This window comes from Streptomyces fuscichromogenes (assembly GCF_014645815.1).
Classification (GTDB): Bacteria; Actinomycetota; Actinomycetes; order Streptomycetales; family Streptomycetaceae; genus Streptomyces; species Streptomyces fuscichromogenes.
Window position 1 is genome coordinate 112,387 of the sequence record NZ_BMML01000005.1, and the last position, 55,641, is coordinate 168,027.

Annotated in this window: 49 protein-coding genes and 3 tRNA genes (2 of these 52 cut by a window edge); 21 read left to right on the forward strand and 31 right to left on the reverse strand. The window is 71.8% G+C overall.

Going from position 1 to position 55,641, the window contains the following annotated elements:
* The 3 genes from IEZ11_RS12395 to IEZ11_RS12405 all read left to right on the forward strand — a co-directional run.
* On the forward strand, positions 1-842 hold the 3' portion of the coding sequence (locus IEZ11_RS12395) for an RNA polymerase sigma factor SigF (protein WP_189263069.1). Its footprint begins 73 nt before the window's first position; 842 of the gene's 915 nt are visible here — the last part of the coding sequence; the start codon falls outside the window, past its left edge; it ends in the stop codon at positions 840-842.
* A gap of 340 nt (positions 843-1,182) precedes the next feature.
* A complete protein-coding gene (locus IEZ11_RS12400; RefSeq protein WP_189262748.1) occupies positions 1,183-2,109 on the forward strand; it encodes an RNA polymerase sigma factor SigF in 927 nt (308 codons plus the stop codon).
* Between the two features lie 50 nt (positions 2,110-2,159).
* The gene (locus tag IEZ11_RS12405; protein WP_308426467.1) at positions 2,160-3,005 is read left to right on the forward strand and encodes a hypothetical protein; all 846 of its coding nucleotides are present in this window, start codon (positions 2,160-2,162) and stop codon (positions 3,003-3,005) included.
* An 80-nt stretch (positions 3,006-3,085) separates the two neighbouring features.
* Here IEZ11_RS12405 and IEZ11_RS12410 read toward each other — a convergent pair whose 3' ends face one another.
* The gene (locus IEZ11_RS12410; RefSeq protein WP_189262749.1) at positions 3,086-3,292 is read right to left on the reverse strand and encodes a hypothetical protein; all 207 of its coding nucleotides are present in this window, start codon (positions 3,290-3,292) and stop codon (positions 3,086-3,088) included.
* 205 nt (positions 3,293-3,497) lie between these two features.
* Here IEZ11_RS12410 and IEZ11_RS12415 point away from each other — a divergent pair, with 205 nt between their 5' ends.
* The 4 genes from IEZ11_RS12415 (at position 3,498) to IEZ11_RS12430 (ending at position 8,136) form a co-directional block, all read left to right on the forward strand.
* Complete coding sequence (locus IEZ11_RS12415) at positions 3,498-4,082, forward strand: MarR family winged helix-turn-helix transcriptional regulator (RefSeq protein ID WP_189262750.1); 585 nt, start codon at positions 3,498-3,500, stop codon at positions 4,080-4,082.
* Positions 4,083-4,186: 104 nt separating this feature from the next.
* Positions 4,187-6,664, forward strand: a complete 2,478-nt coding sequence (locus IEZ11_RS12420; protein WP_505995998.1) for an MFS transporter — start codon at positions 4,187-4,189, stop codon at positions 6,662-6,664.
* Between the two features lie 122 nt (positions 6,665-6,786).
* Positions 6,787-7,608 carry a YceI family protein gene (locus IEZ11_RS12425; RefSeq protein ID WP_189262752.1) on the forward strand — a complete coding sequence of 274 codons (822 nt, stop codon included), beginning with the start codon at positions 6,787-6,789 and terminating at the stop codon, positions 7,606-7,608.
* Positions 7,609-7,662: 54 nt separating this feature from the next.
* Entirely contained in the window at positions 7,663-8,136 is a 474-nt protein-coding gene (locus tag IEZ11_RS12430) for a PPOX class F420-dependent oxidoreductase (RefSeq protein WP_189262753.1), read from the forward strand.
* A 69-nt stretch (positions 8,137-8,205) separates the two neighbouring features.
* On the opposite strand, the gene IEZ11_RS12435 is transcribed toward IEZ11_RS12430, so the two are convergent.
* The 8 genes from IEZ11_RS12435 to IEZ11_RS12470 all read right to left on the reverse strand — a co-directional run bounded on the left by IEZ11_RS12435 (position 8,206) and on the right by IEZ11_RS12470 (position 18,607).
* Positions 8,206-8,940, reverse strand: coding sequence for a TetR/AcrR family transcriptional regulator (locus IEZ11_RS12435; protein WP_189262754.1), 735 nt, complete (start codon positions 8,938-8,940; stop codon positions 8,206-8,208).
* A 123-nt stretch (positions 8,941-9,063) separates the two neighbouring features.
* On the reverse strand, positions 9,064-10,446 hold the full coding sequence (locus IEZ11_RS12440; protein ID WP_229712980.1) for an MFS transporter: 1,383 nt from the start codon (positions 10,444-10,446) through the stop codon (positions 9,064-9,066).
* Between the two features lie 117 nt (positions 10,447-10,563).
* A complete protein-coding gene (locus tag IEZ11_RS12445; RefSeq protein WP_189262756.1) occupies positions 10,564-12,897 on the reverse strand; it encodes a glycosyltransferase family 39 protein in 2,334 nt (777 codons plus the stop codon).
* Entirely contained in the window at positions 12,894-14,429 is a 1,536-nt protein-coding gene (locus IEZ11_RS12450; protein WP_189262757.1) for a bifunctional glycosyltransferase family 2/GtrA family protein, read from the reverse strand. Before IEZ11_RS12450 ends, IEZ11_RS12445 begins: the two co-directional genes overlap by 4 nt.
* Positions 14,430-14,443: 14 nt before the next feature.
* Entirely contained in the window at positions 14,444-16,108 is a 1,665-nt protein-coding gene (locus IEZ11_RS12455) for a sensor histidine kinase (RefSeq protein WP_189262758.1), read from the reverse strand.
* The gene (locus IEZ11_RS12460) at positions 16,105-16,845 is read right to left on the reverse strand and encodes a response regulator transcription factor (RefSeq protein WP_046727718.1); all 741 of its coding nucleotides are present in this window, start codon (positions 16,843-16,845) and stop codon (positions 16,105-16,107) included. The genes IEZ11_RS12455 and IEZ11_RS12460 overlap by 4 nt, the downstream gene beginning before the upstream one ends.
* A 256-nt stretch (positions 16,846-17,101) precedes the next feature.
* Positions 17,102-18,022 (reverse strand): DUF2797 domain-containing protein, encoded by a 921-nt coding sequence (locus IEZ11_RS12465; protein ID WP_189262759.1) that lies wholly within the window; start codon positions 18,020-18,022, stop codon positions 17,102-17,104.
* Between the two features lie 213 nt (positions 18,023-18,235).
* Positions 18,236-18,607 carry an HGxxPAAW family protein gene (locus tag IEZ11_RS12470; protein ID WP_229712981.1) on the reverse strand — a complete coding sequence of 124 codons (372 nt, stop codon included), beginning with the start codon at positions 18,605-18,607 and terminating at the stop codon, positions 18,236-18,238.
* A 158-nt stretch (positions 18,608-18,765) separates the two neighbouring features.
* Here IEZ11_RS12470 and IEZ11_RS12475 point away from each other — a divergent pair, with 158 nt between their 5' ends.
* Positions 18,766-19,257 carry a MarR family winged helix-turn-helix transcriptional regulator gene (locus tag IEZ11_RS12475; RefSeq protein WP_189262760.1) on the forward strand — a complete coding sequence of 164 codons (492 nt, stop codon included), beginning with the start codon at positions 18,766-18,768 and terminating at the stop codon, positions 19,255-19,257.
* Between the two features lie 184 nt (positions 19,258-19,441).
* Complete coding sequence (locus IEZ11_RS12480) at positions 19,442-19,924, forward strand: hypothetical protein (protein WP_189262761.1); 483 nt, start codon at positions 19,442-19,444, stop codon at positions 19,922-19,924.
* A 25-nt stretch (positions 19,925-19,949) separates the two neighbouring features.
* On the opposite strand, the gene IEZ11_RS12485 is transcribed toward IEZ11_RS12480, so the two are convergent.
* Positions 19,950-20,774, reverse strand: coding sequence for a helix-turn-helix domain-containing protein (locus tag IEZ11_RS12485; RefSeq protein ID WP_189262762.1), 825 nt, complete (start codon positions 20,772-20,774; stop codon positions 19,950-19,952).
* Between the two features lie 218 nt (positions 20,775-20,992).
* Between IEZ11_RS12485 and IEZ11_RS12490 the strand changes: the two genes are divergently transcribed.
* A complete protein-coding gene (locus IEZ11_RS12490; protein WP_189262763.1) occupies positions 20,993-21,232 on the forward strand; it encodes a hypothetical protein in 240 nt (79 codons plus the stop codon).
* A gap of 106 nt (positions 21,233-21,338) precedes the next feature.
* Here IEZ11_RS12490 and IEZ11_RS12495 read toward each other — a convergent pair.
* The 4 genes from IEZ11_RS12495 to IEZ11_RS12510 form a co-directional block, all read right to left on the reverse strand.
* Positions 21,339-21,411: transfer RNA gene (locus IEZ11_RS12495), tRNA-Arg, on the reverse strand.
* Between the two features lie 135 nt (positions 21,412-21,546).
* Positions 21,547-23,055 carry an ABC transporter substrate-binding protein gene (locus tag IEZ11_RS12500; RefSeq protein WP_189262764.1) on the reverse strand — a complete coding sequence of 503 codons (1,509 nt, stop codon included), beginning with the start codon at positions 23,053-23,055 and terminating at the stop codon, positions 21,547-21,549.
* The gene (locus IEZ11_RS12505) at positions 23,052-25,058 is read right to left on the reverse strand and encodes a hypothetical protein (protein ID WP_189262765.1); all 2,007 of its coding nucleotides are present in this window, start codon (positions 25,056-25,058) and stop codon (positions 23,052-23,054) included. The genes IEZ11_RS12500 and IEZ11_RS12505 overlap by 4 nt, the downstream gene beginning before the upstream one ends.
* 182 nt (positions 25,059-25,240) lie before the next feature.
* Positions 25,241-25,331, reverse strand: a tRNA-Ser gene (locus IEZ11_RS12510).
* 168 nt (positions 25,332-25,499) lie between these two features.
* Here IEZ11_RS12510 and IEZ11_RS12515 point away from each other — a divergent pair.
* Both IEZ11_RS12515 and IEZ11_RS12520 read left to right on the forward strand, forming a co-directional pair.
* Positions 25,500-25,964, forward strand: coding sequence for an SSI family serine proteinase inhibitor (locus IEZ11_RS12515; protein ID WP_189262766.1), 465 nt, complete (start codon positions 25,500-25,502; stop codon positions 25,962-25,964).
* Between the two features lie 289 nt (positions 25,965-26,253).
* The gene (locus tag IEZ11_RS12520) at positions 26,254-30,420 is read left to right on the forward strand and encodes a hybrid sensor histidine kinase/response regulator (protein ID WP_189262767.1); all 4,167 of its coding nucleotides are present in this window, start codon (positions 26,254-26,256) and stop codon (positions 30,418-30,420) included.
* Positions 30,421-30,523: 103 nt separating this feature from the next.
* Here the strand turns inward: IEZ11_RS12520 and IEZ11_RS12525 are convergent, their stop codons facing one another.
* The 8 genes from IEZ11_RS12525 to IEZ11_RS12560 all read right to left on the reverse strand — a co-directional run bounded on the left by IEZ11_RS12525 (position 30,524) and on the right by IEZ11_RS12560 (position 38,458).
* Positions 30,524-32,167 carry a long-chain fatty acid--CoA ligase gene (locus tag IEZ11_RS12525; protein WP_189263072.1) on the reverse strand — a complete coding sequence of 548 codons (1,644 nt, stop codon included), beginning with the start codon at positions 32,165-32,167 and terminating at the stop codon, positions 30,524-30,526.
* A 162-nt stretch (positions 32,168-32,329) separates the two neighbouring features.
* Entirely contained in the window at positions 32,330-32,899 is a 570-nt protein-coding gene (locus tag IEZ11_RS12530) for a SigE family RNA polymerase sigma factor (RefSeq protein WP_189262768.1), read from the reverse strand.
* A 204-nt stretch (positions 32,900-33,103) separates the two neighbouring features.
* A complete protein-coding gene (locus IEZ11_RS12535; protein ID WP_189262769.1) occupies positions 33,104-34,270 on the reverse strand; it encodes a lipid-transfer protein in 1,167 nt (388 codons plus the stop codon).
* The gene (locus IEZ11_RS12540) at positions 34,267-34,716 is read right to left on the reverse strand and encodes a MaoC family dehydratase (RefSeq protein WP_189262770.1); all 450 of its coding nucleotides are present in this window, start codon (positions 34,714-34,716) and stop codon (positions 34,267-34,269) included. The genes IEZ11_RS12535 and IEZ11_RS12540 overlap by 4 nt, the downstream gene beginning before the upstream one ends.
* Positions 34,706-35,863 carry an acyl-CoA dehydrogenase family protein gene (locus tag IEZ11_RS12545; RefSeq protein ID WP_189262771.1) on the reverse strand — a complete coding sequence of 386 codons (1,158 nt, stop codon included), beginning with the start codon at positions 35,861-35,863 and terminating at the stop codon, positions 34,706-34,708. Before IEZ11_RS12545 ends, IEZ11_RS12540 begins: the two co-directional genes overlap by 11 nt.
* Before the next feature lies 1 nt (position 35,864).
* Positions 35,865-36,830: a bifunctional MaoC family dehydratase N-terminal/OB-fold nucleic acid binding domain-containing protein gene (locus IEZ11_RS12550; protein WP_373294899.1), complete on the reverse strand. Its 966-nt coding sequence runs from the start codon at positions 36,828-36,830 to the stop codon at positions 35,865-35,867.
* Positions 36,814-37,995, reverse strand: coding sequence for an acyl-CoA dehydrogenase family protein (locus tag IEZ11_RS12555; protein ID WP_189262772.1), 1,182 nt, complete (start codon positions 37,993-37,995; stop codon positions 36,814-36,816). The genes IEZ11_RS12550 and IEZ11_RS12555 overlap by 17 nt, the downstream gene beginning before the upstream one ends.
* Before the next feature lie 145 nt (positions 37,996-38,140).
* A complete protein-coding gene (locus IEZ11_RS12560; RefSeq protein ID WP_189262773.1) occupies positions 38,141-38,458 on the reverse strand; it encodes a hypothetical protein in 318 nt (105 codons plus the stop codon).
* Between the two features lie 361 nt (positions 38,459-38,819).
* Between IEZ11_RS12560 and IEZ11_RS12565 the strand changes: the two genes are divergently transcribed.
* Entirely contained in the window at positions 38,820-39,695 is an 876-nt protein-coding gene (locus IEZ11_RS12565; RefSeq protein WP_189262774.1) for a bifunctional DNA primase/polymerase, read from the forward strand.
* 31 nt (positions 39,696-39,726) lie between these two features.
* On the opposite strand, the gene IEZ11_RS12570 is transcribed toward IEZ11_RS12565, so the two are convergent.
* From IEZ11_RS12570 to IEZ11_RS12580, 3 genes are all read right to left on the reverse strand, one after another.
* Complete coding sequence (locus IEZ11_RS12570; protein WP_189262775.1) at positions 39,727-39,945, reverse strand: hypothetical protein; 219 nt, start codon at positions 39,943-39,945, stop codon at positions 39,727-39,729.
* Positions 39,946-40,078: 133 nt separating this feature from the next.
* Positions 40,079-40,165 (reverse strand) — tRNA-Ser (locus tag IEZ11_RS12575).
* Between the two features lie 60 nt (positions 40,166-40,225).
* Positions 40,226-41,707 carry a S1C family serine protease gene (locus IEZ11_RS12580; protein WP_189262776.1) on the reverse strand — a complete coding sequence of 494 codons (1,482 nt, stop codon included), beginning with the start codon at positions 41,705-41,707 and terminating at the stop codon, positions 40,226-40,228.
* A gap of 257 nt (positions 41,708-41,964) precedes the next feature.
* Here IEZ11_RS12580 and IEZ11_RS12585 point away from each other — a divergent pair, with 257 nt between their 5' ends.
* The 3 genes from IEZ11_RS12585 (at position 41,965) to IEZ11_RS12595 (ending at position 44,843) form a co-directional block, all read left to right on the forward strand.
* The gene (locus IEZ11_RS12585) at positions 41,965-42,792 is read left to right on the forward strand and encodes a glycerophosphodiester phosphodiesterase (RefSeq protein WP_189262777.1); all 828 of its coding nucleotides are present in this window, start codon (positions 41,965-41,967) and stop codon (positions 42,790-42,792) included.
* Positions 42,793-43,008: 216 nt separating this feature from the next.
* Complete coding sequence (locus IEZ11_RS12590; protein WP_189262778.1) at positions 43,009-43,647, forward strand: ATP-binding protein; 639 nt, start codon at positions 43,009-43,011, stop codon at positions 43,645-43,647.
* Between the two features lie 206 nt (positions 43,648-43,853).
* Positions 43,854-44,843, forward strand: a complete 990-nt coding sequence (locus tag IEZ11_RS12595) for a DUF5926 family protein (protein ID WP_189262779.1) — start codon at positions 43,854-43,856, stop codon at positions 44,841-44,843.
* Positions 44,844-45,089: 246 nt separating this feature from the next.
* On the opposite strand, the gene IEZ11_RS12600 is transcribed toward IEZ11_RS12595, so the two are convergent.
* Both IEZ11_RS12600 and IEZ11_RS12605 read right to left on the reverse strand, forming a co-directional pair.
* Positions 45,090-45,689 (reverse strand): hypothetical protein, encoded by a 600-nt coding sequence (locus IEZ11_RS12600; RefSeq protein ID WP_189262780.1) that lies wholly within the window; start codon positions 45,687-45,689, stop codon positions 45,090-45,092.
* A gap of 54 nt (positions 45,690-45,743) precedes the next feature.
* A complete protein-coding gene (locus tag IEZ11_RS12605; protein ID WP_189262781.1) occupies positions 45,744-46,418 on the reverse strand; it encodes a bifunctional DNA primase/polymerase in 675 nt (224 codons plus the stop codon).
* Positions 46,419-47,064: 646 nt separating this feature from the next.
* Here IEZ11_RS12605 and IEZ11_RS12610 point away from each other — a divergent pair.
* Together IEZ11_RS12610 and IEZ11_RS12615 are read left to right on the forward strand one after the other, a co-directional pair.
* Positions 47,065-48,450 carry a PP2C family protein-serine/threonine phosphatase gene (locus tag IEZ11_RS12610; protein WP_189262782.1) on the forward strand — a complete coding sequence of 462 codons (1,386 nt, stop codon included), beginning with the start codon at positions 47,065-47,067 and terminating at the stop codon, positions 48,448-48,450.
* Positions 48,451-48,573: 123 nt separating this feature from the next.
* A complete protein-coding gene (locus IEZ11_RS12615; RefSeq protein ID WP_189262783.1) occupies positions 48,574-50,043 on the forward strand; it encodes an aminopeptidase P family protein in 1,470 nt (489 codons plus the stop codon).
* A gap of 141 nt (positions 50,044-50,184) precedes the next feature.
* Here the strand turns inward: IEZ11_RS12615 and IEZ11_RS12620 are convergent, their stop codons facing one another.
* From IEZ11_RS12620 to IEZ11_RS12635, 4 genes are all read right to left on the reverse strand, one after another.
* Positions 50,185-51,000 carry a triphosphoribosyl-dephospho-CoA synthase gene (locus tag IEZ11_RS12620; protein ID WP_189262784.1) on the reverse strand — a complete coding sequence of 272 codons (816 nt, stop codon included), beginning with the start codon at positions 50,998-51,000 and terminating at the stop codon, positions 50,185-50,187.
* 10 nt (positions 51,001-51,010) lie between these two features.
* Positions 51,011-51,955 carry an intradiol ring-cleavage dioxygenase gene (locus IEZ11_RS12625; RefSeq protein WP_189262785.1) on the reverse strand — a complete coding sequence of 315 codons (945 nt, stop codon included), beginning with the start codon at positions 51,953-51,955 and terminating at the stop codon, positions 51,011-51,013.
* A 99-nt stretch (positions 51,956-52,054) separates the two neighbouring features.
* Positions 52,055-52,630, reverse strand: a complete 576-nt coding sequence (locus IEZ11_RS12630) for a GNAT family N-acetyltransferase (RefSeq protein WP_189262786.1) — start codon at positions 52,628-52,630, stop codon at positions 52,055-52,057.
* Positions 52,631-52,668: 38 nt separating this feature from the next.
* The gene (locus tag IEZ11_RS12635; protein ID WP_089100542.1) at positions 52,669-53,118 is read right to left on the reverse strand and encodes an ATP-binding protein; all 450 of its coding nucleotides are present in this window, start codon (positions 53,116-53,118) and stop codon (positions 52,669-52,671) included.
* A gap of 369 nt (positions 53,119-53,487) precedes the next feature.
* On the opposite strand from IEZ11_RS12635, the gene IEZ11_RS12640 reads away from it, so the two are divergent.
* From IEZ11_RS12640 to IEZ11_RS12650, 3 genes are all read left to right on the forward strand, one after another.
* Positions 53,488-54,375: a hypothetical protein gene (locus IEZ11_RS12640; RefSeq protein WP_189262787.1), complete on the forward strand. Its 888-nt coding sequence runs from the start codon at positions 53,488-53,490 to the stop codon at positions 54,373-54,375.
* A 193-nt stretch (positions 54,376-54,568) separates the two neighbouring features.
* Positions 54,569-55,327, forward strand: coding sequence for a YcnI family copper-binding membrane protein (locus tag IEZ11_RS12645; RefSeq protein ID WP_189262788.1), 759 nt, complete (start codon positions 54,569-54,571; stop codon positions 55,325-55,327).
* 108 nt (positions 55,328-55,435) lie between these two features.
* Positions 55,436-55,641 carry the beginning of an SCO family protein gene (locus IEZ11_RS12650; RefSeq protein WP_189262789.1) on the forward strand. It continues 448 nt past the right edge of the window, so only the first 206 of its 654 coding nucleotides appear in the window; its start codon is at positions 55,436-55,438; the stop codon falls past the right edge of the window.

The following is a 55,641-nucleotide window of genomic DNA, read 5'->3' on the forward strand; positions in this document are numbered from 1 at the left end:
CCCCGCAGCCCCCCGCCCAGCCCCCCGCCCAGACCCCCGTCGCCCCCGCCCAAGGCGACGCCCCCGCCCCGGAGAAGCGGCGGGGCGCCGACACCCGGGCGCTGACCCAGGTGCTCTTCGGCCAGCTGAAGGAGCTCAGGCCGGGCACGCCGGAGCACAACCGGGTGCGCGCGGCGCTCATCGAGGCGAACCTCCCGCTCGTGCGCTACGCGGCCGCCCGCTTCCGCTCCCGCAACGAGCCGATGGAGGACGTCGTCCAGGTCGGCACCATCGGCCTGATCAACGCGATCGACCGCTTCGACCCGGACCGGGGCGTGCAGTTCCCGACCTTCGCGATGCCGACCGTCGTCGGCGAGATCAAGCGCTACTTCCGGGACAACGTCCGCACCGTGCACGTCCCGCGCCGGCTGCACGAGCTGTGGGTCCAGGTGAACAGCGCGACCGAGGACCTGACCACCGCCTTCGGCCGCTCCCCCTCCACCGCCGAGATCGCCGAGCGGCTGCGGATCAGCGAGGACGAGGTGCTCTCCTGCATCGAGGCCGGCCGGTCGTACCACGCGACCTCCCTGGAGGCCGCCCAGGAGGGCGACGGGCTGCCGGGCCTCCTCGACCGCATCGGCTACGAGGACCCGGCCCTGGACGGCGTGGAACACCGCGACCTGGTCCGCCACCTGCTCGTCCAACTCCCCGAGCGGGAGCAGCGGATCCTGCTGCTGCGCTACTACAGCAACCTCACCCAGTCGCAGATCAGCGCGGAACTCGGCGTCTCCCAGATGCACGTCTCCCGCCTCCTGGCCCGCAGCTTCCAGCGCCTGCGCTCGGCGAACCGCATCGAGGCGTAGAGCCGGTCCGGACCCCCGCCGCCGGGGCCGTTACCGGTCCGAGACCCGCCCCGGGCGACTTGGTGCGGCCGTAACCGCAAACAGGATCGAGCCATCACCGGCGAGAGCGAATCGCTCACCAGCGCACTTCCCGACAGTTGAGGGTCGAAAAAGCGTCAGACCCCCTCCATCCAGGGCGGATTCACGTCTCGCATGTCGACATGTCACTACAGCGTGTTGCCGACATGTGACATTCTGCCGGAAGCGCGTTTGCCGGAGCCCCGGCTCCGGTATTCAGGTGAAGGCATCGTTCCTCGCAGGGAACACCGCCGCGACCGTCCCGCGACCCAAAGGGGGTGGCATGTCCGCAGACCAGGGCAGCTCGAAGGTGCTCACGCCCACGAAGAGCGAGGCAGCGCCCAAGGAGCTCGACGCCATCGACGTGCTCGACAGCATCGATGGCGCCATCGAAGGCGCCCCGGCGCTGGAGGCCCCTCCGACCCCGGAAGCCCCGGTGGTCTCGGAGAACCTCGACACCCGCACCCTGTCCCGCTCCCTGTTCCTGCGCCTTGCCGCACTCGAGGAGGACAGCCCCGAGCGTGCCTACGTCCGGGACACCCTGATCGAGCTCAACCTCCCCCTCGTGCGCTACGCGGCGGCCCGCTTCCGCAGCCGCAACGAGCCGATGGAGGACATCGTCCAGGTCGGCACCATCGGCCTGATCAAGGCGATCGACCGCTTCGACTGCGAACGCGGCGTGGAGTTCCCGACGTTCGCGATGCCGACGGTCGTGGGCGAGATCAAGCGCTTCTTCCGTGACACCTCGTGGTCGGTGCGCGTGCCGCGCCGCCTCCAGGAGCTGCGTCTGGCCCTCACCAAGGCCAGTGACGAGCTCTCCCAGAAGCTGGACCGCTCGCCGACGGTGACGGAGCTGGCGGCCGTCCTGGGCGTCACCGAGGAGGACGTGGTCGACGGCCTCGCCGTCGGCAACGCGTACACCGCCTCCTCCCTCGACTCCCCGGCCCCCGAGGACGACGGCGGCGAGGGTTCCCTGGCCGACCGCCTCGGCTACGAGGACACGGCCCTGGAGGGCGTCGAGTACCGCGAGTCGCTCAAGCCGCTGCTCGCCAAGCTCCCGCCCCGCGAGCGCCGGATCATCATGCTCCGCTTCTTCGCGAACATGACCCAGTCCCAGATCGGCGAGGAGGTCGGCATCTCCCAGATGCACGTCTCCCGGCTGCTCACCCGCACCCTGGCCCAGCTCCGCGAGGGCCTGATCTCGGACTGAAGTCGCGCCTGCGGCTTCCTTACTGACGGAGTGTCAGCCACACTGGCGCGATGCCGCTCCGCAGGACAGGGATCCGCAGGACTCCGACCCACCGGACACCGGGCACACCGGGCACGCCGAGTGGCCGCCGGACCGACGCCCCCGCGGCACCGGCGGCCGGCCCGACGCGTCGGCGCAGGGCACCGGGCGGGCGGTGGGCCGTCGTCACGGCGGCCCCGGCGCTCGCCGTCTGCCTGGCCTCCGCACTCACCGCGTGCGGGGGCGGCGGCGACGGCGGCTACACGGCGGTGGGCCCGGCAGGCGGCGAGCCGCGGGCGTCGGCGCGGCCGACGGGGTCGGTGACCCTGGTCCCGCTGGACGGGACGGAGCGAACACCGGGCGGCACCGCGTCCGGGTCGGCCGCACCGGGCGCCGGGCCGGCCGGCACCGGATCCGGATCGGCCGGTGCTGCCGACTCCGCGGCCGGTCAGCCGGTTTCGTCCGGATCAGCCGCGTCCCCTTCCACCGGCCGCGACGGCACCGAGCCACGACCAAGCGACCCGGCGGTGTCGAACTCACCGCGGCCCGGCGCCTCTTCGTCCTCCCCCGCACCCGCCGTGCTCACCTGGAGCACCCCCACCCGCGCGGCCACGGACCGGCGGTGGTGCGAGAAGGTGACCGTCGCCTTCGCCAACTCCGGCGGTACGGCGGTCCGTTCCGGCACGGTCACGCTCGGCACGCACATCATCGACCTGCTCGGCATCGACTGGGCGACGATCAGGGCGACCGAGGGCCTGCCGGCGCCGATCGCCCCCGGCTCCCGTACGAGCCGGACCTGGACGGTCTGCGTGGACGACTGGCGGGTGCCGCTCGGCATGCACGTCGAGACCCGGGTCGTGGCGGTCGACTGGAGCTGAGCACGACGAAAGCCCGGGGCACGAGACCCCGGGTTCCCCGTCACACCGCCGGCGTGGCCGCCGTACCGGATCAGCGCGAGTTACATGAGCGCGAGCCAGGCCACCGCCGCCACCACGACCACCACGGCGACGACGCCGAGGATCAGGCCGTAACGGGGACCGGAAGCGGAGTAGGTGGACGACGTCGTCTGCTGAGGAGTCTGCGGGGCCTCGTCGACGAACGCGCGGAACATCTGGGTGCTGCCGGCGGGGTCGTAGTTGCCCTGGGGGCCCTCGGTGTTAGCCATGGCCCGAGACACTAGCGAATCCCGGGGTGTGGCCCAAGTGGGGGGTCTCCAGCGTCCGCGGGTCACCCCACCTGTGCGTTTACGTTCGCAATACTTGCCTTTGCCAAGTTTTTATCTCCACCCCCGCCGATTTATTTGCCTGTGGCAACCAAGCAGTTCTATGGTTGCCCCAAGCAACGAATACGGTGGTGAGGAGGTGTCCGTGATGGCGAGGCAGGCCCAGTTCGAGGAGCTGGCGCGGCAGCTCAGCGCTGTCGGAGCCGTGAAGCGGGACCTCGCGCGGATCATGCCGCACGACTGCCCGGCCGGTTCCGCGGCGGTACTGACACTGCTCGGCCGCCACGGCTCCATGCGCATGAGCAAGCTCGCCGAGCTGCTCGCCGTGGACATGTCCGTGACCAGCCGGCACGTGGCGCACGTCGCCGAGCGCGGCTGGATCGAGCGCGCCGCCGACCCGGCGGACAAGCGCTCCCGCATCCTGCACCTCACCTCCGCGGGCGAGGCGACCCTCGTGGACCTGTCCCGGCGCAGCACCGAACTGCTCGCCGAGCGGCTCGGTGACTGGAGCGACGAGGAGGTCGACCAGCTGATCCGGCTGATGACCCGGCTCCGGGACAGCTTCGGCGACTGCCGGGCCACGGCCCCGCACCCCCGGCCCGCCGCCGGCACCGCGCCGGCCCCCGGTGCCCCGAAGGCCACCGGCGAGGCCAGGGCCATGACAGGCGTCACCTCCGCCGCCCGCGCCCCCACCCCCGTACGCGAACCGACGACCACCCGTACACCCGCATAAGACGTAAGAAAAGGAAGCTCATGGCAACGACCACACCAGCCGGTGTGCGGGCTCACGCCAAGCACGGGGGAGGCGGCTCCGGCAGCCCCGTCGAGCAGGCCCCGATGTCCCACCGGCAGATCATGGAGGCCATCTCCGGCCTCCTGCTCGGCATGTTCGTGGCGATCCTGTCCTCCACGATCGTCACCAACGCCCTGCCGCACATCATCACCGACCTCGGCGGCGGCCAGTCCGCCTACACCTGGGTCGTCACCGCCTCGCTGCTGGCCATGACCGCGACCACCCCGCTCTGGGGCAAGCTCGCCGACCTGTACAGCAAGAAGGCGCTCGTCCAGATAGCCCTGGTCATCTACGTCCTGGGCTCCGCGGCGGCCGGTCTGTCGCAGAACGCCGGCATGCTGATCGCCTGCCGGGTCATCCAGGGCGTCGGTGTCGGCGGTCTGTCGGCGCTCGCCCAGATCGTCATGGCCGCGATGATCTCGCCGCGTGAGCGCGGCCGTTACTCCGGCTACCTGGGCGCGACCTTCGCCGTCGCCACCGTCGGCGGCCCGCTGCTCGGCGGTGTCATCACCGACACCTCGTGGCTGGGCTGGCGCTGGTGCTTCTACGTCGGCGTCCCGTTCGCCGTCATCGCGCTGATCGTGCTGCAGAAGACCCTGCACCTGCCGGTCGTGAAGCGGGACGTCAAGGTCGACTGGGCCGGCGCGTTCTTCGTCGCCGCCGCCGTCTCCCTGCTGCTGGTCTGGGTCACCTTCGCCGGTGACAAGTACGACTGGATCTCCTGGCAGACGTACGCCATGATCGGCGGTTCGATCGCCCTCGGCCTGGTCTTCGTCCTGGTCGAGTCGAAGGCCAAGGAGCCGATCATCCCGCTGCGGCTGTTCCGCAACCGCACCATCACGCTGGCCTCGCTGGCCTCCCTGTTCGTCGGTGTCGCGATGTTCACCGGCACCGTCTTCTTCAGCCAGTACTTCCAGCTGGCCCGCGACAAGTCCCCGACGATGTCCGGTGTGATGACGATCCCGATGATCGGCGGTCTGTTCGTCTCCTCCACCGTCTCGGGCCAGTTCATCACCCGCACCGGCCGCTGGAAGGCCTGGCTGGTCAGCGGTGGCGTGCTGGTGACGGCGGGCCTGGGCCTGCTCGGGACCATCCGTTACGACACGGCGTACTGGAAGATGTCGATCTTCATGGCGCTGCTGGGTCTCGGCATCGGCATGATGATGCAGAACCTGGTGCTCTGCACGCAGAACCAGGTCGCCCCGAGCGACCTCGGCTCGGCCAGCTCCACGGTCACCTTCTTCCGCTCCCTGGGCGGTGCGATCGGCGTCTCCGCGCTGGGCGCGGTGATGGCCCGCCGGATCACGCACTACGTGACCGAGGGCGCCGCCGCCCTCCCCCACAAGTACCAGGTGGCCCTGGCCGGTTCCAGCTCGTCCGACGACAGCCTCCCGGACCTGGGCAAGCTGCCCGCCCCGCTGCGCACCCTCATGGAGAGCGCCTACGGCCACGGCATCGCCGACGTGTTCCTGATCGCCGGCTGCCTCGCCGCCCTCGCGTTCCTGATCACCCTGTTCATCAAGGAGGTCCCGCTGCGGACCAAGGGCGGACTCGCCCAGGCCGCCGAGGCCGAGAACGCGGGAAGCCCGGAGACCGTGCCCGCCGCTGCCGCCGTCGCGGCTGCCGCCGAGGAGCAGCAGGTCCCCGGCTGGGCCGCCCCCGTCGTGAGCGGCGCCACCGAGGCCGCGGCCGCGCCGGAGGCCACCCGGCAGTTCGCCGCCGTCGCCACCGTCGCCGTCCCCGAGCAGCCGGCCGGCTCCGGTGCCGTCCCGGTGCACGGGTTCGTGCGCGGCGCCGAGAGCGCCCCGGTCGCACAGGCCGCGGTCACCCTGATCTCGCTGTCCGGCCGCCAGCTGGGCCGCTCGGTCGCGGGCTTCGACGGCTCCTACCACCTGGACGCGCCCGGCGCGGGCTCGTACGTGCTGATCGCCTCCGCCGACGGCTACCAGCCGCAGGCCTCCACCGTCCTGGTGGGCGAGGAGCCGGTGCTCTACGACATCCTGCTCAGCGGCACCAGCGGGCTGACCGGTGTGGTCCGCGGCGCGGGCAGCGCGCTCCCGGTCAAGGACGCGATGGTGATCGTCACCGACGTGCGCGGCGACCTGCTGGCCACCGCGGCCACCGGTGAGCAGGGCGACTTCCGCTTCGGCGAGCTGGTGCCGGGCGTCGTGACGGTCGCCGTGAACGCGGCCGGTTACCGGCCCCGCGCCCTGCCGGTCGAGATCGGCACCACCGGGGTCACCCGGATCGAGGTCGACCTGGACACCGGCGCCCGGCTGCTGGGTGTCGTACGGGCCCCGCACGGCCCGCTGGCGGACGCCCGGGTGACCCTCGTGGACGCGGCGGGCAACGTGGTCGGCACCGCCACCACCGGCGTGGACGGCGCGTACGCCTTCGCCGACCTGGACGGCGGCGACTACACCGTGATCGCGACGGGCTACCCGCCGGTCGCCACGGCCCTGAACGTCACCGGCGCCGGTGTCGACGACCACGACATCGAACTCTCCCACCCGGGCGAGTAGTCCGCACTCCGGCCCGTGGCGGGCGCGCCCACAAGGAGGCGCCCGCCACGGGCCGGCCCCATACGGCCGATTTGTAAGTATCCGAGTGCTTTGGTGCTCACGTGTTCGCAGGGAGAAACGGGATGGGACTGACCGCGAGGATCCGCACCCGGGACGGATGGGCCGTGTCGCACGCGGTCGTCACGGTGACCGACATGACCGGCGCGCAGGTGCTGCGTGCCGAGGCCGACGACGAGGGCACGGTCCGCGACCCGAATCCGCTCGCGCCCGGGGCGTACACCGTCATCGTCACCGCCGTGGGCTACGCGCCCGCCGCCGCCAGCGCCATCGTCACCGCGAGCGGCCGCGCCGATGTCGGCACGGTCACGCTGGCGCGGCAGGGCGGCACCGAACTGCCCCCGCCGGGCCCGTGGACGGTGGACCCGGCACACTCCACGGTCGGCGCCGTCGCCCAGCATCTGGGCATCTCCAGCGTCCGCGGCCGCTTCACGGACTTCGGCGCCTGGGTCGAGATCGCCCCCGACGACGTCGCCAAGTCCCGCGTCCAGGCGGTCATCCGGGCCGCCTCCATCGACACGGGCAACGGCACCCGCGACACCCACCTGCGCTCCGCCGACTTCCTGGACGTCGAGAACCACCCCGAGATCACCTACTCCTCGACGGGCCTGACGGCGGCCGGCTCCGACCGCTGGACGGTCCACGGGGAGCTCTCGCTGCGCGGTGTCGTACGACCGGTCGACCTCGCCCTCGCCTACCTCGGCACCGGCGCCGACCCGTGGGGCGGCACGCGCGCCGCGTTCCGGGCGACGACCGAGCTGCACCGCGAGGACTTCGCCATGAACTACAACCAGGTGGTCCAGGCGGGCATCGCCGCCATCGGCACCACCCTCAGGATCGAGCTGGAGATCCAGGCGGTCCAGGGCGAGTCGCTGCCGCAGGCGTGATCATGAGCCCCGCAGGGACAGGCTGAGCGGGTCCCGCGGCCCTAGGCTGACGCCATGGCACCGAACATCGCGACGAACACCGCCGTCTCCCTCGACGAACTGCTGGACTTCGTACGACCCCGCCACCGCGCGATCCTGCTCACCCGGCGCGCCGACGGGAGCCCGCAGGGGTCACCGCTGACCTGCGGGGTCGACGACTCCGGGCGCATCGTCGCCTCCACGTACCCCGAGCGGGCGAAGACCCGGAACGCGAAGCGGGACGAGCGGGTCAGCGTGATCGTCCTGAGCGACGACTGGAACGGGCCGTGGGTGCAGGTGGACGGACGGGCCGAGGTCCTCGACGCACCGGAGTCGGTGGAGCCGCTGGTGGAGTACTACCGGAACATCGCCGGGGAGCATCCGGACTGGGACGAGTACCGGGCGGCGATGGTGAAGCAGGGGAAGTCGATCATCCGGGTGACGCCGGAGAAGTGGGGGCCGGTGGCCACCGGGGGGTTCCCGGCGCGGCTGGCTTCGCCGGACGCCTAGTGGGGTGGGGTGTGGGGACGGTGCGCGAGTGCGGGTCGTGTGTGGTTGATCGCGCAGTTCCCCGCGCCCCTAGGTAGGGCGACTCACCTTTGCTTCGATGCCTGCGATCAGCAGGTCCAGTGCGAAGGTGAAGTCCCTGTCCAGCATCTCGGCGACCGTGTCGCCGCCCCTCGCCGCCATGAGGTCCCTGGACTCCTCGATGATCCTCGCCGTGTCCGGGACCTCCGTCACGGCGTCCATCGCGGAGTTGAAGTACTCGTCGGCGGTCATGCCGGCCGCCGCCACGCGCTCGGCGAAGTGGCCCTCGATGGTGCCGTAGCCGTAGACGAACTGGAAGACGGCCGAGATCGCGCCGGTCACGCCGTGCGCGGGCAGGCCGGCGCGCCGGACCACCTGCTGGACCACCCGGGAGAAGGCGAGCGAGTGGGGGCCGATGTTGAGGTAGCGGCCGGCCAGCGGGGAGAGCCAGGGGTGGCGGACCAGCAGGGCGCGGTACTCCGTGGCCAGCGCCCGCAGTTGCTCCCGCCAGTCGCCGACGGCGGCGTCGGGCAGCGACAGTTCACCGAAGGCCGCGTCCAGGGCCAGCTCCAGCAGGTCGTCCTTGGTGTCGACGTACCAGTACACGGACATGGCGGTGACCTTGAGCTCGGCCGCCAACCGCCGCATGGAGAACCTGTCGAGCCCGTCGGAGTCGAGCAGCCGGACGGTGGCGGAGGTGATACGGCTCCGGTCGAGACCGGACGGCTGCCCGCTACGGCCTCCCTTGCCGGCCTTCTCCGCCAGCCACACACTGGCCCGCGCCATAGACACACCTTCCACTTCTCAGGATGCCAGGACCGCAACGCCCCGTTTTTCTGGGGGCGCGGGCAACTGCGCGATCAGCCACGTTCCACCCGCACTCGCCGATGAACATGTACCCCCACCCCTTTAGGCGACATTCTTCTCCGCCTTCCTGAGAAGCGCCGCCGCCACGAACCCTCCGGCCACCACCGCGGCCGCCCCCACCAACTGCCCGGCCCCCAGCCCCGCCGACACCGACTTCCCCGACGCCACCCAGGAACTGAGCACCGCGCCCAGCACGGCCACCCCCAGCCCGTTCCCGAACTCCGCGAGCGTGCCGTTGATCCCGGCGCCCACCCCGGCCCTCTCCGGAGGGATCGCGCTCATGACGGCGTGGGCCATCGCCGGGTTGGCGATCGCGCACCCCGCGCCGATCAGCAGCAGCCCGAGCAGCGTGCCGCCGTAACCGCTCGAATCCAGCACGGCGATGGACACCAGCCCCAGCGACATCAGCAGCATCCCCGCGGCTGTCGCCAGCGGCGTCCCCATTTTCTTCGCCCAGCCGGCCGACAGACCGCTGAAGTTGAGGGCGACGACCGTCAGCGCGAGCGGTGCCGTGCGCAGGCCCGCCTCCAACGGGCCGTATCCGAGGACGAGTTGGAGGTGCTGGGTGAGGAGGAAGAGCGCTCCGCCCATGCCGAAGGTGATGAGGACCGCGCCGGCGACGGCACCCGTGAAGCGGCGGTCCCTGAAGAAGTGCGGGTCGAGCATGGGGTACGGGATCCGGTTCTCCCAGTACGCGAAGAGGCTCAGCGCCAGTACCGCCACGGCGGCCGTGCCCAGCACCCGGGACGACGTCCAGCCGTGCTCCGGGCCGGAGATGATCGCGAAGACCAGCGCGGCCATGCCGACCGTGGAGAGCAGCGCGCCGAGCAGGTCGGGCCGGTCGCCCCGCGGGTTCCTGGACTCGGGGACCAGGGCGACGACGGCCGCCAGGGCCAGCGCCGCCACCGGGAGGTTGACCAGGAAGATCGCGCCCCACCAGAAATGGTCGAGCATGAATCCGCCGATCAGCGGGCCGGCGGCGAAACCCAGCGCGTTGACGGCGCTCCATATGCCGATGGCCCTGGGGTGCTCGTCGGGGGCGAAGATCTGCATCGCCACGGCCAGGGTGGTCGTCAGCAGCAGCGCGCCGCCCACACCCATGCCAGCCCGCGCCGCGACCAGTTGGCCCGTCGAACCGGCCAGGCCCGCGGCCAGCGAACCCGCGCCGAACAGGACCAGACCCGCGATGAGCATCTTCTTGCGGCCGTAGCCGTCGGCCGCGCTGCCGGCCGTGAGCAGCAGGCCGGACTGGACGAGCGAGTACGCGTTGATCATCCACTGGATGTCGGCGGTGGCCGCGTGCAGCTCCCGAGTGAGGGAGGGGATCGCCACGTTGAGGACGGTGTTGTCGAGCAGCACGGTGAGCTGCGCGAGACAGATGACACCGAGGATCAGCCAGCGCCGGGGATGCCCCTGAGAAGTCATGCTGTACACCGTAAGGCTGTTCATGTACGGCGTACAACGCGGTTTCCCGCGGCCCTTCCGGAAACGGCAGAGGGCGGTGACCGGGAGGTCACCGCCCTTGCGCCGCTCAGGAGTCGGTCAGCTGCCGCTCGCCTTCTGGGTGAGGTCGTAGAAGGTGGCCGAACCCACCGTCACCTTCTTGAAGTTCTTCTCGACCCACGAGCTGATCTGCGAGGAGGTGCCACTGCTGCTGCCGCCCATGCCGCCGCCGGTGCCGGAGGAGATGAAGTAGTGGATCCTGCCGTCCGCCACGTACTTCTTGAACTGGGCCAGCGTCGGGGACGGGTCGGTGCCGTTGAAGCCGCCGATCGCCATCACCGCGTCGCCGGTGGAGAGCTGGTAGCTCGCCGCGTTCTGGGCGCCGATGGCCGCCGCGACCCAGGTGTACTGGGAGGAGTTCTTCTGCAGCAGCGCCTTCGCCGCGGAGCTGACGGTCGCGCCGTTCAGCAGACCGCCGGCGCCGCCGCCCATACCGCCGCCCATGCCACCGGCCTCGCCCGTCCGGGTACCGCCGGGGAAGCCGCCGGTGCCGTTCTGCGTGGTGCCGTTGCCGCCCTGCTGGTTCTGGCCCGGCATACCGCCCCCGAAGCCACCGGTACCGCCGGTACCACCGGTGCCGCCGCCCGGGAAGCCGCCGGTGCCGTTCTGACCCTGGCCCTGTCCCTGCGTGGTGCCGGTGCCGCCCTGCTGGTTCTGGCCGAAGCCGCCGCCGGTACCGCCGGTGCCGCCGCCGAAGCCGCCCCGGCCGCCGCCGGGACCGCCACCGCCGCCGAAGCCCATCGAGCTCGCGCCCGCCGGACCGGCCGTCGGGATGGAGCCGGTGTGCGCGGAGTTCACCGTGCTGAAGGTGTACGCCGTCGGGCCCGCCAGCGCGGCCACCAGGCCGACCGCGGCCGCACCGAGGGCGAGCTGACGCGAGATCCGGCCCGCGAAGATCAGGCCGAGCGCGGCGGCCAGACCGCCGATCAGGACCAGGTACTTCAGCCAGGGCAGGTAGCTGGAGGTGCGGTCGAGCAGGACGTAGCCCCAGACCGCGGCCGAGACCACGGCGGCGGCGAGGGTGATCGACGCCCACAGCTCGGCGCGCTTCTCCCAGAGCAGACCCGCGCCCATGCCGACCACGGCGGCGATGTAGGGGGCGAGGGCGACCGTGTAGTACTGGTGGAAGATGCCCGCCATGTAGCTGAACACGATCATGGTGATCAGCAGCGAGCCGCCCCAGACCAGGAACGAGGCCCGGGTCACGGAGGTGCGCCTGAGCTTGCGGGTGGCCACCAGACCGGCGACCAGGAGGATCAGCGCGGCCGGGATCAGCCAGGAGATCTGGCTGCCGATCTCGTCGTTGAACATCCGGTTCCAGCCGGTCGCGCCCCAGCGGCCGGAGCCGGTGCCGCCGCCACCGCCGCCGACGCTGCCGGTCTCGTCACCGCTGATGCGGCCGAGGCCGTTGTAGCCGAAGGTCAGCGACAGGAAGCTGTTGTCCTGCGAGCCGCCGATGTAGGGGCGGGAGGAGGCCGGCCACAGCTCGACGATCGCCACCCACCAGCCGCCGGAGACGACCAGCGCGCCGGTCGCCAGCGCCAGCTGGCCGATCCGCTTCTTCCAGGTGTGCGGGCCGACGGCCGCGTACACGAACGCCAGCGCCGGCAGGATCAGGAACGCCTGGAGCGTCTTGGCGAGGAACGCGAAGCCGATCGCCACACCCGCCCACACCAGCCACTTCGTACGCCCGTCCTCGACCGCGCGGACCACGAAGTAGCAGGCCAGCGCCATCAGCAGGGCCAGCATCGCGTCCGGGTTGTTGAACCGGAACATCAGCGCCGCGACGGGGGTGAGCGCGAGCACGGCGCCCGCGATCAGGCCGGCCGCGGGGCTGAACCGGCGGCGCACGGAGGCGTAGACGACCGCGACCGTGCCGACGCCCATGAGGACCTCGGGGCCGAGGATCGTCCAGGAGTTCAGGCCGAAGATCCGGGCCGCGATCTCCATCGGCCACATGAACGCCGAGGGCTTGTCGACGGTGATCGCGTTGCCCGCGTCCAGCGAGCCGAAGAACATCGCCTTCCAGCTCTTGGTGCCCGCCTGGACGGCCGCCGAGTAGAAGGAGTTGGAGTAGCCGTTGACGCTCAGGTTGTAGAAGTACAGCAGCGCGGTGGCGAGCAGCAGGCCGAAGAAGGCCGGGCGCACCCAGCGGGGGTCCTCGGGGCGGCCGCGCCACAGTCTCCGGCCGAAGGGCTGTGCGGGCTCGCCCGAGCCGGTCTGCGGCGCGGGCGCGGCCGGGGCGCCGAGGTCGTCCGGCGCGTACTGCGGCTGCGCGGGAGCGGTGGACGCGGTCGGCGCGGTCGGCGCGGCACCGGGCGGGGCGGTCGGGGGCGGGCCCCACTGGGTGGTGGGGTCGGTGTTCGTACTCATCGGGGTTCCCCCGGGTCGGTGTCGTGCGGGCGCACCGGCTGCAACTGCATGGTGCTGTCCCTCCAGGTGCCGTCCGCGGCTTCACCGGCGCGGAACTGGGTGGTCGTGGTGCCGGTCGTGGTGCCGTTCTGGGCGTACGGCTGGTGCGCCGGGCGCTGCGGGAGCGGGCCCTGCGGCCGGTACGGCTGGAATCCGCCGGCCGGGTAGGCCGGGGACGACGGGGTGTGCGTCGCCACCACCATCGACTCGTGCGGAGCGCTGCCGGTGCCGCTGCCGTCGCCGTCACCGGTGCCGTCGCGGTCCGGGAAGACCCAGGCGCGGAAGAGCAGGAAGCGCAGCACGGTCGCCGCGAGGTTGGCGGCGATCAGCACCGCCAGTTCGGTGGAGTGCGAGGGGTCGCTGCTCGCCGCGTTCAGGGCGGCGAGGGAGCCACTGGTGAGCGCGAGGCCGATACCGAAGACGACCAGGCCCTGCGCCTGGTGCCGGACCGCCCCGCCGCGGCCGCGCACCCCGAAGGTGAGACGCCGGTTGGCGGCCGTGTTCGCCACCGCCGACACCAGCAGCGCGAGCGCGTTGGCGATCTGCGAGCCGGAGAACTCCCGGAAGAGGCTGTAGAGGACCAGGTAGAAGAGGGTCGACAGACCGCCGACCACGCAGAACCCGACGAGTTGCTGGGCCAGGCCCTTCGGCACGTCCTGGATGTCGCGGTCGCGCGGGTCGTCGCCGAACGGCCGGGCGACCCGGTCCAGCGGCAGCGAACCGGTGGCCAGGGCCTTGCCGACCCGCCACACGCCCTTGAGGTCCTCGGTCGCCGTCTTCACGATGTGCACGGTCGAGTTCGGGTCGTCGACCCAGTCGACCGGCACCTCGTGGATACGCAGGCCCGCCCGCTCGGCGATCACCAGCATCTCGGTGTCGAAGAACCAGCCGGTGTCCTCGACCATCGGCAGCAGCACCTGTGCGACATCGCGCCGGATCGCCTTGAAGCCGCACTGCGCGTCCGAGAAGCGGGCCTGCAGCGAGCCGCGCAGGATCAGGTTGTACGAGCGGCTGATGAACTCCCGCTTGGCGCCGCGCACCACGCGCGACGAGCGGGCCAGCCGGGAACCGATCGCCAGGTCGGAGTGGCCGGAGATGAGCGGCGCCACCAGCGGCAGCAGCGCGTTCAGGTCGGTCGACAGGTCGACGTCCATGTACGCGAGGATCGGCGCGTCCGAGGCCGACCAGACGGTCCGCAGCGCCCGGCCGCGGCCCTTCTGCTCCAGCCGGAACGACTTCACCTCGGCGATCTCCGCCTCAAGCCGCTTCGCCACCTGGGGGGTGGTGTCCGTGGACGCGTTGTCCGCGATGGTGATGCGGTATGCGTACGGGAAGGTGTGCTTGAGGTGCTCATGCAGTCTGAGGACGCATGGGCCGAGGTCCTTCTCCTCGTTGTAGACGGGGATCACTACGTCCAGGACAGGCGTACCGGCGTTTCCGGCCGGGAGGTGCTCCCGCGCCGGCAGGGTGCCGGGAGAAGAGTCGGTTCGCATGGCATCGACTCTCGTCAAGCGCCCTGTTGCACCCATGTGGTGGCACTGTGCTGTGCCTGTGAGTGCGATTGCCAGTTCGTTTCGGGGTCGGGCTGGGGGGCCGCCGGGGCAAGCGCGGGCAGATAGAGGGTGAACACGGTACGGCCGGGCACGCTGTCCACGGTGACGGCTCCGCCGTGTGCGGTCGCGACGGCCTGCACGATGGCGAGCCCGAGACCGGTGGAACCCGTCGACCGCGACCGCGCGGAGTCACCGCGCGCGAACCGCTCGAAGACGTGCGGCAGCAGATCCTGCGGGATGCCCTGCCCGTTGTCCTCGACGTCGACGCACATCCAGGGGCCGCGCCGCTGGATGCGCGCGGTGACCGTGGTGCCCGGCGGGGTGTGCTTGCGCGCGTTGCCGAGCAGGTTGATCAGCACCTGCTGGATACGGGCCGCGTCGGCGGCTACCAGCGCCGGTTCGTCGGGCAGGTCGAGGCGCCAGTTGTGGTCCATGCCGGCGGCCCGGGTGTCGCTGATCGTGTCGACGACGAGCGGGATGAGGTCGGTGTGCTCGAACTGCAGCGGCCGCCCCGCGTCGAGCCGGGCGAGCAGCAGCAGGTCCTCCACCAGGAGGGTCATCCGGCCCGCCTCGGACTCGATACGGCCGAGGGCGTGCCGGGTGTCGGGCCCGACCTGTTCCCGGCCGCGCCGGGTGAGCTCGGCGTACCCGCGGATGGAGGCGAGCGGGGTGCGCAGCTCGTGACTGGCGTCGGCGACGAACTGCCGTACCCGCATCTCGCTCTGCTGGCGGGCGTGGAGCGCGCCGTGCACGTGGTTGAGCATCCGGTTGAGCGCGGAACCGACCTGGCCGACCTCGGTGTGCGGGTCGCACTCGGTGTCGGGCACCCGCTCGCTGAGGTTCACCTCGCCGGTGTGGAGGGGGAGCTCGGAGACCCGGGTGGCGGTGTTGGCGACCCGGCGCAGGGGGCGGGTGGCGACGTTGACCATCACGGTGCCGGCCAGGGTGGCGGCGATGAGCCCGGAGACGGTGAGGCTGATCTCGACGATGATCAGGGTGTTGATGGTCCCGTCCACGTCGGAGGTCGGGATGCCGACGTAGTAGCTGCCGTTGTCGTTGCTCGCGTACTTGACGAGGTACGTGCCGAGGCCGGGCATCTCCACGGTGTGGGTCTTCTGGTCCTGGGCGACGGAGTTGACCACCTTCACCTGGGCGGCCGTGAGCGTCTTGGCACTCATCGAGAAGTCGTCGCTGGACTTCACACCCCGCTGGGAGTCGGTGATGGCTCCGTTCACGACCTTGGCCGCGATGGTGCCGTCCGGCTGCGGGCCCTTGACGAAGTTGACGAGGTTGGTCCCTCCGTCGTCGTCCTTCTGCTGGTTGGGCCCCGTGCTGCCGGTTGCTGAGCCGGTCCCGGCCCCGGTCCCGGTGCCGTTGGTCTTGGGCCGGTTGCCGAGCGGACCGCCGAAGTCACGGGGCGCCACGCGCGCCGCGACCTCGCCCAGTTTTCCTTCCAGCTGCCCGTACAGGTGGTCGCGCAGCACGAGGGTGGTGACGGTCCCGATCACCGCGCAGACCACCGCGATCAGCGTCACCGACACGACGACGAGCCGAGTCCGCAGGGTGCGCGGCTTTCCCGCTCGTCGCTGCTGCGTACGCGGCCGTCGTCGCCCGCTCATGACGCGGCGGGCTTGATCAGATAACCGGCCCCACGCCGGGTGTGGATCATCGGCTCACGGCCGGCGTCGATCTTCCGTCGCAGGTACGAGATGTAGAGCTCGACCACGTTGGCCTGCCCGCCGAAGTCGTACGACCACACCCGGTCGAGTATCTGGGCCTTGCTGAGCACGCGCCGCGGGTTGCGCATCAGGAAGCGCAGCAGCTCGAACTCGGTGGCGGTGAGGTGAATGCCCTCCCCGGCCCGCGAGACCTCGTGGCTGTCCTCGTCCAGGGTGAGGTCACCGACGACGAGCACGGAGTCGGACCGCCGGTCGGCGGCACCGGAACGGCGGATGAGCCCGCGCAGCCGCGCCACGACCTCTTCGAGGCTGAAGGGCTTGGTGACGTAGTCGTCGCCGCCGGCGGTGAGCCCCGCGATCCGGTCCTCGACCGCGTCCTTCGCGGTCAGGAACAGCACCGGCACGTCCGGCAGCTCGCGCCGCAGGCGCCCCAGCACGGTGAGGCCGTCCATGTCGGGCAGCATCATGTCGAGGACGACGGCGTCGGGGCGGAACTCCCTGGCGGTCTGTATCGCGCCCTGCCCGTCACCGGCACTCCGGATCTGCCAGCCCTCGTAGCGGAGGGCCATGGAAAGGAGTTCGGTGATCGACAGCTCGTCGTCCACCACAAGCACTCGGACGGGGCTCCCGTCCGGCCTCAGCAGTTCGGTGCGCCCCTGGGGCGAGGTCGTGGTCATGGTGGACACCTTGTCGGGGTCCTCTGAGAACACGCTTTCACTAATCTGTGATTTCCCTAAGAAACACACAGGTGCCTCTCAGGGAACGCCTGGGAATCGCATCACGTGCGCATGAACTCATGACCGCGCTCGTGCCGGGCTGTGCGGATCTTGTCCTTCCGCCGCCGCCCCCGCACCGTTCATGAAGTGCCGATGAACCGCTGATGAGAGCGTACCGAGCCGGAGCGGGACCCGCGCGGCGAGGCTCCCCCGAGGCTCAGAAGAGCCCCTCCTGGGGTGCGGCGAACTCCCTTACGGGCACTCTGACTTGTCCTTCCTCCCCGGCCTCGGCGGCGGTCAGCTCCCAGCCGGGCAGCAAGCGCGTGTCCAGGACGACGACACCGCGCCGGGTGGCGAGGTGCAGATCCGGCCCGGCCGCCGCGACCAGCTCCCCGCTCACCACGCCGCCCGGCACCAGCTCGGTCACCTCGCCGACGGCGGCGGAGATCCCGTCCAGCCCGAACACCCCCACATGGTCCACCACTTGGCAGTCCTCGGGGACGAGCGCCTCGGGCCAGCCGCCGAGCGCGACGGCCCGCGCGTGCAACTCCACGATCTCGGACCCCCGTTCGGTGCTGCTTCCCGGCAGGGCGGCCCGTACGGCGCGCTTCTGTCCGTACGGGATCCGGTCCGGCACCCGGAGCGCGGCCCGCAACAACTCCTCGGCCCGCCGGGCGGCCATCAGCGGCCCGGCACCGAGCCAGCTGAAGCACACGGCCCCCTGCTCCAGCAACCGCGCCGGCCCCCGCTCGACGGCGGTGATCCCCACCTTGACCATGCCGGGCCCGAACCACGCCACGTACACGTGGTACGGCCGGGGATCGTCGGCGAGGGTGTCGGCGGCCACGGAGTGCGCCCGGTCCAGCCGCGCGCACTCCTCGCACCGGGCTCCGGTGCTCCGCCCGGACACGGGCGTCCGGGCCGGACAGGCATGCCCCCGCGCCCCCACGCACTCCCGCACGCCCCTGCCCGCACCGTCCTCCGAGCCCCTTTGCGAGGCCCCTTCCGAGCCCCTTTCCGCGACCGCGAAGGCCACCCGCTTCCCCCGGCCGAGCGCACTGCGCCGCCCACCGCTCCACACCAGCGCGGGCCCGTCGTCCGACCACCGCAGCCCCGAGCATTTCCACACGTGTGCCATCGCTTGCGAGGGTAGACGGCGGCACTGACAACGGGGCCGGGACGGCAGACCTGGACGCGGCGGAGAGAGCCTCAGGTCGGCGGCCGCACAGGCGGTACAGGCAGCACAGGCGGCGCGGGCTGCGCAGGGACCCTCGGCCCCGCACGGTCAGCCGCCGGCCTCCGCACGGTCAGCCGCCGGCCTCCGCACGGTCAGCCGCCGGCCCCGGCACGGTCAGCCGCCGGCCTCCGCGGGCGCCCGCTCCGTCTCGCCGACCGCGGACACCGGCTGAAGCGATGCCGACGCGGTACGCCGGCCCCGGCCCGCCAGCCGGCACGAGACGCATCCGGGGTGGCCGTCGCGGGCGCCGGCGTCCCGTACCCGCAGGGCCCACTGCGCGTGCGGCCGCGGCCCCGGCGGCTTTCCCCACCCCGCCAGATGCAGGTACCAGGTGACCAGGACACTCACGGCACACACCGCGAGCCCCGCGACCAGGGCGGCGACCGAGACCGCGCACACGCCCAGCCCCAGCAGACCGCTTCCGACGGTCGCGATCGCGGTACCGGTCCACCCTGCCACCGTGTGGCCTTCGTCGTGCTGACTCACGTACCCGTCTCCCTCTGTAAGCAGCGGAAACACCCGGTCCGGCGCGAGGGCGACTAAAATCCCTCACAGACTAAGAAATTTACTCCCCATATCTCTCACGTGCTAAGGGAATCCGGGAACTCAAGAACCTCGACCACCTCGAACGAATCGGAACGCGCATGCACGGCAAGCCGCGACCGGCCGCCGACGCGGCCCGGGCACTGTCCGCCATGGACCACCTCATCGCGGCCCATGTGATCGGCCGGCAGGAGCTGGCCCGGCGCCTCGGGGTGAACGTCACGGACCTCACCTGCTTCGCCTTCGTCCTGGAGGCGGGCGACGACCTGCTCACCGCGGGCGACCTGGCCGCCCGCGCCCATGTGACGACGGGCGCGGTGACGGGCATCCTCAACCGCCTGGAACGCGCGGGCTACGTCACCCGCCGCCCCGACCCCGCCGACCGCCGCCGGGTCCGCGTCGCCGCGGTCCCGGAAGCCGTCACCCGCGTCGAGGCGGTCTACGTCGGCCACTACGCCCGCCTCACCGAACTGTTCGCCGACTACACCCCCGACGAACTCGCCACGCTCACGGACTGGTTCACCCGGGCCACCGCGCTGGCACACGAGTACCTGGAGAAGCTCAACGGGAACGACCCGGCGGAGCCCTGCTGAACTCGCCAGCGACACGGCGCCGTTGCGACGCCCTCCCACGGACCTCGCGCCGAAGTCCCTCGCGGACCATGCCAAGATCCGCACGGAGTGCGGGTCACAGTACGACCACCTCTCCTGCACATCTCGCACACATAACCCTGGTGGGCACTACGGTCACTCCACCCGAAACACCCTGGGGGACGAGATGACCAACCCGTACGCCACTCCCATACCTCCGACACCGCGCCCACCCGACACCCGCCCGCTCCGCAAGCGCGTACTCGTGTGGATCGGCGGCACGGCTCTGTTCATCACGGGCGCGCTGATCGGCTCCGCCGGGCACGACGGGCAACAGTCCGTCGAGGCGAAGGTCAAACCCTCGACGACCATCACCGCGACCGTCACGGCCACCCCCGAGCCCGGCCCGACCGTCACCGAGACCGTCAAAGCCAAGGCGAAGCCGGCCCCTACGGTCACCGTCACCAGGACCGCCACCGCCAAGGCCGCCGACAGTGGCAGCAACCAGGACAGCACCGGCACATGCACCATCGTCTCCAACGCGGGAAACTGCTACGCGGCGGGGCAGTTCTGCCGGAACAGCGACCACGGCGCCGTCACCACCACCGCGAGCGGCGTGAAGATCAAGTGCGCGTACAGCTCGAACGCGTGGCGCTGGACCTCTGTCTGACCGACCGGGGTTCAGGCCGAGGCCGTCAGCGGCAGTGGCGTGCCAGGTACGTGTCCAGCGGTTCCAGCGCGCCCCACGCCTGGTCGAAGCTGTCCGCGAAGTACGCCAGGAAGGCCGGCCCCTCGACGCTGAACCCCGTCAGTTGCTGACGGCCGGCACCGGAGAAGGACAGAAAGGTGACGGAGTCGTCCACGAGGCCGGTGTTGTGCCAGGCACAGGAGACCGTCCAGGGCATGACGCGTGCCTCGTAGGCGTATATGTCCGTGGTCTCTTCCTGGTGTTCGCGCAGCCACTGCACGTAGTCCGCTCGCGGCTCGCCATCGCGCTCGGGAACGCCGATGATGCGCCGGGCACTGGCGCCCTCACCGGAGTGGTCCCTGGCCCACTGCAGCACGGTGCTGAAGTATTCGGCCACTTCCGCCGCTCCCCAGTGACCGGGCGGGTGGAGCCGGACATAGGTGAGCCGGACCTCGCAGCGGGCCGTGCGGATCCGCTCGGCGGCGGCGCGGTAGAAGGAGGTCGGGTCCGGGTACCGCACCATCCCGACCCGGAGCGCTTCCGTCGGCGCCTCGGGTCCCTCCCGCTTGAGCGTGTCCAGTTCCGTCCTGGCCTCACGCCACAGGGCCTGCCACCGGCCCCAGTCTCCGCCCAGCACGGCGACCAGTCGGCAGGTGACCGTCTCGCCGGGCAGGCGACGCCCGTTGAGGGCCTCGGAGACCGTCGCCGAACTGCACTGCGCCCGCGCGGCGATCGTCTTCACCTGGAGGTTCCCGGCCGCCATGCGCAGCCGGCGCAGCTCCGACGCGAATCGCTGCACGGGCGACGACGCGCCACGCGTGTGGGTGTCCATGGCCTCGCCCCCAAGAGCCTCGCCGAGTCCGACAAGCGCGATCGTTCCACTCTCTCCCGGCATCCGCCGAACTTCACCGAATCCCACCGAACAAGCCAGAAATCCTCCGATGCTTCCGAGAAGATCGGACTCAGCCAGAATGCCTGGACCGCCTGGAGTGACGCCTGGTCGAATGACCGGTATCCCAAGCCGAGAACAGGACGAGAAGGTGAGCAAGCATGCCGATCGACCTCAGGATGTCGCTCCGCCGCCATTACGTGACGTTTCTGGCCGTACTCGTGACCGGGATCGTTCTGATCATGGCGGTCAACGGCGCCGCGCAGTCCACAGAGGTCTACCTGCACTGCCTCCTGGGCGTGGGAGGCCTGATCGCCACCTATGCCCTCACCCCGCCCGAACCCTCCCGCCCAAGCGATCCGGATCAACGCCCCGGCATGACGGAGAGGGAGATCCGGTGAGAAGTCACCCCAGGACGCCGTAGCGAACACGCCCCTCGAAGGACCGAACGACAAACCAAACCCAAACGCAAGAGGCCCCGGATCTCTCCGGGGCCTCTCGACTGTGTGCACTCGGCAGGATTCGAACCTGCAACCTTCTGATCCGTAGTCAGATGCTCTATCCGTTAAGCTACGAGTGCTTGTTCTGTTTTCTGTCGTTGTTTCGGGCCTTTCGGGGCCGTTCGCGGCGACAGGAAGAACATTACATGACTGCCGCCGTCATGTGAAATCCGTTAGGTGCACCCCTTGTGAGCTGCGGAAACAGGGTTTCGCGGCTATGGCTTGATCACCTGCTGGAAGGTGTAGCGGCCCTCCGGCTCCAGGCGGACCAGGGCCATCGGCTTGTTGTGCGGGTTGCCGTCGGAGTCGAGCTGGATGGGGCCGGTGACGCCGGACGCCGTCGCTCCGGTCACGAGCTGGCTCAGGGTGCTCTCGGCGTTCACGGTGGCGGAGCCCGCGTCGCCGGCCGCCTGGTGGACGGCGACGCCGAGGGTCCACACGGCGTCGTGGCCGAGGGTCGCCTGGCCGTCCTGGAGGTCGTCCTCGCCGGTGCCGCCGAACGTGCGGTGGTAGAGGTCGAGGAAGGCGGGGAGCGGGTTGTCGGCCTTGCTGTAGAGCCTGTTGGCCAGTCCGGGATGGCCGAGGGCCGTGTAGAACGCCGTCACCCGGCTGACCTCCCAGTCCCGTTGGAACTGCTTGACCGTCGCGGCCGCGGTACCGGCGTCGTAGTACACGCCCACCGCGTCGTCCCCGGTCAGCACCGTCACGGGGCAGCGGCGGCCGGCCGCCGACATCGCGATGACGAGGCCGCGGAGGTTGGCCCCGCGTCCCGCGAAGAAGATCGCGTCGGGCTTCTTGTAGCAGACCTGCTGGGCGACCGCCGAGAAGGCGTTGCTGATGCCGTCGATCCCGGAGGCGTACTGCACCTCCCCGTCCATCAGGGCGAGCCCCTTCGCCCGGGACGCCGTCATGAAGTCCTGGTAGAGGGAGGTGTTGTAGAGGTCGTCCTCGTTGCGGTCCCGGATGACCAGCACCTTGTACCCGTGCTTCGCCCGCTGCCGGCCGGCCAGGTACGCCGCCGCTGCACTCGCCTGGTCGCTGTTGGGCGCGGAGACCCGGAAGAAGCCCACCCTGCTCGACGAGCTCAGCTCGTCCGCGGTCACTGTCGCGCCCATCATCGGCACCTTCGCCGCCCGCAGCGCCTGCACCGCCTTCAGCGTCCCGCCCCGGCTCGTGCCGAAGCCCGCGACCGCCACGAGCCGGTCCCCGCCCCCGTGGGCCATGGCGATCAGCTGGTCGGTCAGCGGCTTCCACTGCTCCGACCGCTCCCCGATGTTGGCCACCAGCAGCCGGATCTGCGGGAGGTCGCCGACTCCGCCGAGCTGGTTGTCGTTCAGCTGCCGCTGGGCCAGGTAGGCGCCCTTGAGCTCCTCGAGGACCTGGTACTTGGCCGACTCGTCGTCCGGGTCGGACGAGAGCGGTTCGACGTAGGCGACGCTGACCCACTTCCGGTGGGACTTCTCGACCCGCCGGTTCTCGTCCCTGATCTTGTCCATGACGGGCTTCAGGGAGTCGCGGAAGGCGTACGAGCCGTCGCTCACGCCGATGCACTCGTGCCGCGGGCCGGTCTTCGTCACTCCCGGCCCGCACGCGTCCATCTCGTGCACGACCTTCCGGAACACGAACACGCCGACCAGGGCGAGCACCAGCGCCCCGGCCACCCAGGGCCAGATACGGCGCGGCGGCCGGGCCGGTCGCCGGATGTCCGGGTCGTTGCCGCTCACCAGGGTTTCCTCTCGTACTGTTCGGCCCGCTCGCGGAAGACGAACAGGTCGTTCGCGTCCCGGGCCAGTCTCCGCAGCGCCCTGAAGTCCTCGGCGATGTCGCCGTACAGCTCGGCGTAGGGGTCGCCGAACGGGTCCTCGTACAGCTCCGCGCACGGGTCGGTGCGCGGATGCGCGGTGATCCAGCCCGCCACCAGCAGCCGGGTGATCACCTGGCCGGCGTCGTCGCCCACCGCACCGCCCACCAGCCGCTCGTACCGCGCCCGGGCCGGTTCGGGCAGGCCGCCCGGCCAGCGGGCGGGGGCGCGCTGGAGCCAGGAGAGGTCCGCGCACCACTCGGCGGCCGGCACCGCGCCGAACCGCCGTCGCAGGTACCCGACCGCTCCGGCGACGTCCTCGCACGCCAGGTCGTAGTAGGCCTGGGTGCGCTCGTCGCCGGCGGCCGCGGCCCGCAGGATCCGGCACGCGTTCTCCCAGGGGTCCGCCCCGCGGTCCCCGGGCGCCGCGTCGAGCAGGCGCAGCAGCAGAAGGCGGACGACGGGCCGGGCCACGTCCGTGGCGACCGCCTCGTACCAGTTGCGCGCCGCGAGGTTCGGGAGGAGTCCCGGCGCGGCCTCCGCCTGGTCGGGGGTCAGGGCGGCGGCGGTGCTCGGCAGCGCCCGCCACAGCGCGGTCTCCAGGTGCGGCAGCAGCCGGTCGAGGACCTGCTCCGCGGCGGTCGGCCCGGGGTCGGGGCCGGGCACCGCCCGAGGCAGCGCCAGACACTGCCGGACCCGGGTCGCCCAGTCCGTGTCGGCGGGGAAGCGGCCCAGCGCCCCCAGCACCTCGCCGGTCGCGGCGGGCTGGCCCCGGGTTGCCCCGTGCACCACCCAGCCCAGCCACTCCGCCGGGTCGCGCGCCTCGGGCTGCGCCGCCCGCTCGGGCAGCTCCTTGAGCACCTCGGCCGCGTGGTGCAGCACCTCTTCGCGGTTCAGGTCGCGTAACCAGCCGACGGACAGGCCCCGGACCCGGACCGGCTCGAAGACCGTCCCGTCCGGCCAGCTCCCGGTGCGGTAGTCCAGCACGGCGGACAGGGTCCCCTCCTCCCGCCGGGCCAGGGTCTCCGGCCGGGTGCGGGCGGCGGCCACGACGAGCAGCGGATCGGCGTGCTCCCGGGCGGCGCGGGACTCCAGCAGCAGTCTCAGCAGCCGGTTCCCGGCCTCGTGGTCGGCGTTGTCGAGGAGCAGCAGACAGTGCGCGTTGCGGCGCCGGCGGCCGCGTCTGCCCGTGTAGATCGCGCGCAGATCGGCGAGGAAGGCCCGCATCAGCAGCGTCTCCGCCTCGTCCCGCTGCACGGACGGGCCGTTGAAGAGCCGGTTGACCCGGACCAGGAAGTCCATGTGCCCGTGGTGGTGGCCCGCGTCGCGGGCGGCGTGGGCCACCCGGCGGCGGATCTCGAACGCCGCGCGGACCCGCTGGCCGCCGCGGACGACCGGGATGACCTGGGTGACCCAGGCCGGCACCCCGCCGACCGCCGCCGCGACCCCCTGGATCAGCGGCTGGAGTTTCTCGTACGGGTACTCCTGCGGCCCGTCCTGTCCGCCCTGTCCGTCCTGCCCGTGCGGCTCGAAGGCCGCGCGCATCTCCTGCACGGCCCGCTCCCGGGACTGTGTGCTGACGCCGGTGACGACGGCCATGAGCAGCACGCTGAAGGAGGGGAAGACCAGCGGGGGGTGGTCGTCCTTGACCTCCTGGAGCCTGAAGACCACCTCGGTCAGCGCGTCGAAGAACGTCTTGCCCTGGCCCTCCGAGGTGGCGGCGGCCAGGTCGACCGAGGCCAGCGGGAGCCGCTGCGCCCAGTGTTCGAGGTACCCCAGCAGGGAGCTCTTCCCGCTGCCGTGCGGCCCGAGCAGCAGCAGAGCGGGCGGGGTGGCCAGGCCTGGCCCCGGTGTCCGGTCCACGTGCTCGTCGACGTAACGGCGTATCGCCTGGTCTCTGGCGGACCGCCCAGGCCACTCCGGCATGGCACACTCCCCCTGGTATGCGCCTACGTGACGTATCTGCGTGATGACTCAGAATGCGTCGATCGCCTTGTATGACGAGCGTTTTCCCCGTTTTCCCCACCGATCACACGCAGATCCGGTAACACCGTGAAAACGACTCAGGGAGCCCCTGCCGTGAGGCAGGGACTCCCTGAGACGAAGTGCGGAGGCGGAGGGATTTGAACCCTCGATGGGCTTTAAGGCCCAAACCGCATTAGCAGTGCGGCGCCATAGACCGGACTAGGCGACGCCTCCAGCACAACCGCCCGCGTGAGCGCGAGTGGTGCGTGCAGATGATGACACAGTCGAGCGTGCTGTCACCAATCGGCTCCCACGGTACTAGGCAGCCGGGCCGCACGGCAAAGCCCTTCCCGTCGGCGGGGCGTCGCGCAACGTCCGGCCGGGCCGCGCGTTGGACAGGGCATGTCTCACGTCTCGTCCCGGACCAGGCCGCCTCTCGCCGTGCGGGGCGCCTTCGGGGCCGTCGCCGCCGTCCTCGGGTCCGCCGCCGCCCTGCCCGCCTCCGCCGCCGCCCTGTCCCCTTCCGCCTCCGCCGTGGCGGACGATCACCTCACGGTCACCGTCCGGCACGCCGGGAGCGGGCGGGACGGGACGTACGAGCTGTCCTGCCACCCCGGTGCCGGCAGTCACCCGGACGTGGGCGGGGCCTGCCAGGCGCTGGACCGGAACACCCGCTGGGGCCGGGACACCTTCGCCCCGGTCGCCCCGGGCACCGTCTGCACCATGCTCTACGGCGGCCCGGCCACCGCCCATGTCACCGGGACCTGGGCCGGCCGCCCGGTCGACGCGGCGTACGACCGCAGCAACGGCTGCGAGATCGGACGCTGGGACCGGATGGTGCCCCTGCTGCCCGACCTCGGCACATGAGCCGCACATGACCCATGAGCCGCACGTGACCGGCGAACCGGGTGGGCCACAGGGGCGGCACAGCCGGTTCATGGTCACGGCCCCGCTTCCGTGAAGGTATCGCGAAGGTATGGCGGAGATGAGGCGTGTCGGTCACATGTTCGCCGTCACTTCGTCGTGCGACCTCCCTCTCATCCGGCGTCGCGAGCGCAACCGGTGCCTTTAGACTCCCTCGCGTGACACGTCGCGGGCCGGTTGGCAAGATGGCCCGAGCGGTCGGCAAGGTGCGGTAACAGGGAGGAAGCGTCTCGTGAGCAGCAGGCCATCCCGAGGCGCTGCTCGCCTCGCAGCCATACTGGACGCGCTGCCGGATGCGTTGGTGCTGGTCAACGCCAACGGCACGGTCGTCAACGCGAACACCATCGCCCTGGAGGCCTTCGAGGCGCCCGGCACCGCGCTGGTGGGCCGCGGGCTGCTGGATCTGCTGCCGGAGTTCGACTCGCGGCTGATCCCGGGGTCGATGCGGCGGCCCGATCACATGGACCCCCGCGGCCGGACCAAGCCGACCCGGATGGTCGCGCGGCGCACCGACGGGACCGAGTTCCCGGTCGAGGTCACCAGCGCCAACCTGGAGAACGGCCAGCAGGCCTACGACGGCTACGGCTACAGCGGCGACGAGCTGCTGATGCTCGTCGTCCGCGACCTGACCGGCACCGTCGACACCGAGGCCGAGCTGGCCCGCTCGCAGCGCCAGACCGAGATGATCCTGCGCGCCGCGAGCGAGGGCGTGGTGGGCACGGACACCGACGGGCGGATCGTGCTCGTCAATCCGGCCGCCGCCCAGATACTGGGATACCGGGCCGGTGAGCTGGGCGGCAAGGAGCTGCACAACCTCGTCGTGCACTCGCGCGCCGACGGCTCCCCCTTCCCGTACGCCGAGTCGCCGCTCGCCGACACCCTGCGTTCCGGGCGCAAGCACCGGGTGCGCGGGCAGGTGCTGTGGGCCAAGGGCGACAAGAAGGTGCCGGTCGACCTGACGACCGCGCCGGTGCGCGACGGCGACCAGCTGGTCGGCGCCGTGATGACGTTCACCGACCGGCGGCCCTACGACTCCGTCGTCGACGAGAAGACGGCCCAGGAGAAGGCGCACGCCGACGAGCTGGAGAAGCTCTCCGAGGAGCACGCCTCGGACCTGACCGCGCTGCGCCAGAAGCACGTCACCGAGGTGGAGGAACTGCTCGAACGGCACGCCGAGGAGCTGGCGGCCGGCGAGGACCGGTACGCGGCCCTCGGCGAGCGCGAGAAGGACCGGTACGAGGCACTCTCCGGGCGGCACGAGCAGCTGCTGACACTGCTCGAACAGTCGCTGCGCGGCCCCCTGGACGAGCTGCGCCGGGAACTGGCCACGCTCGCCGCCGACGACGCCGGGCAGCTGTGGCCCGAGGCCAACCAGGTGCTCCACCATCTTTCGGCCGGTTACTCGCGGATCACCCAGCTCATCGACAACGTGCTCGGCTACCAGCGGCTGGACGCGGGGACCGAGGACATCACCCGTACGAAGGTGATGCTCGACGCCGTCGTCTCCGCGGGCGTGGAGGGCGCGGTGGAGCTGATCGGGCCCGGCCGGGTCCAGTTCGCCGTGCACGCGCCGCCCATCGAGGCCGAGGTGGACCCGCAGCGGCTCGCCGTCGCGCTCGCGCATCTCGTCGCGGACGTGGCCGGCGTCGACGCGACAGGCAACGCGCCGGTCTCCGCCGGCGGCTACATGGACAACACCGTCGTCGTCGCGGCGGCACAGCGCGGCGAGGTCGTCCGGATCGAGGTGCGCGGGCCGTACGCCGGGGGAGACCCGGTGCACGAGCCGATCGTGCGCGGGATCGTGCGGGCCCACGGCGGCGTGCTGCAGACGCACGAGGTGCCGGGGATGAGCGGCAGCGCGTTCGTGCTGGAGGTGCCGATCGGGGGCGGCGCCGGAGCGGTGCCCCTGCCGGCCGGGACCGAGGTGGCCATGATCCCGGCCCCCGCCGAGACCGTCGGCGAGGCCGGTGTCGAGAGCGGCGGACGGCGACGGGCCCGGCGGTCCTCCGTGGACGCCTTCCTGGAGAGCGACGTGCCCGGCGAGGCGGGCGGCGGCGACGGCGAGGTCCCGGTCGCGCCGACCGGACGACGGCGCCGGCGCGCCGCCGAGGCGGAGGACCCGGAGAGCGGGCCCGCCGCGATCGAGAGCGCGGAGTCGGCGTCCAGCGGCACCGGACGGCGGCGCGGGCGCCCGGCCGACGGTGGCCCGGGGGTCGCCGAGGGCGCCGTGGTGACGGCGGCCGAGCAGGGCGCCGGGGCGGCCGCCGCGGGTACGGGTCTGGGCGGCACCGTTCCGCCGCAGGGCGTGCCGGTACCGGCGTCGGGCGTGCCCGTACCGGCATCGGGCGTGCCGGTACCGGCGTCGGGGCGGCGCGCCCGGCGTGAACCCGACGAGTTGCAGGCACTGCCGCCGGCGCTGCCCTCGGCCCCGTCCGAGCCGGCCGCCGACGACGGCCAGTCCGGTGGGCGCCGACGCCGTGCGCTGGCCGCCGCGGCCGAGCGGACGGAGCAGCAGCAGGCAGGGCCCCGCCCGGTCTTCGCGCTGCCGCCCGCCGAGGCCGACCGCGCCCCCGAGCCGGTCGAGGCGGCGGGCGACGAGGGCCGGCACGACGCCGTGGCGCACGACCAGGCCGATGACCACACCCCGCCGCAGCCGCACCCCACCAGCGCGCCGACCGGCCGCCGCCGACGGGCCATGGGTCAGCCGGCGGCGGAGCACACCCCGGACGCGCAGGACGCCCAGGGCGCCCAGGACACCCCGGCAGCCGTGCCGGCGCTGCCCGCGCAGGCGGCAGTGCCCGGACAACCGGTGCACCCCCAGGGCCTCCCCGTCCAGGCCGGGCAGCCCCAGGGCATCCCGGTACAGGCCGGTCCGGCGGGCCAGGGCCGGCCCGCCCTTCCGGCGGCGCAGGCACTGCCGGGCGCGGCCGTACCGGCACAGGCACCGTCCCAGCCCCAGCCGCAGTCCCAGCCGCAGGGCACCGGCGCGGTGGCGCCCGTGCCGGTCGCCGCCGAAGGCGCCCCGGTTCCCGCCCAGCCGCTTCCGGCCGAGGCCGCGCCGGTGGCACCGGTACCGCAGCAGTGGCCGGGTGCCGACGACCCCTCCGCCGTCCCCCGACCGGCGCGTGCCGCACAGCCGTTGCCCGCCGAGACGACCACGGCGGCGGCAGCCACGGCGGCACCGGCACCGGCACCGATCGACCCGGACTCCACGCAGGGCCGGGCGTTCAGTGTGCGGACGCTGGGGCAGGGGGTGCCGTTCTCGCGGCAGGCCGCGCAGGTGCAGCAGCCGACGGCGACCCCGCCCCCGCACCAGCCGGGTGGCAACGGGCGACGCCGCAAGCTGGGCACGCCCCCGGACCCGGGCACCCGGGCCGAGCAGGCGCAGCCGCAGCCGCAGCAGTCGGCCCGGCCGCATCCGCCGGCCGAGCAGCCGGTCGCCGCCCAGCCGCTGCCGCAGCCGTCACTGCCGCAGCCGTCGCTGGCCCAGTCTTCGCTGCCGCAGCCGTCGCTGGCCGGGCAGTCCCGGCTGGTGGGGGCCACCGACGGCGCAGGTCGGTCGTACGCCATAGGCGCACCGGACGTGAACGCCGCCGAAGGCCCGGAGCCGCTGGACGGTCCGGGCGGGGCGGTCGAGGTCGCGGATCCGCCGCGCCCGCAGCCGATGGACGACGAGCTGCCCCCGGAGCCGCTGGACAACCCGCGCCGGCTGCTGGTGTGGCCCGCGCCGGACGTCACCACCCAGCAGGAGCTGAGCGACCGCGGCTACCGGCCGGTGATCGTGAACTCCCGTGAGGAGGTCGACGCGCAGATCGCCGCGTTCCCGGCGGCGCTGTTCGTGGACCCGCTGACCGGGCCGATCACCCGGACCGCGCTGCAGTCGCTGCGGCAGGCGGCGGTGGCGGCCGAGGTACCGGTGATGGTGACGGCCGGTCTCGGTCAGGCGACGCGCGAGGCGGCCTACGGCGCCGATCCCGCCGTACTCCTGAAGGCGCTCGCGCCCCGGGACAGCGAGCAGCACCCGCCGCGGGTGCTGCTGATCGAGGAGCACGCGGAGATCGCGCTGGCGCTGACCTCGACGCTGGAGCGGCGCGGGATGCAGGTGGCGCGGGCGGCGAGCGACGCGGACGCGGTGACGCTGGCCGGGCAGTTGCGGCCGAACCTGGTGGTGATGGACCTGATGCAGGTGCACCGCCGGCAGGCCGGGATCATCGACTGGCTGCGGGCGAACGGGCAGCTCAATCGGACGCCGCTGGTCGTCTACACGGCGGCCGTCGACCAGGCGGATCTGCCCCGGCTGGCGTCGGGGGAGACGGTGCTGTTCCTGGCGGAGCGGTCGACGAGCGCCGAGGTGCAGAGCCGGATCGTGGACCTGCTGGCCCGCATCGGTACGAACTAGGGCTCGCTGAAGCGCCCCGAAAGGGGCGCGGGGAACTGCGCGACCAGCCACGGACAACCCGCGGCCGACCGTCGGCAGTTCCCCTCCGGTGCCCGAACCCCGCTCACAGGCTGGTGACGTCCAGCTGACCGTCGGCGTACTGCCTCCTGAGCACCTTCTTGTCGAACTTGCCCACGCTCGTCTTCGGCACCGACTCGATGACCGTCCAGCGCTCGGGGAGCTGCCACCTGGCGATCTTGCCCTCCTCGGCGAGGAAGAGGCGCAGGGCCTCGAAGGTGGCCGTGGAGCCCTCGCGCAGGACGACCGTGGCCAGCGGGCGCTCGCCCCACTTCTCGTCCGGTACGGCCACCACCGCGGCCTCGGCGACGTCCGGGTGGGACATCAGCGCGTTCTCCAGTTCGACCGAGGAGATCCACTCGCCACCGGACTTGATGACGTCCTTCGCACGGTCGGTGAGGGTGAGGAAGCCGTCGGCGGAGATGGTGCCGACGTCACCCGTCTTCAGCCAGCCGTCCTCGCTGAACTTGTCCTCGGGGCGCAGCGGTTCGGCGTCGGGGCCGTTGTAGTAGGCGCCCGCGATCCAGGGGCCGCGCACCTCCAGCTCGCCCGCCGACTCGCCGTCCCAGGGCAGGCGTTCGCCGCCGGGTCCGCTGAGCCGGGCCTCGACGGAGGTGGGGAAGCGGCCCTGCGTGAGCCGGTACGCGAACTCCTCGTCCGTGCCCACCACATGGGCCGGCGGGCGGGCGATGGTGCCCAGCGGGGAGGTCTCGGTCATGCCCCAGGCGTGGCAGACCCGCATGCCCAGCCTGTCGAAGGCGGTCATGAGGGAGGGCGGGCAGGCAGCGCCGCCGATGGTGACCTGGTTGAGGGAGGAGACGTTCCGGGGGCGTGCGGTCAGCTCGCCGAGCAGGCCCTGCCAGATGGTGGGGACCGCGGCGGCGTGCGTGGGGCGCTCGCGCTCGATCATCTCGGCCAGCGGGCCGGGCTGCAGGAACCGGTCCGGCATCAGCAGGTTGACGCCGGTCATGAAGGTGGCGTGCGGCAGGCCCCAGGCGTTGACGTGGAACTGCGGTACGACGACCAGCGAGGTGTCCTGGTCGGTCAGGCCCATCGACTGCGCCATGTTGACCTGCATGGAGTGCAGGTAGATCGAACGGTGGCTGTACACCACGCCCTTGGGGTCGCCGGTGGTGCCGGAGGTGTAGCACATGGCGGCGGCCTGGCGTTCGTCGAGCTCCGGCCAGTCGTAGGAGGCCGGCTTGTCGGCGATGAGCTCCTCGTACTCGTGCACGGCCGCGGTCGCGCCGTCGAGGAGCGAACGGTCGCCCGGACCGGAGACCACGATGTGCTCGACGGTCGGCAGCTTGGCCAGCAGGGGCGCGATCATCGGGATCAGCGAACCGTCGACGAGGACGACCTTGTCGGCCGCGTGGTTGACGATCCAGACCAACTGCTCGGCCGGCAACCGGAGGTTGAGGGTGTGCAGGACCGCACCCATGGAGGGAATCGCGAAGTACGCCTCGGTGTGTTCCGCGTTGTTCCACATCAGAGTGGCCACCCGGTCGTCGCCCCGGACCCCGAGGTCGTCCCGCAGGGCGTGCGCCAGCCGGGCGGCCCGGTCACCGATCTCGGCGAAGCTGCGGCGGTGCGGTTCGCCCTCGCCGGTCCAGGTGGTCACCTGTGACGCGCCGTGAATCCTCGACCCGTGGGTCAGGATCCTTGAGATCAGCAGCGGTACGTCCTGCATGGTGCTCAGCACGGCGTCCTCCCGGGGGCGACATTGCCTACTCGGCGGTAAAGGGGCTGCGCTGATTCTGCGCACATACCAGTCGGTATGTCACTAGGAGAAAGCCAACAAAGCCCGACCGGCCGCTCCGGACGCCTCGGACGCCCCGGCTCCGGCCGGCCGCTATCGGGCGAGGTCCAGCTCAGGGTCCTCGCGCAGCTTGCCGAGCGCACGCGACACGGCCGACTTCACCGTGCCCACCGACACCCCGAGCACCTCGGCCGTCTGCACCTCGCTCAGGTCCTCGTAGTACCGCAGCACGACCATCGCCCGCTGCCGCGTGGGCAGTTTCATGATGGCCCGCCACATCGCGTCCCGCAGCGCCTGCCGTTCGGCCGAGTCGTCCTCGCCGGACACCGGCTCGGGCTCGGGCAGCTCGTCGCAGACGAACTCGTCGACCCGGCGCTTGCGCCACTGCGAGGTCCGCGTGTTCAGCAGGGCCCGGCGCACATAGCCGTCGAGCGCCCGGTGGTCCTCGATCCGCTCCCAGGCCACGTACGTCTTCGCCAGCGCGGTCTGGAGAAGGTCCTCGGCATCGCTCGGGTTCGCGGTCAGCGACCGGGCGGTGCGCAGCAGCACCGGCTGGCGGGCCCTGACGTACGACGCGAACGAGGGATAGGGGCGGGCGTACGGGCGGGTCTGCCTCGGCGAGACAGCGGCGTCCGAAGCGCTGGTGCAGACGGGTGTGGTCATGGCTCCACGCTATGAGCGAGCGGTGTCGCGGCGGATCGGCCGCAGGTCCCGAAGCCGAGTCCCCCTCAGGTTGTAGGGGTGGGGCTGCCTACACCTCCTGAAGGTGGAGTACGGGTGCGATACGCCTGCGGGTTTACCCCTCAGGGAGGAGTACGACAGGCGGCGCGGCCTCACCCGTCCGAGCCGTCCGGCCCGGCGGCGGGCTCAGTCGTCCGAGGTCAGGACCAGTGCGGACGTCGGTACGCCGGTCCCGGCCGTCACCAGCACCCGGTCCGCCCCCGGTATCGGGTTCACCGCCGTGCCGCGCAGCTGGCGCACCCCCTCCGCCACCCCGTTCATCCCGTGCAGGTACGCCTCCCCGAGCTGTCCCCCGTGCGTGTTCAGCGGCAGCCGCTCCTCGGCCACGAAGTCCGCCGCCTCCCCCCGCCCGCAGAACCCGAACTCCTCCAGCTGCATCAGCACGAACGGGGTGAAGTGGTCGTACAGGATCCCCACGTCGATGTCGGCCGGGGCGAGTCCGCTGGTGCGCCACAGCTGGCGGGCCACCACACCCATCTCCGGCAGCCCGGTCAGGTCGTCCCGGTAGAAGCTGGTCATCTGCTCCTGGGCCCGGCCGGCCCCCTGCGCGGCCGCCGCGATCACCGCCGGCGGATGCGGCAGCGTGCGCGCCCGCTCCACGGAGGTGACGACGAGGGCCTGGCCGCCGTCCGTCTCCTGGCAGCAGTCCAGGAGACGCAGCGGCTCGACGATCCAGCGGGAGGCCGCGTGGTCCGCGAGGGTGATGGGGCGGCCGTGGAAGTAGGCGGCCGGGTTCGTCGCCGCGTACTTCCGGTCCACCACCGCCACGTGCCCGAACGCCTCCGGGGTCAGCCCGTAGGTGTGCAGGTAGCGCTGCGCCGCCATCGCCACCCAGGACGCCGGGGTGAGCAGCCCGAACGGCAGGGCCCAGCCGAGCGCCACCCCCTCCGCCGACGGCTCCCGGTGCTGCACGCCCGAGCCGAAGCGGCGGCCCGATCTCTCGTTGAAGGCGCGGTAGCAGACCACCACCTCGGCGACCCCGGCCGCCACGGCGAGGGCCGCCTGTTGAACGGTCGCGCAGGCCGCGCCGCCGCCGTAGTGGACACGGGAGAAGAAGGACAACTCGCCGATTCCGCAGGCCTGGGCCACGGTGATCTCCGGGCTGGTGTCCATCGTGAACGTCACCATCCCGTCCACGTCGGCCGGCGTCAGCCCCGCGTCGTCCAGCGCGGCCCGCACCGCCTCCGCCGCCAGCCGCAGCTCGCTTCGGCCCGAGTCCTTGGAGAACTCGGTGGCCCCGATGCCCACGACCGCCGCCCGCCCACCGAGCGAGTCCCGGCCCCGCACGCTCATGAGGCCTCCTCGTCGGTGAGGGTGACGGTCACCGTGGCCTCGGTGAAGGTGACGGTCACCGTGCCGGTCACGTGGTTGCCGATGCTGTTCTCGCCGACCACCCGGACCGTCGCCGTCCCCGCCGCACCGTCCAGTTCCTCGATCCGACCGGTCAACACCATCGTGTCCCCCGGGTAGTTGGGCGCCCCCAGCCGGATGGCGACCTTGCGGAGCACCGCCGTCGGGCCGAAGTGGTCGGTGATGTACCGGCCGACCAGGCCGTTCGTCGTCAGGATGTTCATGAAGATGTCCGGGGAGCCCTTCCGGCGGGCCAGTTCGGCGTCGTGGTGCACGTCCTGGTAGTCCCGGGACGCGATGGCCCCGGCCACGATCAGCGTCCGCGTGATCGGGATCTCCAGCGGCGGCAGGGCCCCACCCACCGCCGGCCGGGTCGTCTCAGTCCCCATCTGCGATCAACTCCCCCAGTTCCTGGAGCACTTCGCCCCCGCTGCCCAGATACGCGTCCAGTTGCCGCCCCCACAGGAAGTGCCGGTGCACCGGGTGGTCGACGTCGGCACCCGCGCCGCCGTGCAGGTGCTGACCCGTGTGCACGACCCGCTGCCCGGCCTCGGACGCCCACCAGGCCGCGGTCAGCGCGTGGGTGGCGTACGGCAGCCCGGCGTCCCGCCGCCAGGCCGCCTCGTACGCCGTCACCCGTATCGCCTCGGTGTCCATGTGGGCGTCGGCGGCCCGGAGCTGGACGCCCTGCCGGGTGGCGAGGGGACGCCCGAACTGCTCGCGGGTGTTGGTGTGGGCCACCGCTCGGGCGAGGGAGCCCGCGCAGACACCTGCCTGGAGCCCGGCGAAGGCGGTGCGGGCGGTGGCCAGGACGTCGGTATAGGCATGGGTATGGGCGTCGGCGTGGGTATGGGCGTCGGGGCCCGGCGTGGAGTCGGGGCCGGGATCGGCATCGGGGTCGATACCCATGGGCTCGGCGCCCAGGGGCTCGGCCGGGGCCTCGTCGAGCGTGAGCCGTCCCGCCGACCAGGGTGCGGTCAGCTCGACCTCCTCCACACCGGTGCCCGCCGCGAGATCCACCAGCCACAGCCGCCGGCCGGCGTCGGCGACCAGGACATGCGTGGCGTCACGCAGCCACGGCACGACGGGGACGGTGCCGCTCAGCACCGGGCGCGCGGAGGGTCGTACCCCGGGCCGGACGGATGGACGCACCCCCGGCCGGGTGGACGACCGTACCCCCGGCTGCGCCGGAAACGCCCCGGTCACCACCGTCGAACCCGCCGCGATGCCCGGCAGCAGGCGGTCCCGCTGCTCGGCGGTGCCGTGGGCGGTGACCGCCAGCAGCCCGTAGACACAGCTCGCCGCGTACGGCACCTGGGCCGTGGTGCGGCCCTGTTCCTCCAGGAGGAGCACCAGGCCCAGCAGGCCCAGCTCCTCCACCGCCGCCACCAGTCCCGCCCCGCACAGCGCCTTCCACAACTCCGGGTCGCTGCCGGTGCCGGCGGCCCGCAGCCGCTCGTGGGTGGCCAGGTCGCCGAAGATCCTGGCGGCCAGGTCACGGGCCTCGGCCTGTGCCTCGGTGGGCGTGAAGTCCATGTCAGGCCTCCCCGCCGACGGCGCCGGCCGCTCCGTCGGCGGCCCGGAAGACGGGCAGGGTCAGCGCCCCCTCCGCGTCCTCGTACCGGCGGAACTCCACCCGTACCGGCAGCCCGATCCGCACCTTGTCGTACGGCACCCCCACCACGTTGCTCACCATCCGCACGCCCTCGGCGAGCTCGACCAGACCGACCGCGTACGGAGGGTCGAAGGCCGGGAAGGGCGGGTGGTGCATCACGACGTACGAATGGACCGTGCCCTCGCCGGACGACTCGACGGTGTCCCAGTCGAGGGAGCCGCAGGCGTTGCACCCCGGCAGCCAGGGGTGGCGCAGGGTGCCGCAGTCCGCGCACCGCTGGACGAGGAGGCGTTCCTCGGCCACGCCCTCCCAGAAGCCGGCGTTGTCCCGGTTGACCACCGGGCGGGGGCGCGGCGGCGGCTTGCGCCTGCGGCCGCTCGGCGCGTACTTGAGGACACGGAAACGGTGGGTGCCGACGAGCTCGTCCCCGACCCGGACGTCCGTGCGGGTGGTGACGAAGTAGCCCGTGCCCAGCTTGGTGGTCTTCCGGTCGGACACCGACTCGATCACCGTGTCGAAGGCGATCTCGTCGCCCGGCCGCAGCGGCCGCAGGTACTCCTGCTCGCAGTCGGTGGCGACGATCGAGGTGCAGCCCGCCTCGTCGAGCAGGGTGAGCATCTCGTCGTACGCGCCCGTGCGGGCCGTGTGGCCGCAGAGGCCGCCCATCGTCCAGGCCTGGAGCATGGTGGGCGGGGCGACGGCGTCCGGTCCCTCGTACGCCGGGGAGGTGTCGCCCATCGCCTCGCACCAGTGCCGGATCATGGGCAGGTTGACCGGGTCCTTGCCGGTGCCCGCACGGGCCGCGGGCCGCCCCTCGTACACCCTGAGCCGAACTCCGAGGTCATCCGCCAAAGGCCGTACGCCCCGCTGCTCACTCTCCCCTGCCACGGTCGCCACCCCTTCCCGTGCGCCGCATCCCGAGCCGCATCGTCGCGACGATCTCCCGCTGCACCTCGCTCACCCCGCCCCCGAACGTGTTGATCTGCGCCGCCCTGTTGAGCCGCTCCAGCTCGCCGTCCCCGAACGCCCCCGGCGAGCCGGACCGGACCCATGCCGCCTCGCCGACGATCTCCTGACACATGCGATACGTCGCGACTGCCGATTCCGTTCCCGCGAACTTCACCCCGCTGGCCTCCGCGGGGGCCACCCGGCCCGCCCCCGCGTCCCCCACCAGACGCCAGCTGAGCAGGCGGTTCGCCGCCAGCCGGGCATGCGCCTCGGCCAGTCGAGAACGAATCCACGGCTCGTCAACACGGCGCCGCCCGGTCACCGGATCGGGGGTGCGGGCCGCGGTGAGCGCGGCCGCGTAGAAGTCCTCGGCCTGCATGCCCGTCGCGGCGAGCGCGACCCGCTCGTGGTTGAGCTGGTTGGTGATGAGCGACCAGCCGTCGTGCTCGGTGCCGACCAGGTTCCCGGCGGGGACGCGGACGCCGTCGTAGTAGGTGGCCGTGGTGACCTGGCCGCCCACCGTCTCGATCGGCGTCCAGGAGAACCCGGCGGCGTCGGTGGGGACCAGGAGGATCGAGATGCCGCGGTGTCTGGGCGCCTCGGGGTCGGTGCGGCAGGCCAGCCAGATCCAGTCGGCGTGCTGGGCTCCCGAGGTGAAGATCTTCTGCCCGTCGATCCGCCAGCCGTCGCCGTCCCGTACCGCCCGGGTGCGCAGCGAGGCCAGGTCGGTGCCGGCCGAGGGTTCGCTGTAGCCGATGGCGAAGACGAGGTCACCGCGGAGGATGCCGGGCAGGAAACGGGCCTTCTGCTCCTCGCTGCCGTACTTCATCAGCGTCGGCCCGACCGTGTTCAGGGTGACCATCGAGACGGGCGCGCCGGCCCGGTACGCCTCGTCGAAGAACACGAACTGCTCGTCGGCGCCCCGGCCCTGGCCGCCGTACTCGACGGGCCAGCCGAGTCCGAGCAGGCCGTCCGCGCCGATGCGGCGCAGCAGGGCACGGCGTTCGGCGGGCGCCTCGGGGACGGGGGACGGGATCAAGGACCGGAAGTAGGCACGGAGTTCGGCACGCAGCCGCTGCTGGCGTTCGGTGGGGGCCAGATGCATGATTTCTGACTGTCCGTCAGATCCGGCTCACTGTCAACCGGCCCGGGGCGCCGGAAAACGCCTGCGCGGCGGTGCCGAAGCACCGCCGCGCGGACGCACTCGCCCCTCCCCGCAGACCACACCCCCACCAGGGCTCAGCCGGGGCTCACCACAGCTGGGTGAAGTGGATGGCGACGTTGTCGTTGCCCTGCTGGATCGCGGTCCACGCCGAGCCCTTGACCTGAGCGGTGTTGCTCTGGTTCGAGGCACCGTTGCCCACCGCGTTCTGCTGGGTGGTGGCGGAGTTGCCGCTGTTGTTGTGGCCCACCCCGCTGCCGACGACGCCCGCCACACCGGCGTTGGCGCTCGATCCGTTGTCCGCGATCGCGCCGTTGTCCGCGGCCGCGACACCGGCGAAGAGGGCGGCGGCGAGCGGGAGGGCGGAGACGGCGGCGAGAACGCGGGCGGTACGGATGCTTGCCATGTTGTTTCCTCTCAGAGCCCGGCTGTGCCGGAAGTACGCCAAGTAGGGCTTTTACCAAGGCAGTTGGCCGACCGCCCCGGTGGTTGTCATCGACGTCGCGAGACCAGAGTTGCCCACCGAATCCCCTTCGAACCATCCCGGAAGCCGTTATTCGCCCTCAAGCGTGAGGACAAGTCGATAAACCACTTTCACCATCTTTAGTCGACCAATACCGCAGCAACGACCACTCACCGCATATCCACCCATCAAGCACCCCAAGGGAAGAACCGTTCCGTCCGCGCCCCACGGCCAGGTCGCCGCCCTCGGCGTGTCACGCAGGGACCCCCTTCCCTTTTTCGAACGCACGTACGAACATGGAGCCATGGCCACCACCGACCGGCAGGCCACGACGCTGGCCCTCGCACACGCCCTGTCAGCCGCCGAGCGCGGCCTGTCCGTCATCCCCCTGTCCCGGACGAAACTCCCCGCCCTGCGCTCCCCGCACCGCCACGACCCGGACCCCGCGCTGCCGCCCTGCCACGGCGAGTGCGGCCGCCCCGGACACGGCGTGTACGACGCCACCACCGACCCGGCCCGTATCCGCGAACTGTTCGCCGCGGCACCCTGGGCGACCGGCTACGGCATCGCCTGCGGGCTGCCCCCGTACCGCCTCATCGGCATCGACCTCGACGTGAAGTCCGGTACGGACGCCACGGCCGCGCTGCGCGAACTGGCCCTGCGGCACCTGTTCACCATCCCGCCGACGGTGGTCGTCCTCACCCCGAGCGGCGGCCGCCACCTCTGGCTGACCGGCCCGCCGGACGCCGTGATCCCCAACTCGGCGAGCCGCCTGGCCCCCGGCATCGACATCCGGGGCGCCGGCGGCTACCTGGTCGGCCCCGGCTCCCGCACCGACCACGGCGTCTACGCCACCTCACCCGGCACCGAACACCTGGTCCCGGCGCCCTGCCCGCCGTCCCTCCTCCGCCTCCTGGTCCCGCCCCCACGCCCGCCGCACCCCTCGACCCACCCCTCGGTCGGCAACCGCGGCCAGGGCCTGGTGCAGTTCGTCCTCTCCGCCCACGAGGGCCAGCGCAACACCCGCCTGTTCTGGGCGGCCTGCCGCGCCTACGAGAACGGCATCGGCCGCGCCCTGCGAGCCCCCCTGATCGACGCGGCGGTCCACACCGGCCTGACGGAACACGAGGCCCGCGCGACGATCGCGTCGGCGGCCCGGATGACCGGACACCGACCGTGAGACGTGACCGTCCGACGGCCGGGGGAAGCCGTCAGGGCAGCTTCCTCATCATCCGCAGCCCGGCCCAGTACGCGAGGAGCGCGACCACAAGGCTGACGATTCCGGCAGTTGTGTGCGGATAATCCGGAATCAGCTGCCGCGCCGTCTCAAGAGCCGGCCCGAAGGCGAAGAAGTAACCGGTCGTGGCGGCCAGGGTGGCACCGGCCTTGTCCTTGGTCCACCGTGCCGTCGGCTCGGAGTCGCTTGTCACCGGACGGTTGTACCGAGGACCCGGACGGTTGCACAAGGTGCACGACGGGACGGCCCCACAAGCACCGCCACCCCACCCGCACACACCAACGGCCCCCGACCGTCTCACCTGGTCAGGGGCCGCTCACGTGAAGCGGTGGGTGTGGGATTTGAACCCACGGTGACATCGCTGCCACGACGGTTTTCAAGACCGTTCCCTTAGGCCGCTCGGGCAACCCACCCCGCGCGGGTGGAGATCCGCGCGGGGAACAGAGTAACCGGTTCGGGCGGGCAGGTGGGGGTCAGTTGTCGCCGACGCGGGAGCCGAGGGTGACGGTGACCGTGTGCTCCGAGCCGCCGCGCTTGTAGGTGATCTGGACCTTGTCGCCGGGCTTGTGGGTCCAGATCTCCCCGATCAGCGTCGGGCCGCTGTCGATCACCGAGTCGTCCAGCTTGGTGATGACGTCGCCGGCCTTGAGGCCCGCCTTGTCCGCGGGACCGCCCGACTCGACCGCGGCCGAGCCGCCCGAGCCGGAGTCGGTGATCTGCGCGCCACCGGAGCTGTCCTCCAGCGACACCGACGCACCGATCTTCGCGTAGACCGGCTTGCCGGTCTTGATCAGCTGCTGGGCCACGTACTTGGCCTGGTTGATCGGGATGGCGAAGCCGAGGCCGATCGAGCCCGACTGCCCGGTGCTGCCCAGGCCGCCGCTGGAGGCGGACTGGATCGCGGAGTTGATGCCGATCACCGCGCCGGACGCGTCGAGCAGCGGGCCGCCGGAGTTGCCCGGGTTGATCGAGGCGTCGGTCTGCAGGGCGCTCATGTAGGACGCCTTGCTGGTGGAGCTGCCGTCGCTGGAGGCGACCGGGCGGTTCTTGGCGCTGATGATGCCCGTGGTGACCGTGTTGGACAGGCCGAACGGGGCGCCGATCGCGATCGTCTCGTCGCCGACGGCCACCTTGTCGGAGTCGCCCAGGGCCAGCGGCTGCAGGTCCGACGGCGGGTTCTTGAGCTTGATGACCGCGACGTCGTAGCCCTGTGCGTGGCCGACGACCTCGGCGTCGTACTTCTTGCCGTTCGGGAACGTCGCGGTCAGCTTGCCGCCGTCGAGGGAGTCCGCGACCACGTGGTTGTTGGTGATGATGTGGCCCTGCTTGTCGAAGACGAAGCCGGTGCCGGTGCCGCCGTCGCCGCTGGTCGACTCGGACTCGATGGTGACCGTGCTGGGCAGCGAGTTCTGCGCGACCGCCGCGATGGTGCCGGCGGCTCGCTTGACCTGGGTGGCTCCACCGCTGGAGGTCGAGGAGATGGTCGTGGAGCCGCTGTCGTCGTTGTTCTTCGCCAGCGTGTAGCCGAGGCCGCCGCCGAGGCCGCCCGCGACCAGCGCGGCCACCAGGACGGCGGCGATCAGACCGCCCCGCCCGCTGCCCTTCGTCGGCGCGGGCTGCGGCTGTTGGAACGCCTGGTGCTGCTGGTCGTACGACGACCCCCAGCCGGCGCCGGCGCCCGCGCCCGGGTCCGCGTAGGACAGGGCGGGGTCCGCGTAGGAGGGGGTCGCGGGCGGCGGGGGCGGCCAGGAGCTGTCCGGGGCCTGCGGTGCGGTCCCGTAGGGGTCGCCCGCGGGCGCGCCGGGTGCGCCCTGGGGCGTCGGCGGGATCGGTGTGGTCGGCGCTTCCCCGCCGTCGGACGCGGCCGCCTGCGGCGAGGCAGCGGGAGACGCCGGCGGCACGGGAGGTGCGGACGGGGCCGGAGGTACCGGGTTGCCCTCGTTCTCGGTGCTCACAGCTTCTCTCCTCGGTCCACGGCTTTTCTTCTCGGTCGCACTCGGTCACGCTCTTTCACGCTTGCTGTCGGTCCGGCGCGATTCAGCTGTGCATGTGCTTTTGTATGCCGTCAGCTTTTCCCACAGGCCGTCAGAGCACCATAAGCGGTGGCTGTGGGTACACGGACAACCTTTATATAGGGCCTGTCCGACAAAAGTTCTCTTTACCGGTATCCGGGGTGACCCCAGGCACCCCCGCGCGGTGGCACCATGACGCGGTGACCCACGCACCACAGCATCGCATCCAGGTCGTCGCGCACCGCGGGGCCTCCGAGGAAGCCCCAGAGCACACGCTGGCCGCCTACAAGAAGGCCATCGAGGGCGGCGCCGACGCCCTGGAGTGCGACGTACGCCTGACCGCCGACGGCCATCTGGTGTGCGTCCACGACCGCCGGGTCAACCGTACGTCCAACGGGCGGGGCGCGGTCTCGGCCCTGGAGCTCGCGGACCTGGCCGCCCTCGACTTCGGCTCGTGGAAGAAGAGCCCGGCCTGGCGCGGGCGGGACGAGGAGCCCGACTGGGAGTTCCGGCCCGAGGACCGCGCGGACACCTCCGTACTGACGCTGGAGCGGCTGCTGGAGCTGGTCGCGGACGCCGGGCGGCGGGTGGAGCTGGCGATCGAGACCAAGCACCCCACGCGGTGGGCGGGACAGGTCGAGGAGCGGCTGCTGGTCCTGCTCAAGCGGTTCGGACTGGACGCCCCGGCCGGCTCCGCCGACTCACCGGTGCGGGTCATGAGCTTCTCCGCGCGGTCGCTGGCCCGGGTGCGGGCGGCCTCGCCGACACTGCCGACGGTCTACCTGCTGCAGTTCCTCTCGCCCCGGCTGCGCGACGGCCGGCTGCCGGCCGGGGTGCGGATCGCGGGCCCCTCGATCCGGATCGTGCGCAACCACCCCGCGTACGTGGAGCGGCTGAAGCGCAACGGCCACCAGGTGCACGTATGGACGGTGAACGAGCCGGAGGACGTGGATCTGTGCGTGGAGCTCGGCATCGACGCGATCATCACCAACCGGCCGGCGGCCGTGCTCGACCGGCTGGGACGGTGAATGGGGACCTGTCCTGATCAGGGCTCAGATAAAGAGTCAAGTAAGGACACCTCGTACCTCTTGACCAGAAAGCCCACTCACAGCATCCTCACTTCCTCGGCCACACCGTCGAAATCCAGCCACCCGAAGCCATCTCGAAGCCGTACCTGGGGGATATGGCGACGACCCGTCACAGGGAGTGCTCCGGCGCGTTCGGCGCGTATTCGTCCCTGACGAATGCGTCACCGGACGTTCCTTGGCCGGTTTCCGGCTCAGGCCGATGGGGCATCCACACGGTGGCGTGGGGCAAAGGAGGTCTCGGGGGTGGCGTTGGTGGTGGCACAGGAGGTGCCCACGTCGTCGAGCATGGCCGTACCCCATGGCCCTGCGGGCGTGGGGAAGGCGAGACACCGTATGCGCGATCAGTTGCGCACGGGTGGTCTATCGGAATCAGTCATCGACGATGCTGTACTGATCCTTTCCGAGCTCTTGAGCAATGCCTGCAAGCACGGGCGCCCCTTGGGCGACGCGCTGGCCGGGGACGGCGACGTCCGGGCGGCCTGGCGGGTGGACACGCGCGGCCGGCTGGTCGTCGAGGTGACGGACGGCGGCGGCCCGACCCGCCCGGCCCCCATGACCCCGTCGGTCACGGCGCACGGCGGCCGCGGGCTGAACATCATCACGGCCCTGGCCGACGACTGGGGTGTCCGGGACGACGCCCGGGGCGAGGTGACGGTCTGGGTCGTGGTCCAGAAGGACGTACGCGCCCCGGCCCCCCAGGACCGCCGCGACGCCTTCGCCACGCGCATCATGACGCCCCCGGTCCCGGAGCTGGCCGGCCTGGACTTCACGGACGCGTTCGACGACCTGGACTGACCGGCCCGGACCGCGGACCGGGCCGCCTGACCGGCGGATCGGCGGATCGGGCCGCCTGACCGGCGAATCGGGCAGCCTGACCGGAGTCGCCCGGCCGGAGTCGCCGGATACGCGGCGGCGGCTCCGTCCACAGGTTCCCGTGACTCGCGGCCCGAACGGCTAGGCTCCCGCCCGTACGAGACGAGCCGTAACCGGGAGACACCCAGATGGCCAAGAAGCGACCCCAGACGACGGCCACGCGGCCGCAGCCCAGCGACGCGGCCCGCGCCGGAGGCGTTGACGGAGACATTCCGGTCGTCGGTGCTCGTGAACCCTGCCCCTGCGGCAGCGGCCGCCGCTACAAGGCGTGCCACGGCCGGGCCGCGGCGCACGCGGCGACCGAACTGGTGCACCGCCCCTTCGAGGGGCTGGCCGGCGAGGGCGACTGGGTGGCGCTGCGTGAGCTGGTCCCCGCCGCCACCGTCGAACTGGCCCTGAAGGGCGGTCTGCCCGAGGGCGTCCCCTCGGTCATGCTCGCCACGGTGCTGCCGATGGCCTGGCCGGCGCTGCGCCGCGACGACGGCACGGTCCTGCTCGGCCTGCAGAACGACACGGCGTCCGGCGACATCAGCCGCGACCTCGCCGACACCCTGCGGCGCGCGCTCGCCGCCGAGCCGGGCACCCCGGTGCAGGGCCGCCGCGCCCCCGCCGACAGCCCCCGGCTCCAGGACCTGCTCGACCCGAAGGGTCCGTTCGAGCCAGTTGTGCACGACGGCTTCGAGTTCTGGGTGCAGGACGCGGAGAACGCCACCCCGGACGTGACCGCCTCCCTGGAGCGGGCCAACGCGGCGGCCATCCCGACGGTGAAGCTGACCGGCGTCGACTCGGCCTACTGGTGCGAGACGCCCGAGAAGAACCATCTGCGATGGGTCATGCCGTATCCCGAGGAGCAGCTTCTGGACGCTCTCGCGCGGCTGCACGCGGCGGGCCGGTCCGGCCTCGGCGAGGGCACCCGGCTGGTCGGTTCCTTCCGTGCCCACGGTCTCACCGTGCCGGTCTGGGACCTGCCGAGCGGGGTCGGCGCGGAGGACGTGGAGAAGCCGGCCGCCGAGTTCGCCGAGCGGCTCGCGACCGCCCTGGCCTCGGAGGCACCGCTCACGGCGGACGAGCGACGGGCCCGCGGCGGACTGACCAACCGGCAGGTCACGCTCAGCTGACGATCAGCTCGGACACAGGGAGGCGGCTGACCGGTCGGTCAGCCGCCCCAGGCGTGTCGGATCAGGTGACTCCTGTCACAACTTCCCTACACGGCAAGCAAATACGTGTCCGAATAGCCGAGATCGAATTTGCGAACCGCCGATCTCTTGTTACCGTCTCAGTAGCCCGGTTGCTGGTGCATCCCCCGTCGCCAGCAACCGGGCCTTTTTCATGCCCGCGTCCGGTGTACGGACCACAGCGATTCGTCAACTCCCGCTTGACTGGCGGGAGTTGCCCGCGGACGAGTCCCCGGAGCCGCTCTCCGACTCGTCCCCCGAGTTGCTCGCGGAGCGCAGCAGCAGCGGTCCGTCGCCGTCGCGGGCGGCGAACTCCGTGACGGCCGTGTAGGCGTCCAGCGTGCCCCGGGTGTGCTCCCGGGGCGTCTCACAGGTGGCGGGCTCGTCGTCGGCGTCCGCGGCGCAGTGCGTCTGCACGGTGCGGCCGTGCGGGCCCAGGAGGCTCAGCACGCCCTCCAGAGGCGCCCCGGTGGCGTTGCGGTAGTAGGTGCGCGCCCAGGTGTCCGCGCCCTGGGCCATCACACAGGTCTGGGCCTCGACGCCGTCGGGCGAGGTGAGTTCGGGACCGCAGCGGGCGGCCGTGGCCAGGCCCAGGCCGAGCACCAGCGGGGACCGCACCGGCGCCGGCAGCTTCTCGTCGTCGTGCCGGGTGGCGTGTGCGGCGGCGTCGCCCACCTGCCCCGCGGACGCCACGGTCAGCGGCAGCGCGACCGCGCACACGATGACGCCCACGAGGGCGAGCAGACGTAGTCGGGGGTCTGGGGGCTGCCCCCCGGAATGACGCGGCATGTACGGAGGGTAACCAGACGGACGCGACAAGCGGTGTCCTCGCGCCCGACACCCTTACAACTCGGGTGCGCTCACACCCGTACGGGTGAGGGCGTCGACCACGGCGTCCACCACGGCCTCCACGTCGGGCACCCAGGGCTTGGCCGAGCCGGGCAGCGGGGCCCGCTCCCAGCGGATGGCGCCCTGGCCGGTCTCGGAGGGCGGCAGGGCGAGATAGCCGCCCTCGCCGTGGAAACGGAGCGAGCCGGGGACGAAGTCCTTGGCGTAGAGCAGCTCGCCCAGCTGCTCCATGGAGTACGGCTTGACGAGCAGCGCCCATCGGGTGGGCGCCGCGACGACCGGGCCGAGGCGCATGCCACGGCGGTCGAGGAGAGCGAGGGCGCGGGAGGCGGCGAGGGCGGGCAGGCTGACCGCGCAGGGCGCCTTGCCGCCGGCCGCTCCGGTCGCCAGGACGATCGGGGCCGTCGGCCGGTTCCCCCACCACCAGCGGACCATGCGCTCGTCGGTGGTGGCGGCGAGCAGGCCGGGGTCGAAGGGGTGTGCACCGGGCACCGTGCACTCCGGGTCGGGGCACGCGCAGCGAGCCCGTCCCTGAGGGTCGGGAGCCACACCCGGGAGTACGGGCCACTGCCATTCCGCCGCGAAGGTCAGGGCCGCGCCGAGCAACTCAGACCCCTTGTCGTTCCGCTTGGACAGGAGCCTGCGTCGCCTTCCGAGGATCTCGCGCATGAGCGCTCGTTCCTTTCCGTTGCACCGCTGGCAACACCGTGGACCACATCACACCATGTGTCGATCACTTCACTGTGCGTACCTGTTGGCGCATCACACCCCTGCCTTGAGCAGGGGGAACCCCTGGGGATCCAGCGGAGGCCGCGCCCGCGTCCAACAACTGCGTCGTGCTGCGTCGTACTGCGTCTATAAAAAGCACGGCCACGGCGTGGGGGTGGCGAAGTCTGGCGTTTTGCCGTTCCGAGTGTTTCTCTCCGCCTCCGCCACGGGAGGATGGGGCACGGTCGTCGATGGTTAAGACGCCCGGGTCCGTCGCCAGGTTCCGGGTGGCTCCCAACCACCCCTGGCCTTCTCCGAGTACGTACCCATCACGACCGCTGTGACGCTCCGTGGAGCAAGGCCAGTCGACCGCAATGAACCGTTGCCCGAGTCAGTTTTAAGCCAACTTTGCCTTTGTGCAAGCCGTCCGGGAGACATCCTCGCATAAGACATCAAGAGGCCCACGGACACCAGGAATCCCGGCAGGACAATGCTGGACATCCCCTCACGAGTGCGTGTACATGTGGAGACACTGCTAGCGGTGCAGAAGGACATGGGGGTTTGCGATGCTTTTGAGCAATACGCACAGGTCTGAAAGCCGGACGCGATGAACGCCCCGCATCCTCCGAAAGTGGCTGGAATCGATTCAACGGTCCCCACTCCCGCCCACACTGTCGCGGCCGTTCCCCCCGCCCCGGCCGCACCTTCCGTCCCGAAGGCCCCCGCCGCCCCCGCGCCCGGCACCGTCCTCCAGGACCGGCTGGCCGGCTGGGTCTCCGACCTCACCACCCTCCATGAACTGACCGAACGGCTCGCCCGGACCACCGCGCTGGAGCCGGCCCTCCAGGAACTGCTGCGCGCCGGTGCCGCCCTCGTGGGCGCCCGGCGCGGTCTCTTGGCGCTGGAGCCCGCCGACGGACTCGGCCCGCACACCACGCTCGGCCTCGGCCTCGGCCGCGCGGACCTCGGCCACCTGGAGACCGTCCCGCGCGGTGCGCTGCCGTACGACAGCGGCTGCGCCGCCGAGATCGTGCACGCCGACCTGTTCGCCGAGGACGGCCTCGACCCGCGCCACCGCGAGGTCGCCGCCCGCCTCGGCTACGCCGCCAGCTACGCGCTCCCCCTGGTCACCGACGCGGCCGACCGCCTCGGCGCGGTCGCCTGGCTGTACGACGAGCCGGCCGAGCCGCACGAGCGCCAGCGCCACCTCGTCGGCCTGTACGTCCGGTACGCGGCCGAGCACCTGGCCAGGCTGCTGGAGGTCGAGCGCACGCGCGCGTGCATGGCGACCATCGCCGAGGAGCTGCTCCCCTCCCGGCTGCCCCGGGTGGCCGGCGTCCAGCTCGCCGCCCGGCACCGCACCGGCCCGCGCGGCGGCGGTGACTGGTACGACGCGCTGCCGCTGCCCGACGCCGCCCTCGGCCTCGCCGTCGGCTCGGTCACCGGCTCCGGGCCCAGCGCGGTCGCCGCGATGGGCCGGCTGCGCGCCTCCCTGCGGGCGTACGCCGTGATGGAGGGCGAGGACCCGGTCGCGGTCCTCTCCGACCTGGAACTGCTGCTGCGGCTGACCGAACCGGCCCGCTCCGCCACCGCCCTGTTCGCCTACTGCGAACCCGCGCTGCGCAAGGTCACCCTCGCCGGGGCCGGCCACAGCCCGCCGCTGCTGGTCGGGGAGCACCGCACCGAGTTCGCGGAGACCTCCGTGTCCGCGCCGCTGGGCATGCTCGCCTGCTGGGAGGCGCCCAGCGTGGAGTTCCAGGCCGAGGCCGGCGAGACCGTGCTCCTCTACACCGACGGACTGCTGCACCGCACCGGCGACCCCATGGACCGCGCCTTCGCCCGGCTGCACACGGCCGCCGCGAGCATCCCGCGCGCGCTGCGCCACGACCCCGGGGCGATCGCCGACCACGTCCTGCGCACGGTGCTGCCGGACGGCCTGGACGAGGCCGACAGCGAGGAGGACGTGGTCCTGCTGGCAGCCAGGTTCGACTGACCGGCCGGTCAGAAAGGCGGAGGCGGAGCCACCTCACACGGCTGTGGGTCCCCGGTCCCTGGGACGCCGTTCGGTACGAACGTACGATGGACCGGATCCAGTGCAGTGTCGAGGAGGATGACCGTGTCCGACGAGCTCACCCCGGAGAATCCGGAGACCCCGGAGACCGAGTCGGAAGAGCCGATCAAGCAGCGCAAGAACGGCCTGTACCCGGCCGTGTCCGACGAGCTCGCCGACAGCATGAAGTCCGGCTGGGCCGACACCGAGCTGCGTGATCTCCAACCCATCGAGCAGGCCGGGCACACCGCCCGCCGCCGTGCCGAGCTGTCCGCCCGCTTCCCGGGCGAGCGCCTGGTGATCCCGGCCGGCAACCTGAAGACCCGTTCGAACGACACGGACTACCCGTTCCGGGCGTCGGTCGAGTACGTCTACCTCACCGGCAACCAGACGGAGGACGGCGTACTCGTCCTGGAGCCGAAGGACGACGGCCATGTGGCCACCGTCTACCTGCTGCCCCGCTCCGACCGCGAGAACGGCGAGTTCTGGCTCTCCGGCCAGGGCGAGCTGTGGGTCGGCCGGCGCCACTCCCTCACCGAGTCCGAGGCGCTCTACGGCATCCCCGCCGCCGACGTACGCGAGCTGGCCGACAAGCTCCGCGAGGCCACCGGCCCGGTGCGGGTCGTCCGCGGGTACGACGCCGGCATCCAGGCCGCGCTGACCGACAAGGTCACCGCCGAGCGCGACGAGGAGCTGCGGGTCTTCCTCTCCGAGGCCCGGCTGGTCAAGGACGAGTGGGAGGTCGGTGAACTGCAAAAGGCCGTCGACTCCACGGTCCGCGGCTTCGAGGACGTCGTACGCGTCCTCGACAAGGCCGAGGCCACCAGCGAGCGCTACATCGAGGGCACGTTCTTCCTCCGCGCACGCGTCGAGGGCAACGACATCGGCTACGGCTCCATCTGCGCGGCCGGCCAGCACGCCTGCACCCTGCACTGGGTCCGCAACGACGGCCCCGTGCGCTCCGGCGACCTGCTCCTGCTGGACGCCGGCGTCGAGACCCACAGCCTCTACACCGCCGACGTCACCCGCACGCTCCCGGTCAACGGCACCTACACCGAACTCCAGAAGAAGATCTACGACGCCGTGTACGACGCCCAGGAGGCCGGCATCGCCGCGGTCCAGCCGGGCGCCAAGTACCGCGACTTCCACGACGCCGCCCAGCGGGTGCTGGCCGAACGGCTCGTCGAGTGGGGGCTCGTGGAAGGACCCGTCGAGCGGGTGCTGGAGCTCGGCCTGCAGCGCCGCTGGACCCTGCACGGGACCGGGCACATGCTCGGCCTCGACGTCCACGACTGCGCCGCCGCCCGGACCGAGACGTACGTGGAGGGCGTCCTGGAGGCCGGGATGGTCCTCACCGTCGAACCCGGGCTGTACTTCCAGGCCGACGACCTCACCGTCCCGGAGGAGTACCGCGGCATCGGCGTCCGGATCGAGGACGACATCCTCGTCACGGACCACGGCAACCGGAACCTAAGCGCCGGACTGCCACGCCGCTCCGACGAGGTCGAGAGCTGGATGGCCTCGCTGAAGGGCTGACGGATGTGACATGGCCGGGTACCTGGGAGGGTGCCCGGCCCTCGTCATTTCCGGGCGCTCCGGTCGGGGCGCTCAGGTCGGGGCGTCACAAAGACGGCGTCACAAAGACGGCGTCACAAAGACGGCGTCACAAAGACGGCGTCACAAAGAGGGCAGGGCATCCACGAACAACGCACCGGCCAGCAGACCCGCGCTGCCCCTCGGGCTCCAGCCGCGTTCGTTCAGGTCGGCGTCCAGGGCCGCGAGAGCCTCCGCGCCCGCCTGCGTCGCCGTGCCGCCCGCCTCCAGTACCCCCCGTGCGCCCGCCTGTACGTGGCGCAGGCCGAACGGGCCCGCGGTGTAGAGGAGTTCGGTGTCCTGGAGGGTGGACATCACCGTCAGTAAGGCGTCCAGGCGGGCCTGGTTCTCGGTGGCGCCCGCGTCGCGGGCCGTCGCCAGCGCCTCCAACGCCCTTCGTACGTGCGGGAATCCGGCCCGGGCCTCGCCCCGGGCGCCGGCCGCGCCGTACTTCGCGGAGATCGTCGAACCCCGGGAGGGGCGCTTGGGAGCGCCCTTGTCGTTGAACCCGGCGATCTTGCGGGCGTTCGCGGCGAGCTCCCGGGCCTTGGCGCGGGGGTCCAGGGCGGCCGCGGCGACCAGGAAACCGAGGGCCCACAGGGCGCCCTTGTGGCCGCCGCCGGCCAGGCCGACCGAGTGCTCGGTGCACCGGCCGATCGCGCCCAGCTCCGCCCGCAGCACCGGCGTGGCCTCGCCGGTACGGCGGGCGGAGGCGGCCATCGCCGCGAGGCCGGGCGCCAGCGCCCTGGCCGACCAGCGCAGACTGTCGTGCTCCCGGCGCGTGCTGCGGGCGTCCAGGTCACGTGGGTCGGGCAGGCCCGGCTTGGGAGCCAGGGCCAGCTGACCGGTGAGCGCGGCCACCGCGGCCTGCGCCAGCGCGTCGTCCTCGCGGCTTGTCATGTCCCTTACCTTATGAGGAGGCGGAGGCCGAAGGGGAGGCGCTGTCGCTGGGAGCGTCGCTCGGCGGGGTGCCCGTCGGGGCGTCGCTCGGCGGGGTACCTCCGCCGCCGCTGCCGGCGCCCGTGTTCTCGGCGTCCGGGTCGACGCCCAGGGTCAGGGAGCCCTTGTAGCCCTTCGAGGGGTCCTTCTTGTGCACGGCCTTCAGCGTCAGCAGCCCGCTGGAGGCGCCACCGCCGTCGTACACCATGTCGTTGGCGAGCGTGGTGTAGCTGCCGGTGTGCTTCGCGTAGGGGTCGAGGGTGAAGATCTCCTCGGCGATGTCGTCGGCGAAGAACAGCTGGCCGGTGTAGTTGACCTTGCCGCCCTCGTAGGTGCCGTCCTCCTTCTCGCCGCCCGTGTGCACCTTCACATGGATGTGGCAGGTGCGCGGGGTGTACCAGCCCGGGAAGATCGTCTCGAACTTGACGACCCCGTTGGCGTTGGCGATCTGGTAGCCGCGCAGGTACGTGTTGTCGTTGGCGGAGTCCCCCTCCTCGCTCTCCGCGGGGGCGGAGCCGCCGGGGTTGGCGGTGGTGTAGCCGGAGTAGTAGCCCCAGGCGTCGCAGTGCCAGATCTCGACCGCCGCGCCCTTGACCGGGGTGCAGCCGTCGGTGGCGTCCACGACGGTCAGGCGCAGGGTCAGCGGAACGCCCGCCTTGCCCTCGGTGATGTCCTTGCGCACCAAGGCACCATCGAGGTAGTACGGCCCTTCCGTGACGCTGCTCATCAGCGTCATGCACTCACTGCTGGTGGAACTCGCGGAGGCCGTGGCATCCGCGTCCGTACCGGTGTCGGTCGTGTCGGCGAAGGCCGACTGGAAGCCGGCGACCGCGAGGCCGCCGGCCGCCACCGTGCCGCCGGAGACCGCGAGGGCTCGGCGGCGGGTGATCGACGTGTTTTTGTGGTTTCCCGTCATGGCCGATGAAGCTAGGAACGTCGTTTGTCAGGGGCATGGGCGGGAGCTGGCAACGGCCTGTGAACGCCCAGGAAGCTGAACCGGCCGGGAAGCCGCTGCTCACAGGGCCGGCGCGTGATCGTGCAGGATCCGCTGGAACAGCCGGCTGTCCCGCCATTCTCCATTGATGTGCAGATACTGCGGCGCATCGCCGATCGTCTCGAACCCGCATTTCTTCAGCACGCGTTGGGACGTCGTGTTCTCGATCAGGGTGGACGCCTCGATCCGGTGAAGTCCCAAGACATCCCGGGCGATCTCGCAGACCCTCTCCAGAGCGGCGGTGGCCAGCCCGCGGCCCTGCTGATCACCGGCCACCCAATAGCCGACGTAGGAACTGCAGAAAGGGCCCAGCGAAATTCCGGAAAGAGTGATCGCCCCGACGATCCGGCGGTCCTCTTCCGACTCCATGAGCAAGGGGGCCACGAGGCCGTCGACAGCCTGCCCGAGCAGGCCTTCGATGCGCTCAGTCTGGCCCTCGACGGTGAAGAAGGACTCGGGTCTGACCGGTTCCCAGGGTTCGAGATGCCGTCGGTTGCCGACGTATGCGGAGCACAGCTCTTTCGCGTCGCCGACGGCAATGGGACGCAATATCACACCGGGCAGGAGCAGGCTTTCTTTGATCTTTCTGAGAATCATGCGCGCACCCTAGCGCGGGTGTTATGCGGGTGCGAGAGTCATGCCGAAAGCAGGGAAGGATCTTTCTTCCACTTGAGGATCTTGTCGAAGCTGACCACGGTGCCGCCGCGGCCCGGTTTGTTGCCGATGTGGACATGATCCGCGAGCTCTCTGATGAGACAGAGGCCCCTGCCATGCTCGGCGTCGGGACGCGCGGGTCTGAGGTCCTGGGTGCGGGCGAAGCCCGGACCGAGCCCCGGCCCCGAATCGGCCACCTCGATACGGCACTTCTCGCCGTCCAGGTATGCGGTGACCCGGTACGCCTCCGAGGTACGGCCGGCCCCGCCGTGCTCGACGGCGTTCGCGCAGGCCTCGCTGAGGGCGACGGAGAGGTCGTAGGAGATGTCCGGGTCGACACCCGCCGTCTCCATCGTGCCGATCAGCAGACGGCGGGCGAGCGGCACGCTCGCGGCCTCACGCCGCAGATGGAGTGACCACCAGATGCTCATGCTCCAGCCTCCTGGCCGCGGCTCGACATACCGATACCTATTGCCACCCGTGCGCGGGTGTAAGCACTCCGTTCATGTGAGAACGCCCATCCGGGGGATGCGCGGGGGGAGGTTTCGGTGTATGAGCGGGTGGTTCGGCACAAAAATGATCTTTCGGTTCTTCCCCTCGATCACCGTCCGTATATGTCCCGTCGGCCATCCGGGACTCCTCCGACCGGCCTTCCGGGGCGCCTCCGGCCGGCCGTCCGGGGCGCCTCCGGTCGGCCTTCCGGGGCGCCTGCGACCGGCCTTCCGCCTGCTTCGGACGTAACGGAATCTTCCGGACCTGACGTCAGGCGGGTACGGGTCCAGTGCGATGATGAGCGCGCCATGACTGCCCCCCATCCACGCGCGGCGCGCACCGGAAGCGGACTGCGGCTCCTGCGGGCCGCGGTGTTCGCCGCGCTCTGTGTCGTGCTGGCCGCGGCAGGGCACACCCTGGCCTCCTGCGCGACCGTTCCGCTGTGGACGCTCGGCGCGGGCTTCCTGGGCACCCTGGCACTCGTCGCCCCGCTGACCGGCCGGGCCCGCTCGCTGCCGGGGATCGTGGCACTGCTCGCGGTGCTCCAGGCCGTGCTCCACACGCTGTTCGGGCTCGGTCAGCACGGCGGCTCGATGATGTCCGGCGGCTCGATGTCGATGTCGTCCATGTCCTCGATGGCATCCATGTCGTCCGTGTCGTCCGTGTCGTCGGCGTCCGTGGCCGATGCCTCGCTGGTGGAGCGGGCCGCGCGGCTGGTGTGCGGGGCCGGGGCGGCGCAGATCAGCCCCGCCCACGCGTACAAGATCCTCGTGGACGCGCATCTCGGCGCCTCCGTCCCGGCCACCGGCACGAGCGGGGCGGCCCACGCCACGGACGCCACCGCGTCCCTCGGCTCGCTGCTACCCACCGTGCCCATGCTGCTCGGGCACGTCCTCGCGGCCGTCGTCGCCGGGTGGCTGCTGCGCCGGGGCGACCTGGCGCTGCTGCGGCTGATCCAGCTGTCGACCGATTCGGCGCACGGGGTCGCCGAGGGGGCGCTCGTCCGTTCCCTGCGCGGGGCGCTCGCGCTGGCGGGTGCCCTGTGCGCCGGGCTCGTGACCGTGCCCGAGGCGCCCGTGCCTGGCCGTAGCGGCGCCTGGGACGTCCCGCCCGCACCGCGCACCGTCGCGCTCCAGCACTCCGTGATCCGGCGCGGGCCGCCGATGGCCGCCGCCGTACTCGTTCTCGCCGCCTGACACGACGCGACCGGAGCACTCCCCGGGGTCCGCCCGGACCGGAGGGGCCGGCCGCCGTCGTGCGGCACGCGCGCGTGCGCTTTCCGAACGGCCGCATGACCGCTTCCGGCTCTCGGCTCCCGGCTTCCCACGCGCCCCCTCAACGACAGAACTCACTCGGAGTGGAGTGCTCCCTGCCATGAAGGCTTCCGCCATGAAGGCCTCTCGTATCGCCGCCGTCGCCGCCGTCACGGGTACCGCCGTACTGGCCGTCTCCTCGCCCGCGTTCGCGCATGTCAGCGTGGAACCCGAGGGCACCGCCGCCAAGGGCGGTTACGCGGTCATCGACTTCAAGGTCCCCAACGAGCGCGACGACGCCTCGACCACCAAGGTCGAGGTCAACTTCCCCACCGACCACCCGCTGGCCTCCGTGATGGCGCAGCCGATGGCCGGCTGGAAGATCGAGATCACCAAGGCCAAGCTGGCCCAGCCGCTGGAGATGCACGGCGAGAAGATCGACCAGGCGGTCACGAAGGTCACCTGGACCGCCTCCGGCGGCAAGGGCATCGAGCCCGGCTACTTCCAGAAGTTCCCGCTCTCCGTGGGCGCCCTGCCCGAGAACACCGACGAACTGGTCTTCAAGGCGGTCCAGACGTACTCGAACAAGGAGGTCGTCCGCTGGATCGAGGTCCAGCAGAAGGGCCAGGACGAGCCGGAGAACCCGGCCCCCGTCCTCGCGCTGTCCGCCGCCACCGGTGACCACCACGGATCCGCCACGGGCACCGACACCACCACGGCCGAGGAGACCTCGGCGAAGACCGAGACCACCGCGTCCGACGACTCCGGCTCCACCGGCGGCAGTGACACCACCGCCCGGGTCCTCGGCGTCGTCGGCATCGTCGTCGGCGCGGCCGGGGTCGCCTACGGCACCCTCGCCGGCCGCCGCCGGTCCGCCACCGGAACCGAGGCCTGAGTTCCGCGTCCGCCCCGCGCACAGGGGGTCGTGCGAGGCTGTCGTACTCCCACGACCGTCGTACGACCCCGGTGCGCGCCGGATCTCTCACATCTGGGACATTTTCGTATGCGTAAGAAGACGTTCGCCGCGGCCGCGCTGCTCGCCGCCGCCACCCTGACCCTCTCCGCCTGTGGCAGCGGCGACGACGCCAAGTCACCCGTCACCGTGGTCGGCGAGGACACCTCGAACAAGCCCGCGACCATCCTCGACACACCGTTCGAGAAGCCGGACCTGGTGCTCACCGACACCCAGGGCAAGAAGTACGACCTGCG

What these genes read in the sequence shown, in the direction of transcription:
- IEZ11_RS12400 (WP_189262748.1), top strand. Translation starts at nt 1,183, where the DNA reads ATGTCCGCAGACCAGGGCAGCTCGAAGGTGCTCACGCCCACGAAGAGC.
- IEZ11_RS12405 (WP_308426467.1), top strand. Translation starts at nt 2,160, where the DNA reads ATGCCGCTCCGCAGGACAGGGATCCGCAGGACTCCGACCCACCGGACA.
- IEZ11_RS12410 (WP_189262749.1), bottom strand. Translation starts at nt 3,292, where the DNA reads ATGGCTAACACCGAGGGCCCCCAGGGCAACTACGACCCCGCCGGCAGC.
- IEZ11_RS12415 (WP_189262750.1), top strand. Translation starts at nt 3,498, where the DNA reads ATGGCGAGGCAGGCCCAGTTCGAGGAGCTGGCGCGGCAGCTCAGCGCT.
- IEZ11_RS12420 (WP_505995998.1), top strand. Translation starts at nt 4,187, where the DNA reads ATGTCCCACCGGCAGATCATGGAGGCCATCTCCGGCCTCCTGCTCGGC.
- IEZ11_RS12425 (WP_189262752.1), top strand. Translation starts at nt 6,787, where the DNA reads ATGGGACTGACCGCGAGGATCCGCACCCGGGACGGATGGGCCGTGTCG.
- IEZ11_RS12430 (WP_189262753.1), top strand. Translation starts at nt 7,663, where the DNA reads ATGGCACCGAACATCGCGACGAACACCGCCGTCTCCCTCGACGAACTG.
- IEZ11_RS12435 (WP_189262754.1), bottom strand. Translation starts at nt 8,940, where the DNA reads ATGGCGCGGGCCAGTGTGTGGCTGGCGGAGAAGGCCGGCAAGGGAGGC.
- IEZ11_RS12440 (WP_229712980.1), bottom strand. Translation starts at nt 10,446, where the DNA reads ATGACTTCTCAGGGGCATCCCCGGCGCTGGCTGATCCTCGGTGTCATC.
- IEZ11_RS12445 (WP_189262756.1), bottom strand. Translation starts at nt 12,897, where the DNA reads ATGAGTACGAACACCGACCCCACCACCCAGTGGGGCCCGCCCCCGACC.
- IEZ11_RS12450 (WP_189262757.1), bottom strand. Translation starts at nt 14,429, where the DNA reads ATGCGAACCGACTCTTCTCCCGGCACCCTGCCGGCGCGGGAGCACCTC.
- IEZ11_RS12455 (WP_189262758.1), bottom strand. Translation starts at nt 16,108, where the DNA reads ATGAGCGGGCGACGACGGCCGCGTACGCAGCAGCGACGAGCGGGAAAG.
- IEZ11_RS12460 (WP_046727718.1), bottom strand. Translation starts at nt 16,845, where the DNA reads ATGACCACGACCTCGCCCCAGGGGCGCACCGAACTGCTGAGGCCGGAC.
- IEZ11_RS12465 (WP_189262759.1), bottom strand. Translation starts at nt 18,022, where the DNA reads ATGGCACACGTGTGGAAATGCTCGGGGCTGCGGTGGTCGGACGACGGG.
- IEZ11_RS12475 (WP_189262760.1), top strand. Translation starts at nt 18,766, where the DNA reads ATGCACGGCAAGCCGCGACCGGCCGCCGACGCGGCCCGGGCACTGTCC.
- IEZ11_RS12480 (WP_189262761.1), top strand. Translation starts at nt 19,442, where the DNA reads ATGACCAACCCGTACGCCACTCCCATACCTCCGACACCGCGCCCACCC.
- IEZ11_RS12485 (WP_189262762.1), bottom strand. Translation starts at nt 20,774, where the DNA reads ATGGACACCCACACGCGTGGCGCGTCGTCGCCCGTGCAGCGATTCGCG.
- IEZ11_RS12490 (WP_189262763.1), top strand. Translation starts at nt 20,993, where the DNA reads ATGCCGATCGACCTCAGGATGTCGCTCCGCCGCCATTACGTGACGTTT.
- IEZ11_RS12505 (WP_189262765.1), bottom strand. Translation starts at nt 25,058, where the DNA reads ATGCCGGAGTGGCCTGGGCGGTCCGCCAGAGACCAGGCGATACGCCGT.
- IEZ11_RS12515 (WP_189262766.1), top strand. Translation starts at nt 25,500, where the DNA reads ATGTCTCACGTCTCGTCCCGGACCAGGCCGCCTCTCGCCGTGCGGGGC.
- IEZ11_RS12525 (WP_189263072.1), bottom strand. Translation starts at nt 32,167, where the DNA reads ATGCAGGACGTACCGCTGCTGATCTCAAGGATCCTGACCCACGGGTCG.
- IEZ11_RS12530 (WP_189262768.1), bottom strand. Translation starts at nt 32,899, where the DNA reads ATGACCACACCCGTCTGCACCAGCGCTTCGGACGCCGCTGTCTCGCCG.
- IEZ11_RS12535 (WP_189262769.1), bottom strand. Translation starts at nt 34,270, where the DNA reads ATGAGCGTGCGGGGCCGGGACTCGCTCGGTGGGCGGGCGGCGGTCGTG.
- IEZ11_RS12540 (WP_189262770.1), bottom strand. Translation starts at nt 34,716, where the DNA reads ATGGGGACTGAGACGACCCGGCCGGCGGTGGGTGGGGCCCTGCCGCCG.
- IEZ11_RS12545 (WP_189262771.1), bottom strand. Translation starts at nt 35,863, where the DNA reads ATGGACTTCACGCCCACCGAGGCACAGGCCGAGGCCCGTGACCTGGCC.
- IEZ11_RS12555 (WP_189262772.1), bottom strand. Translation starts at nt 37,995, where the DNA reads ATGCATCTGGCCCCCACCGAACGCCAGCAGCGGCTGCGTGCCGAACTC.
- IEZ11_RS12560 (WP_189262773.1), bottom strand. Translation starts at nt 38,458, where the DNA reads ATGGCAAGCATCCGTACCGCCCGCGTTCTCGCCGCCGTCTCCGCCCTC.
- IEZ11_RS12565 (WP_189262774.1), top strand. Translation starts at nt 38,820, where the DNA reads ATGGCCACCACCGACCGGCAGGCCACGACGCTGGCCCTCGCACACGCC.
- IEZ11_RS12590 (WP_189262778.1), top strand. Translation starts at nt 43,009, where the DNA reads ATGCGTCACCGGACGTTCCTTGGCCGGTTTCCGGCTCAGGCCGATGGG.
- IEZ11_RS12595 (WP_189262779.1), top strand. Translation starts at nt 43,854, where the DNA reads ATGGCCAAGAAGCGACCCCAGACGACGGCCACGCGGCCGCAGCCCAGC.
- IEZ11_RS12600 (WP_189262780.1), bottom strand. Translation starts at nt 45,689, where the DNA reads ATGCCGCGTCATTCCGGGGGGCAGCCCCCAGACCCCCGACTACGTCTG.
- IEZ11_RS12605 (WP_189262781.1), bottom strand. Translation starts at nt 46,418, where the DNA reads ATGCGCGAGATCCTCGGAAGGCGACGCAGGCTCCTGTCCAAGCGGAAC.
- IEZ11_RS12610 (WP_189262782.1), top strand. Translation starts at nt 47,065, where the DNA reads ATGAACGCCCCGCATCCTCCGAAAGTGGCTGGAATCGATTCAACGGTC.
- IEZ11_RS12620 (WP_189262784.1), bottom strand. Translation starts at nt 51,000, where the DNA reads ATGACAAGCCGCGAGGACGACGCGCTGGCGCAGGCCGCGGTGGCCGCG.
- IEZ11_RS12625 (WP_189262785.1), bottom strand. Translation starts at nt 51,955, where the DNA reads ATGACGGGAAACCACAAAAACACGTCGATCACCCGCCGCCGAGCCCTC.
- IEZ11_RS12630 (WP_189262786.1), bottom strand. Translation starts at nt 52,630, where the DNA reads ATGATTCTCAGAAAGATCAAAGAAAGCCTGCTCCTGCCCGGTGTGATA.
- IEZ11_RS12635 (WP_089100542.1), bottom strand. Translation starts at nt 53,118, where the DNA reads ATGAGCATCTGGTGGTCACTCCATCTGCGGCGTGAGGCCGCGAGCGTG.
- IEZ11_RS12640 (WP_189262787.1), top strand. Translation starts at nt 53,488, where the DNA reads ATGACTGCCCCCCATCCACGCGCGGCGCGCACCGGAAGCGGACTGCGG.
- IEZ11_RS12645 (WP_189262788.1), top strand. Translation starts at nt 54,569, where the DNA reads ATGAAGGCCTCTCGTATCGCCGCCGTCGCCGCCGTCACGGGTACCGCC.